At 59.8% G+C, this 56,332-nt stretch carries 52 protein-coding genes and 1 pseudogene (2 of these 53 running past the window's edge); 35 read left to right on the forward strand and 18 right to left on the reverse strand.

Features of this window, described 5'->3' with window-relative positions:
- A protein-coding gene (gene ettA, locus ACSSNI_RS14230) for an energy-dependent translational throttle protein EttA (protein ID WP_102837918.1) crosses the window boundary here: on the reverse strand, positions 1–534 show its 5' end (the start). 1,134 nt of this gene lie to the left of the window's left edge; 534 of the gene's 1,668 nt are visible here — the first part of the coding sequence; its start codon is at positions 532–534; its stop codon lies off the left edge, out of view.
- Positions 535–865: 331 nt separating this feature from the next.
- Between ettA and ACSSNI_RS14235 the strand changes: the two are divergent.
- From ACSSNI_RS14235 to ACSSNI_RS14260, 6 genes and pseudogenes are all read left to right on the forward strand, one after another.
- A pseudogene (locus ACSSNI_RS14235) lies at positions 866–3,754 on the forward strand (sensor domain-containing protein); the annotation flags it as partial.
- 138 nt (positions 3,755–3,892) lie between these two features.
- On the forward strand, positions 3,893–5,146 hold the full coding sequence (glyA, locus tag ACSSNI_RS14240) for a serine hydroxymethyltransferase (protein ID WP_200638301.1): 1,254 nt from the start codon (positions 3,893–3,895) through the stop codon (positions 5,144–5,146).
- Between the two features lie 172 nt (positions 5,147–5,318).
- Positions 5,319–6,671, forward strand: a complete 1,353-nt coding sequence (locus ACSSNI_RS14245) for a cache domain-containing protein (RefSeq protein ID WP_159969028.1) — start codon at positions 5,319–5,321, stop codon at positions 6,669–6,671.
- Positions 6,672–6,702: 31 nt separating this feature from the next.
- Positions 6,703–7,341, forward strand: coding sequence for a response regulator (locus ACSSNI_RS14250; protein WP_102837914.1), 639 nt, complete (start codon positions 6,703–6,705; stop codon positions 7,339–7,341).
- 102 nt (positions 7,342–7,443) lie between these two features.
- The gene (locus ACSSNI_RS14255) at positions 7,444–7,905 is read left to right on the forward strand and encodes a methyltransferase family protein (RefSeq protein WP_200638303.1); all 462 of its coding nucleotides are present in this window, start codon (positions 7,444–7,446) and stop codon (positions 7,903–7,905) included.
- Between the two features lie 58 nt (positions 7,906–7,963).
- Positions 7,964–8,335 carry a PilZ domain-containing protein gene (locus tag ACSSNI_RS14260; RefSeq protein ID WP_148926873.1) on the forward strand — a complete coding sequence of 124 codons (372 nt, stop codon included), beginning with the start codon at positions 7,964–7,966 and terminating at the stop codon, positions 8,333–8,335.
- 8 nt (positions 8,336–8,343) lie between these two features.
- Here ACSSNI_RS14260 and radA read toward each other — a convergent pair whose 3' ends face one another.
- Positions 8,344–9,705 carry a DNA repair protein RadA gene (radA, locus tag ACSSNI_RS14265; RefSeq protein WP_102837950.1) on the reverse strand — a complete coding sequence of 454 codons (1,362 nt, stop codon included), beginning with the start codon at positions 9,703–9,705 and terminating at the stop codon, positions 8,344–8,346.
- A gap of 114 nt (positions 9,706–9,819) precedes the next feature.
- On the opposite strand from radA, the gene ACSSNI_RS14270 reads away from it, so the two are divergent.
- Positions 9,820–10,260, forward strand: coding sequence for a CopD family protein (locus ACSSNI_RS14270; protein WP_200638305.1), 441 nt, complete (start codon positions 9,820–9,822; stop codon positions 10,258–10,260).
- Between the two features lie 155 nt (positions 10,261–10,415).
- On the opposite strand, the gene ACSSNI_RS14275 is transcribed toward ACSSNI_RS14270, so the two are convergent.
- The gene (locus ACSSNI_RS14275; RefSeq protein ID WP_102837910.1) at positions 10,416–10,685 is read right to left on the reverse strand and encodes a YdcH family protein; all 270 of its coding nucleotides are present in this window, start codon (positions 10,683–10,685) and stop codon (positions 10,416–10,418) included.
- Between the two features lie 210 nt (positions 10,686–10,895).
- Here ACSSNI_RS14275 and mscL point away from each other — a divergent pair, with 210 nt between their 5' ends.
- The gene (gene mscL / locus ACSSNI_RS14280; RefSeq protein ID WP_102837909.1) at positions 10,896–11,306 is read left to right on the forward strand and encodes a large-conductance mechanosensitive channel protein MscL; all 411 of its coding nucleotides are present in this window, start codon (positions 10,896–10,898) and stop codon (positions 11,304–11,306) included.
- A gap of 61 nt (positions 11,307–11,367) precedes the next feature.
- Here the strand turns inward: mscL and ACSSNI_RS14285 are convergent, their stop codons facing one another.
- Complete coding sequence (locus ACSSNI_RS14285) at positions 11,368–12,399, reverse strand: cytochrome-c peroxidase (protein WP_159969024.1); 1,032 nt, start codon at positions 12,397–12,399, stop codon at positions 11,368–11,370.
- A gap of 249 nt (positions 12,400–12,648) precedes the next feature.
- Between ACSSNI_RS14285 and ACSSNI_RS14290 the strand changes: the two genes are divergently transcribed.
- From ACSSNI_RS14290 to ACSSNI_RS14310, 5 genes are all read left to right on the forward strand, one after another.
- A complete protein-coding gene (locus ACSSNI_RS14290; RefSeq protein ID WP_200638307.1) occupies positions 12,649–15,099 on the forward strand; it encodes a Lon protease family protein in 2,451 nt (816 codons plus the stop codon).
- A 170-nt stretch (positions 15,100–15,269) separates the two neighbouring features.
- A complete protein-coding gene (locus tag ACSSNI_RS14295) occupies positions 15,270–15,605 on the forward strand; it encodes a PA4575 family protein (protein ID WP_102837906.1) in 336 nt (111 codons plus the stop codon).
- Between the two features lie 168 nt (positions 15,606–15,773).
- Complete coding sequence (locus ACSSNI_RS14300; protein WP_102837905.1) at positions 15,774–16,262, forward strand: TIGR00645 family protein; 489 nt, start codon at positions 15,774–15,776, stop codon at positions 16,260–16,262.
- Between the two features lie 95 nt (positions 16,263–16,357).
- A complete protein-coding gene (locus ACSSNI_RS14305) occupies positions 16,358–16,663 on the forward strand; it encodes a DUF6482 family protein (RefSeq protein ID WP_200638310.1) in 306 nt (101 codons plus the stop codon).
- A gap of 108 nt (positions 16,664–16,771) precedes the next feature.
- Positions 16,772–17,389 carry an FKBP-type peptidyl-prolyl cis-trans isomerase gene (locus ACSSNI_RS14310; RefSeq protein ID WP_200638312.1) on the forward strand — a complete coding sequence of 206 codons (618 nt, stop codon included), beginning with the start codon at positions 16,772–16,774 and terminating at the stop codon, positions 17,387–17,389.
- Positions 17,390–17,400: 11 nt separating this feature from the next.
- On the opposite strand, the gene ACSSNI_RS14315 is transcribed toward ACSSNI_RS14310, so the two are convergent.
- Together ACSSNI_RS14315 and ACSSNI_RS14320 are read right to left on the reverse strand one after the other, a co-directional pair.
- Positions 17,401–17,628 carry a PA4570 family protein gene (locus tag ACSSNI_RS14315; protein ID WP_200638315.1) on the reverse strand — a complete coding sequence of 76 codons (228 nt, stop codon included), beginning with the start codon at positions 17,626–17,628 and terminating at the stop codon, positions 17,401–17,403.
- Between the two features lie 151 nt (positions 17,629–17,779).
- On the reverse strand, positions 17,780–18,748 hold the full coding sequence (locus tag ACSSNI_RS14320; protein WP_148926867.1) for a polyprenyl synthetase family protein: 969 nt from the start codon (positions 18,746–18,748) through the stop codon (positions 17,780–17,782).
- A gap of 248 nt (positions 18,749–18,996) precedes the next feature.
- On the opposite strand from ACSSNI_RS14320, the gene rplU reads away from it, so the two are divergent.
- The 5 genes from rplU to ACSSNI_RS14345 all read left to right on the forward strand — a co-directional run bounded on the left by rplU (position 18,997) and on the right by ACSSNI_RS14345 (position 22,676).
- On the forward strand, positions 18,997–19,308 hold the full coding sequence (gene rplU / locus ACSSNI_RS14325) for a 50S ribosomal protein L21 (protein WP_003302133.1): 312 nt from the start codon (positions 18,997–18,999) through the stop codon (positions 19,306–19,308).
- Positions 19,309–19,343: 35 nt separating this feature from the next.
- Positions 19,344–19,601 carry a 50S ribosomal protein L27 gene (rpmA, locus tag ACSSNI_RS14330; RefSeq protein WP_019339713.1) on the forward strand — a complete coding sequence of 86 codons (258 nt, stop codon included), beginning with the start codon at positions 19,344–19,346 and terminating at the stop codon, positions 19,599–19,601.
- Positions 19,602–19,764: 163 nt separating this feature from the next.
- The gene (gene cgtA / locus ACSSNI_RS14335; RefSeq protein WP_200638317.1) at positions 19,765–20,982 is read left to right on the forward strand and encodes an Obg family GTPase CgtA; all 1,218 of its coding nucleotides are present in this window, start codon (positions 19,765–19,767) and stop codon (positions 20,980–20,982) included.
- 107 nt (positions 20,983–21,089) lie between these two features.
- Positions 21,090–22,208, forward strand: coding sequence for a glutamate 5-kinase (gene proB / locus ACSSNI_RS14340; protein ID WP_200638320.1), 1,119 nt, complete (start codon positions 21,090–21,092; stop codon positions 22,206–22,208).
- A 9-nt stretch (positions 22,209–22,217) separates the two neighbouring features.
- Positions 22,218–22,676, forward strand: coding sequence for a CreA family protein (locus ACSSNI_RS14345; RefSeq protein ID WP_148926864.1), 459 nt, complete (start codon positions 22,218–22,220; stop codon positions 22,674–22,676).
- 91 nt (positions 22,677–22,767) lie between these two features.
- Here the strand turns inward: ACSSNI_RS14345 and rpsT are convergent, their stop codons facing one another.
- Positions 22,768–23,046: a 30S ribosomal protein S20 gene (rpsT, locus tag ACSSNI_RS14350; RefSeq protein WP_003281567.1), complete on the reverse strand. Its 279-nt coding sequence runs from the start codon at positions 23,044–23,046 to the stop codon at positions 22,768–22,770.
- A gap of 220 nt (positions 23,047–23,266) precedes the next feature.
- Between rpsT and murJ the strand changes: the two genes are divergently transcribed.
- The 6 genes from murJ (at position 23,267) to ispH (ending at position 30,782) form a co-directional block, all read left to right on the forward strand.
- Complete coding sequence (gene murJ / locus ACSSNI_RS14355; RefSeq protein WP_200638322.1) at positions 23,267–24,814, forward strand: murein biosynthesis integral membrane protein MurJ; 1,548 nt, start codon at positions 23,267–23,269, stop codon at positions 24,812–24,814.
- A gap of 84 nt (positions 24,815–24,898) precedes the next feature.
- Positions 24,899–25,849, forward strand: a complete 951-nt coding sequence (ribF, locus tag ACSSNI_RS14360; protein WP_159969016.1) for a bifunctional riboflavin kinase/FAD synthetase — start codon at positions 24,899–24,901, stop codon at positions 25,847–25,849.
- A gap of 1 nt (position 25,850) precedes the next feature.
- Positions 25,851–28,682: an isoleucine--tRNA ligase gene (gene ileS, locus ACSSNI_RS14365; RefSeq protein ID WP_200638324.1), complete on the forward strand. Its 2,832-nt coding sequence runs from the start codon at positions 25,851–25,853 to the stop codon at positions 28,680–28,682.
- Positions 28,683–28,739: 57 nt separating this feature from the next.
- Positions 28,740–29,243, forward strand: a complete 504-nt coding sequence (gene lspA, locus ACSSNI_RS14370) for a signal peptidase II (RefSeq protein ID WP_200638326.1) — start codon at positions 28,740–28,742, stop codon at positions 29,241–29,243.
- Positions 29,236–29,673: an FKBP-type peptidyl-prolyl cis-trans isomerase gene (gene fkpB, locus ACSSNI_RS14375; protein WP_200638328.1), complete on the forward strand. Its 438-nt coding sequence runs from the start codon at positions 29,236–29,238 to the stop codon at positions 29,671–29,673. Before lspA ends, fkpB begins: the two co-directional genes overlap by 8 nt.
- A 164-nt stretch (positions 29,674–29,837) precedes the next feature.
- The gene (gene ispH / locus ACSSNI_RS14380; protein ID WP_200638330.1) at positions 29,838–30,782 is read left to right on the forward strand and encodes a 4-hydroxy-3-methylbut-2-enyl diphosphate reductase; all 945 of its coding nucleotides are present in this window, start codon (positions 29,838–29,840) and stop codon (positions 30,780–30,782) included.
- Here ispH and ACSSNI_RS14385 read toward each other — a convergent pair whose 3' ends face one another.
- Positions 30,783–31,283: a GspH/FimT family pseudopilin gene (locus tag ACSSNI_RS14385; RefSeq protein ID WP_200639748.1), complete on the reverse strand. Its 501-nt coding sequence runs from the start codon at positions 31,281–31,283 to the stop codon at positions 30,783–30,785.
- Positions 31,284–31,414: 131 nt separating this feature from the next.
- Here ACSSNI_RS14385 and ACSSNI_RS14390 point away from each other — a divergent pair, with 131 nt between their 5' ends.
- The 9 genes from ACSSNI_RS14390 to speA all read left to right on the forward strand — a co-directional run bounded on the left by ACSSNI_RS14390 (position 31,415) and on the right by speA (position 42,714).
- The gene (locus ACSSNI_RS14390; RefSeq protein ID WP_200638332.1) at positions 31,415–31,975 is read left to right on the forward strand and encodes a GspH/FimT family pseudopilin; all 561 of its coding nucleotides are present in this window, start codon (positions 31,415–31,417) and stop codon (positions 31,973–31,975) included.
- Positions 31,972–32,388, forward strand: coding sequence for a type IV pilus modification protein PilV (pilV, locus tag ACSSNI_RS14395; protein ID WP_267908321.1), 417 nt, complete (start codon positions 31,972–31,974; stop codon positions 32,386–32,388). The genes ACSSNI_RS14390 and pilV overlap by 4 nt, the downstream gene beginning before the upstream one ends.
- Before the next feature lie 2 nt (positions 32,389–32,390).
- Positions 32,391–33,500 carry a PilW family protein gene (locus ACSSNI_RS14400; protein ID WP_200638336.1) on the forward strand — a complete coding sequence of 370 codons (1,110 nt, stop codon included), beginning with the start codon at positions 32,391–32,393 and terminating at the stop codon, positions 33,498–33,500.
- 10 nt (positions 33,501–33,510) lie between these two features.
- On the forward strand, positions 33,511–34,017 hold the full coding sequence (locus ACSSNI_RS14405) for a pilus assembly PilX family protein (RefSeq protein WP_148926854.1): 507 nt from the start codon (positions 33,511–33,513) through the stop codon (positions 34,015–34,017).
- A gap of 14 nt (positions 34,018–34,031) precedes the next feature.
- Positions 34,032–38,366: a pilus assembly protein gene (locus ACSSNI_RS14410; protein WP_200638338.1), complete on the forward strand. Its 4,335-nt coding sequence runs from the start codon at positions 34,032–34,034 to the stop codon at positions 38,364–38,366.
- Positions 38,366–38,809 (forward strand): type IV pilin protein, encoded by a 444-nt coding sequence (locus tag ACSSNI_RS14415; protein WP_148927009.1) that lies wholly within the window; start codon positions 38,366–38,368, stop codon positions 38,807–38,809. Before ACSSNI_RS14410 ends, ACSSNI_RS14415 begins: the two co-directional genes overlap by 1 nt.
- 35 nt (positions 38,810–38,844) lie before the next feature.
- Entirely contained in the window at positions 38,845–39,933 is a 1,089-nt protein-coding gene (gene thiO, locus ACSSNI_RS14420; RefSeq protein ID WP_418952668.1) for a glycine oxidase ThiO, read from the forward strand.
- 374 nt (positions 39,934–40,307) lie between these two features.
- Positions 40,308–40,679: a translation initiation factor Sui1 gene (locus ACSSNI_RS14425; RefSeq protein ID WP_200638340.1), complete on the forward strand. Its 372-nt coding sequence runs from the start codon at positions 40,308–40,310 to the stop codon at positions 40,677–40,679.
- A 121-nt stretch (positions 40,680–40,800) separates the two neighbouring features.
- Positions 40,801–42,714, forward strand: a complete 1,914-nt coding sequence (speA, locus tag ACSSNI_RS14430) for an arginine decarboxylase (RefSeq protein WP_200638342.1) — start codon at positions 40,801–40,803, stop codon at positions 42,712–42,714.
- 360 nt (positions 42,715–43,074) lie between these two features.
- Here speA and ACSSNI_RS14435 read toward each other — a convergent pair whose 3' ends face one another.
- Positions 43,075–43,416, reverse strand: a complete 342-nt coding sequence (locus ACSSNI_RS14435; protein WP_148926849.1) for a zinc ribbon domain-containing protein YjdM — start codon at positions 43,414–43,416, stop codon at positions 43,075–43,077.
- 151 nt (positions 43,417–43,567) lie between these two features.
- Positions 43,568–44,050, reverse strand: a complete 483-nt coding sequence (locus tag ACSSNI_RS14440) for an acyl-CoA thioesterase (RefSeq protein WP_045430271.1) — start codon at positions 44,048–44,050, stop codon at positions 43,568–43,570.
- A gap of 355 nt (positions 44,051–44,405) precedes the next feature.
- On the opposite strand from ACSSNI_RS14440, the gene ACSSNI_RS14445 reads away from it, so the two are divergent.
- Complete coding sequence (locus ACSSNI_RS14445; protein ID WP_200638344.1) at positions 44,406–45,086, forward strand: c-type cytochrome; 681 nt, start codon at positions 44,406–44,408, stop codon at positions 45,084–45,086.
- 100 nt (positions 45,087–45,186) lie between these two features.
- On the opposite strand, the gene cynS is transcribed toward ACSSNI_RS14445, so the two are convergent.
- The 5 genes from cynS to ACSSNI_RS14470 all read right to left on the reverse strand — a co-directional run bounded on the left by cynS (position 45,187) and on the right by ACSSNI_RS14470 (position 53,740).
- Entirely contained in the window at positions 45,187–45,636 is a 450-nt protein-coding gene (gene cynS, locus ACSSNI_RS14450) for a cyanase (RefSeq protein WP_102837879.1), read from the reverse strand.
- A 127-nt stretch (positions 45,637–45,763) separates the two neighbouring features.
- On the reverse strand, positions 45,764–46,525 hold the full coding sequence (locus tag ACSSNI_RS14455; protein WP_200638346.1) for a phytanoyl-CoA dioxygenase family protein: 762 nt from the start codon (positions 46,523–46,525) through the stop codon (positions 45,764–45,766).
- Between the two features lie 324 nt (positions 46,526–46,849).
- On the reverse strand, positions 46,850–50,506 hold the full coding sequence (locus tag ACSSNI_RS14460) for an AAA family ATPase (RefSeq protein ID WP_200638348.1): 3,657 nt from the start codon (positions 50,504–50,506) through the stop codon (positions 46,850–46,852).
- Positions 50,503–51,738, reverse strand: coding sequence for an exonuclease SbcCD subunit D C-terminal domain-containing protein (locus ACSSNI_RS14465; RefSeq protein ID WP_200638350.1), 1,236 nt, complete (start codon positions 51,736–51,738; stop codon positions 50,503–50,505). The genes ACSSNI_RS14460 and ACSSNI_RS14465 overlap by 4 nt, the downstream gene beginning before the upstream one ends.
- A gap of 1,132 nt (positions 51,739–52,870) precedes the next feature.
- Entirely contained in the window at positions 52,871–53,740 is an 870-nt protein-coding gene (locus ACSSNI_RS14470; RefSeq protein ID WP_159969000.1) for a helix-turn-helix transcriptional regulator, read from the reverse strand.
- Between the two features lie 315 nt (positions 53,741–54,055).
- On the opposite strand from ACSSNI_RS14470, the gene ACSSNI_RS14475 reads away from it, so the two are divergent.
- Entirely contained in the window at positions 54,056–54,271 is a 216-nt protein-coding gene (locus ACSSNI_RS14475; protein ID WP_102837874.1) for a hypothetical protein, read from the forward strand.
- A gap of 17 nt (positions 54,272–54,288) precedes the next feature.
- Here the strand turns inward: ACSSNI_RS14475 and ACSSNI_RS14480 are convergent, their stop codons facing one another.
- The 3 genes in view from ACSSNI_RS14480 to ACSSNI_RS14490 are tightly spaced (each overlapping or abutting the next) and all read right to left on the reverse strand, a layout consistent with a single transcriptional unit that may run on beyond the window.
- Complete coding sequence (locus tag ACSSNI_RS14480; protein WP_448259532.1) at positions 54,289–55,614, reverse strand: ATP-binding protein; 1,326 nt, start codon at positions 55,612–55,614, stop codon at positions 54,289–54,291.
- Complete coding sequence (locus ACSSNI_RS14485) at positions 55,611–56,276, reverse strand: response regulator transcription factor (RefSeq protein ID WP_148926841.1); 666 nt, start codon at positions 56,274–56,276, stop codon at positions 55,611–55,613. Before ACSSNI_RS14485 ends, ACSSNI_RS14480 begins: the two co-directional genes overlap by 4 nt.
- A protein-coding gene (locus ACSSNI_RS14490) for a PepSY domain-containing protein (protein WP_102837871.1) crosses the window boundary here: on the reverse strand, positions 56,276–56,332 show its 3' end. The gene runs 249 nt beyond the window's last position; only the last 57 of its 306 coding nucleotides appear in the window; its start codon lies off the right edge, out of view — the gene reads right to left on this strand; it ends in the stop codon at positions 56,276–56,278. The genes ACSSNI_RS14485 and ACSSNI_RS14490 overlap by 1 nt, the downstream gene beginning before the upstream one ends.

Consider the following 56,332-nt stretch of genomic DNA (forward strand, 5'->3'; position numbering starts at 1 on the left):
CAGCAGCAGACGGCACAGCGCTACGCGGCGCTTCTCACCACCGGACAGGTGCTCGACCTTGGCGTCCCACGGCGGCAAACGCAGGGCGTCGGCGGCGACTTCCAGCTGGCGCTCGAGGTTGTGGCCATCGCTGGCCTGCAGGATCGCTTCGAGCTTGGCCTGCTCGGCGGCCAGCTTGTCGAAATCGGCATCGGGCTCGGCATAGGCGGCGTAGACCTCGTCAAGGCGCGCCTGGGCATCCTTGATGCTGCTGACAGCTTCCTCGACGACTTCGCGAACCGTCTTGTTCGGGTCCAGCTCCGGCTCCTGCGGCAGGTAGCCGACATTCAGCTCGGGCATCGCTCGCGCTTCGCCGTCGAACTCCTTGTCGACCCCGGCCATGATCTTCAACAGGGTGGACTTGCCCGAGCCGTTGAGGCCGAGCACGCCGATCTTGGCGCCCGGGAAGAACGACAGGGAAATGTTCTTGAGGATTTCACGCTTCGGCGGAACGACTTTGCCGAGCCGATGCATGGTGTAGACGTATTGAGCCATGGAGACGAGTGCCCGTGACGAAGGAAAAAGTGAGGCGAATCCCGCCGCCGTGGGCGGGTCGAACCGGACTGGCAAAGCTACCGTAATGCACCTGGCAGGGCAAACCGGGACGTCGATCCGATGCTGGCGCTTTGATGGCTCTCAAGGCATTCTTGGCCCCGTTCAGGCGCTGGTTCGGCCCAGCGCTCATTGCCATGCTACTTGGGACTCTCAACGTTTGCTCGATCGACTTCCATCAGCGTCAGCCCGCCTTGAAAGGCTTGCACGGGGAATCGCTACCGCGTGTGCGCGACTTCTGGTGCCACGACGCCTGCGCGTCCACTGGCAGCTGTTGCGTTATTCGGCGACGGCCCTCGGGGCGATAGAAGAGCGGATTCTGATCAGCGACTTCAGTGGTCGCCTGCAATTTCTCAACAGCCAGGCCGAGGCAATGTTCGGCCTGAATAGCCGAGAGGCGCCGCGTTATCGTTTGCAGGAGCTGCTGCCGACTCTGGATCCCCTGGCGTTCGATGCGGCCAATTCGACCGTTGACCTGTGCCTTGAGGCGGTGCGACTGCTTCAGGAGGGGGAAAGCCATCTCTTTTCGATCACGCGTCGGGCTTTGCGGCTGGCGGGTGAGGTGGAGCCGTCCGGCTTTGTCTGGGTCATGCGTGATATCACCCGTGAGCGGGCGGCGCAGGCCGCACTGGTTGAGCGTGAGCGCTTCTGGTCAGAGGTGCTGCGCGCGGTACCCGACACGCTTTACGTGCAGGATCTGGAGGCCGGCAAGCTGCTCTTCAGCAACAGCAACCTGGCCACGCGACTGGGCTACAGCGAAGAGGAGCGCGGCGAGGACAGCAATCTGTTCTGGCAGCGCATCAGCCACCCAGACGATCAGGAATATATCTGGAGGCTGCTGGCCCTGCGCGGTTCGATGATTGACGGCGTGGCTCAGGAGTCGTTGTTGCGCTGGCGCCACCGTGACGGCAAATGGCATTGGTTCAATGTGACGGAACAGGTCCTGACCCGTGATGACCAGGGACGGGTGCGACGCTTGATCGGCGTGGCACGAGACGTTACCGCGAACATGGACCACAGCCACTCGCTGCGTGACAGCGAGCGCCGCTACCGGATGCTCGCCGGCAGCCTGCGCGATGTGATCTTCACCACCGACAGTTCGCTGCGCATTGATTACATCAGCCCTTCAATCCAGACCGTGCTTGGCTACAGCCCGGAGTGGGCGGCACGTCATGGGCTGGAGCGGGTAGTGACCAAGCCGCGTCAGGCGGCGCGCTTCTATGATCTGATGCGGCGGGTGCGCGATGCGTCGGCCAGCCCGGCTGAACTGGCCAAGCTGGGGCAGGATTTACAGACGCAAACGCTGTATTTCGATTGCCTCGCGGCTGATGGCCGGCCCGTTGCAATCGAACTGCGGATCATGCTGATTTCCGACGAGAGCAACCGGTTCGATGGGACCCTGTGCATCGGCCGGGATGTCAGCGAACAGCGTCAGGCCGATACGGCATTGCGCCGCGCCGCAACCGTATTCGACCATTCCACCGCGGCCATCGTCGTCACCGACCCCGCGGGCAAGATCGCTCAGGTCAATGCGGCGTTCGTCCGGATCACCGGCTTCAGCGGCGACGAGGTAAAAGGCGAGTTGCCAATGGTGCTCAGCGCCGATAGGCAGCAGGCCAACCAGATGGATTACGTGCACAGCCAGGTCCTCCAGACCGGTAGCTGGGAAGGGGAGTTCTGGCTCAAGCGCAAGGGTGGCGAGACTTACCCCTGCTGGATCGGCATTACCGCCGTTCGCGATGATGAGAATGAGCTGGTCAGCTATGTCTGTTTTTTCAGCGACATGAGCGAGCGCAAAGCCAGCGAAAAGCGGATCCACCGCCTTGCCTATTACGACGGGCTGACTCAGCTGCCCAATCGCACCCTGTTTCAGGACCGTTTGCACAGCAGCCTTCAATTGGCCGCCCGTCGCCGTGGCTGGGTCGTGCTGATGTTTCTCGATCTGGATCGCTTCAAGCCGATCAACGACTCGCTCGGCCATGCCGCCGGTGACCGCATGCTCAAGGATGTCGCGGTCCGTCTGGCCTCTTGTGTGGATGAAGACGATACCGTGGCGCGCATGGGCGGCGATGAGTTCACTTTTCTGCTGCACCCTGGCGGAGATCGGGATGAAGCACTGAGCAGGGCCATTCACGTGGCTGAACGAATCCTGGCCAGTCTCGCCGACCCCTTCGTGCTCTCTGGCCGCGAGTTCTTTGTCACTGCGAGTATTGGCATCGCCCTGAGCCCACAGGACGGCAACGACATCAGTCAGCTGATGAAGAATGCCGACACCGCGATGTACCACGCCAAAGAACGCGGCAAAAACAACTTCCAGTTTTACCAGGCCGAGATGAATGCCAGCGCACTGGAACGTCTGGAGCTGGAAAGCGATCTGCGCCACGCCCTCGAACAGCAACAGTTCGTGCTGCACTACCAGCCACAGTACCTTGCCGACGGCCACACGCTGACTGGCGTCGAAGCGTTGCTGCGCTGGCAGCACCCATCCCGAGGGCTGGTGCCGCCCGGCGATTTCATCCCGGCGTTGGAAGAGCTGGGGCTGATTGTCGAGGTAGGCGACTGGGTCATCGACGAAGCCTGTCGGCAGATCGGCAGCTGGGAGCGGGAGGGCGTGGTGGTGCCAAAGGTGTCGGTGAACCTTTCGGCCCGCCAGTTTGCCGATGGGCAGCTGGGCCAGCGCATCGCCGGAATCCTCGCGGCCAGCGAAATTGAACCGGGCCGACTGGAGCTGGAGCTGACCGAAAGCATTCTGATGCAGGATGTCGGCGGCGCGCTGCGGATGCTCGATGCGCTCAAGCAGCTCGGTCCATCGATTGCCATTGACGATTTCGGCACAGGTTACTCTTCATTGAATTACCTCAAGCAATTCCCGATCGATGTGCTGAAAATCGACCGCAGCTTCGTTGATGGCCTTCCCGAAGGCGAGCAGGACGGGCAGATAGCCCGAGCGATCATTGCTATGGCGCACAGTCTCGGGCTGTCGGTGATTGCCGAGGGCGTCGAAGATCAGGCACAGCTGGATTTTCTTCGCGACCATGGATGTGACGAAGTGCAGGGTTTCTATCTGGGGCGACCAGTTTCAGCGGCGATGTTGAAAGAATCGGTTTCAAACTGCCGGCTGCAGGCTGCCTGTGGTCAGCCCGAACCACGACCCGTGTTGTAGCGTTGCGGCGAGCCGCAACCTCGATTTGCTTGCAGCTTGTCTCATGTTGCAGATGACCACGGCTCATACCCGCACCTCGGTGGATAGGGTAGAATCCGCGCCTCTTTATTACCGCCAGCTGATTCTCAGAGGACTGCCATGTTCAGCCGTGATTTGACCCTCGCCCGTTTCGACGCCGATCTCTTCGCTGCCATGGAGCAGGAAACCAAGCGTCAGGAAGACCACATCGAGCTGATCGCCTCGGAGAACTACACCAGCCCGGCGGTGATGGAAGCCCAGGGTTCGGTGCTGACCAACAAGTACGCCGAAGGCTATCCGGGCAAGCGCTACTACGGTGGGTGCGAGTACGTCGACGTGGTTGAACAGCTGGCCATCGACCGCGCCAAAGAGCTATTCGGCGCCGATTACGCCAACGTCCAGCCGCATGCCGGTTCGCAAGCCAACAGCGCCGTCTATCTGGCCCTCCTGAGCGCCGGTGACACCATTCTCGGCATGAGCCTGGCCCATGGTGGTCACCTGACCCACGGCGCCAGCGTGTCGTCCTCGGGCAAGCTGTACAACGCCGTGCAGTACGGCATCAACGACCAGGGCCTGATCGACTACGACGAAGTCGAGCGCCTGGCCCTCGAGCACAAGCCAAAGATGGTCGTCGCCGGTTTCTCTGCCTATTCGCAGAAGCTGGATTTTGCTCGCTTCCGCGAAATCGCCGACAAGGTAGGTGCCTACCTGTTCGTCGACATGGCCCACGTGGCCGGTCTGGTTGCCGCTGGTGTCTATCCGAACCCGGTGCCGTTCGCCGACGTCGTTACCACTACCACTCACAAAACCCTGCGCGGCCCGCGCGGTGGCCTGATCCTGGCCCGCGCCAATGCCGAGATCGAGAAGAAGTTGAACTCTGCTGTATTCCCGGGCGCCCAGGGCGGCCCGCTGGAGCACGTCATCGCGGCCAAGGCGGTGTGCTTCAAGGAAGCGCTGCAGCCTGAATTCAAGGCCTACCAGCAGCAGGTGGTAAAGAATGCCCAGGCCATGGCCGAGGTGTTCATTCAGCGCGGCTTCGACGTGGTGTCCGGTGGCACCCAGAACCATCTGTTCCTGCTCAGCCTGATCAAGCAGGACATCACGGGTAAGGACGCCGATGCCGCGCTGGGCAACGCGCACATCACCGTGAACAAGAACAGCGTGCCGAACGACCCGCGTTCGCCGTTCGTGACGTCCGGACTGCGCATTGGTACCCCGGCCGTGACCACCCGTGGCTTCGGCGAGACCGAGTGCCGTGACCTGGCAGGCTGGATCTGCGACATCCTCGACAAGATGGGCGACGAGTCGGTTATCGACGCAGTGCGTGGCAAGGTCGAAGCGGTCTGCGCCAAGTTCCCGGTTTACGGTAAGTAAGGCGCTTCATGCGGTATCGAAAGCCCGGCCTTTGCCGGGCTTTTTCGTTTCAGCGAGAAAGGGCCGAGTTACCGGGCGTCAAGGCCAAGTGCCATCTGGTACTGTGCCTGGCCTACCGTCTGGGTTAAGTTTCGCTACGTTTCGCCCAGGTTCAGGTCATCGGAGAGGCTCGATGCAGCTCAAGCACAAGATCGCCGCGCTCAGCATCCTGCCACTGCTCCTGGCCGTGGCGGTGGTCTGCGCACTGGTGCTGTTCCAGAACCAGCGTCTCGGCGAGCAGCAGGCGAAGCTGATCGAAAGCAGCATCCTGGCGAGCAAGCAGGCCGAGCTGAAGAACTACGTCGAAATGGCCTTGAGCACCATTGCGCCGCTCTACGACAGCAAACTGGATGATGAAGAGACCAAACGGAAGGTGCTGGCCGCGCTGGGGCGCTTCAGTTTCGGCAGCGATGGCTATTTCTTCGTCTACGACCGCAGCGGGCGCAACTTGATGCACCCGCGCCAGCAGGAGCTGGTCGGCAAGGATCTCTGGAATATGACCGACCCTAACGGTCTCAAGGTGATCCAGGCGCTCATGCAGAGCGCCGAGACGGGCACGGGATTCCAACGCTACGCCTGGCAAAAACCCTCGACCGGACAGTTCGCCGCGAAGCTGGCCTATGTGGTCATGCTGGAGCGCTGGGGCTGGATGCTGGGGACCGGCATTTATCTTGAGGATGTGGATCAGGCGATCCTGCAGGTACGCGGAGAGGTCGCCAGCGGTATCTACACCACCATGCTGGCCATCGCCGGCGTCGCGCTCGTCGCGGTGTTGCTGGTCTTCGCCAGCGGCCTGACGCTCAACGTCAGCGAGCGGCGCCTGGCCGACCGCAAGCTGCAGTTGCTGACCCAGCGCATCGTCAGCTTGCAGGAAGAAGAACGTTCACGCGTTTCCCGAGAGTTGCATGACGGCATCAGTCAGCTGCTGGTGTCGATCAAGTTTCAGTTCGAACTGGCCAGTCATGAACTCGCCAGCGGAAATCCCAATGCGCAGGCAACGCTGGATCGCGGCACCGAGCGGTTGGCCGGGGCGATTGGCGAGGTGCGGCGCATCTCCCATGATCTACATCCGTCTTTGCTCGACACCCTGGGCTTGTCGGCAGCGGTTGGCCAGCTTGTGGCAGAGTTCGAACAGCGCAGCGGCCTGAAAATGCTATACAGCAACGGCCTCGGTGAGAGCGATCCTGACGATTCGGTGGCTGTTGCGCTGTTCCGCGTGTTGCAGGAAGCGCTGGCCAACATCGAGCGACACGCCGCCGCGCAGTCAGTGCACATCAGTCTGGACGGCGATGATGCGTCGGTACGCTTGCGGGTGCGGGACGATGGCGTCGGCTTCAACCCGCGCCATCTCGACAGCATCAAGGGAGGCGGCATCGGTTTGCGTAACATCCGCGAACGGGTGGAGCACTTCGGTGGACGTTTCAGCCTGTTGTCTGAGTCCGGCGGCACGGAACTGGATGTCACCTTGCCGGCACGGGCCGGCTGAATATCGAATTTCAATACAAGAGGCCCGCTCGATGAACCCGCAAGCCTGTATCAAGGTGGCTCTGATCGACGACCATGCCCTGGTTCGGGACGGCATCCGCGCCTTGCTGATGGCCGTGCCCGAACTGGATGTGGTCGGTGAGGCTGGCAGCGGCGCCGAGGCCATTGAGCTGCTGAGTCGCGCCACGGCCGATGTGGTGCTGATGGACATTGGCCTGAAGGATGTAAACGGTCTCGAGCTGACCCAATCGCTGCGCCAGCAGTTTCCGGACGTGCGGGTGCTGATTCTGAGCATGTACGACAATCAGGAATACGTGAACACCTCGGTCAAGGTTGGCGCCAGCGGCTATGTGCTGAAAGACGCGCCGTCACGGGAAATCATCGTCGCGATTCAGGCGATTGCTGCGGGAGGCACCTACTACAGCGAGGGCATCGCTGAAAAGCTGGCCAGTCGCAGTGCCGAGGAGCGCGAACTCACCCCGCGTGAGCGCGAAGTGCTGTTGATGCTGGCACAAGGGCACAACAACAAAACCATGGCGCGCGAACTTCAGATCAGCGTGCGGACGGTGGAAACCCATCGACTGAGCATTCGCCGCAAGCTAGATATCGATCGACCGGCGGACCTGATGAAACACGCCATGGTGCATGGCTGGCTACCAGGGCAGCATTAACTTACGCGCTTGTTTAGGTTTCCCGGGAAATCCAACTAAAAGCTGGCGGTGTTAACTGTCGGCTTCTGTAGGATAGGTCTATCCAATACACCGGGACGCGCCATGAGCCATGCCTCTGCCAGATTGATTCCGCCACCGCCCTTGGTCTACCTGGTCTTTATGGGGTGTGCATGGGGACTGTCGAGAGGGGTGCCTCTCGATCTGCCTGAATACGAGTTGACGTTCTATGCGGGCTGGATGGCGATAGCCATCGGCATCGCACTGATGCTCTGGTCAGCGCTGGAAATGTTTCGCTATCGCACCACCATCAACCCCTATGGCAAGCCGAGCAGTTTGTTGCAGAGCGGGCCGTTTCGTTTCTCGCGCAACCCGATCTATCTGGCTGACACCTTTGTCTATTGCGGTGTCGGGTTGTTGCTGAACAGTGTCTGGCCCTGGCTGCTGCTGCCTTTGCTGATTGTGTGCATGCAGCGCACTGTGATCATTCATGAAGAGCATTTGCTGCTGCGGTTGTTCGGTGACGATTACCGAATATACCGTCGGCGCGTACGGCGCTGGCTCTGAGCGGGCCGGCGTTGACGTCGCCTATAGTTGAACAAGAAGTCCGAGGGGAGTGGATACGATGACCGAGACAAACAGTGACCGCCGGCGCTTTCAGCGCTTCGAATTCGACGCCGAAACGGAGCTGAGGCAAGGCGAGCGTTGCTGGCCGGTCCAGCTACACGATCTCTCGCTTAAGGGGCTGCTGGTTCACCGCCCAGCTGAGTGGGACGCCGATCCCGCTCAGCCGTTCGAAGCGCGCATCCGGCTTTCTGATGACGCCGAAGTGCGCATGCAGGTCGAGATGACCCGCGGCGACGGTGACTTGGTCGGTATGGTCTGTCGACACATCGATGTCGACTCCATCAGCCATCTGCGGCGGCTGGTCGAGCTTAACCTTGGCGACGAAGCGCTGCTCGAGCGTGAGCTGGCAGCACTCGGTGAGCCCCGATAAAGCCGCGATTACTCGAACAGCGCGTCTAGCGCCTGTTCGAGGCGCGTCACGGCGATCACCTGGAGCCCGGCGGGCGCCTCTTTGGGCGCGTTGCCCTTCGGTACGATGGCGCGCTTGAACCCATGCTTGGCGGCTTCCTTCAGCCGCTCCTGCCCGCTCGGCACTGGGCGGATCTCGCCGGACAGACCGACCTCGCCAAACACCAGCAGATCGGTATCCAGCGGGCGGTTGCGCAGGCTGGAAATGACCGCCGCCATCAATGCCAGATCTGAAGCCGTCTCCAGCACTTTCACGCCCCCAACCACGTTGATGAACACGTCCTGGTCGTAGGTCGGGATGCCACCGTGGCGATGCAGCACGGCCAGCAGCATGGCCAGGCGGTTCTGGTCAAGACCAAGGGTGACGCGGCGCGGATTGGCCATGTGGCTGGTATCGACTAAGGCCTGCACCTCGACCAGCATGGGGCGGGTGCCTTCCCAGGTTGCCATCACCACACTGCCTGGCACAGCTTCCTGGGCGCGGGTGAGGAAGATTGCCGAAGGGTTGGTCACTTCCTTGAGACCTTTGTCGGTCATGCCGAACACGCCCAGCTCGTTGATCGCGCCGAAGCGGTTCTTCACCGCTCTCAGCAGGCGCAGGCGCCCATCCGATTCACCCTCGAAATAAAGCACCGTGTCGACCATGTGCTCGAGCACCCTCGGCCCCGCCAGTGCGCCTTCCTTGGTCACGTGGCCAACGAGAAAGATCGCCGTGCCGCTCTGCTTGGCAAAGCGCACCAGCAGCGCGGCGCTCTCGCGAACCTGGGCGACCCCGCCGGGGGCGGACTGCAGTTGCTCGGTGAAGATGGTCTGGATCGAGTCGATCACCATGACCTTGGGCTTTTCCAGCCGAGCGGTGGCGATGATGGTTTCGATGCAGGTTTCAGTCATTACCTTGAGCTTGTCCTGCGGCAGATCCAGACGTCGGGCACGCATGGCGACCTGCTGCTGAGATTCTTCGCCGGTCACGTAGAGCGCAGGAAACTGGCGGGCGACGTTGCACAGGGTCTGTAGCAGGATGGTCGACTTGCCGATCCCGGGATCGCCGCCGATCAGCACCACCGAGCCATCGACCAGACCGCCGCCGAGCACGCGGTCCAGCTCGCCGGACGCAGTGGAAAATCGCGGCACTTGCTCAACGCTGACCTCAGCGAGGGTTTTGATGTTGGCCTGATCGCCAGCCCAGCCGGCCCGCCCGGAAGGGGGCGCAGCGCCATCGATAATGGTTTCGACCAGAGTGTTCCAGGCGCCGCAGTCGCCGCACTGGCCGGCCCATTTGGGGAAGGTCGAGCCGCATTCGGTGCAGCCGTACATGCGCTTGGCCTTGGCCATAGGAGCTCCGCGTCTGATGAGAGGTACCGCATGATAGCGGCTGACTTGATCGCCATCAGCCACAAGCGCCACATCAGCCGCCAGACTGTAAACAAATCGAACAGGAGTGAATCCATGCGCCATTTGTTGTTTCTGCACTTGCTGGGTGCCAGCGTCTGGGTGGGTGGCCATCTGGTGCTGCTGTTCAGTGTGCTGCCGGGCGCCCTGCGCCGCCGTGACGTGCAGCCCGTGCGTGCCTTTGAACAGCTCTACGAACGGGTCGGGATACCGGCCCTGCTGCTGCAGATAGCGACTGGCATATGGCTGGCTGGGCAGTGGCTGCCGCACGCGCAGTGGTTCGGTGGTACGGCCATCGCTCATCTGGTCCAGGCCAAACTGGTGCTTCTGGGTTTTACGGCGGTGCTGGGTGTACATGCCCGGTTAGCGATAATCCCGAAACTTGATGCCCAGCGCTTGCCCCAGCTGGGCGTGCATATCGTCCTGATCACGCTGACGGCGGTAGCCTTTGTCTGGGTGGGGTCCGGCTTCAGGTTCGGTGGATTGTTGCAGGGATGAGCTTAAAAACGTTTTGCTCGGGGTGGGCAGGCTGGCGAGTCGGACGTTTAGCGATAGCCGCCAAAAGACGGTAGAGGGCAGGGCGGAGAGTGGAACTTCCGCCATCCATACGCCACATGGCTGGCGTATGGACACGGGACGCGGCTTGAAGCAGATCAGCCGCAGCAGCCGCCGCAGCAGCTACCGCTGGCGCGTTTGAGGTCGCGAGCGATGTCATCCTTGAGTGAAACACGTTCAATTTTCAGCGCGTTTAGCGCTTCGTCATCGAGCAGTTCAACGCCGTCTTCCACGCGGCAGATCTGCTTGTCCAGCGCCTCGTAGGTTTCAGCCTTGCGGGCGAACTTTGGATCCTGCTGACGCAGCTGATGAAGCTGCTCGAGCTTTTCCGGGAAATCCTTCATCAGGGGATGGTGTTCAACGTGCATGGTGCCGCTCCGGGTGGATATGAGGAGCTGTACCTTAGCGCCGCCTTTCGCAATTCTTTTTGACGGCGATCAAGCCAAGCCGACTGCGTTAAACCCGTCTGTCGCACGGGCTGTCTGGCCTGAGTATTGAACCCAACCTATGCTGCCGATGGTCGAAGCGGCACGGCGGTCGCGTCGACCACTCCCTATCAGCATCAGAGGAACAGGCAAATGGGCATGCTCAGTGAATTTAAAGCCTTTGCAGTCAGAGGCAATGTGATCGATATGGCAGTCGGCATCATCATCGGCGCCGCGTTCACAAAGATTGTCTCGTCCTTCGTTGCTGACGTGGTTACCCCGCCGCTGGGCATGCTGATTGGGGGCGTGGATTTCTCGAACTTGGCAATCGTGCTCAAACAGGCCGTTGGCGATGCGCCGGCGGTAACCCTGAGCTATGGCCGCTTCCTCCAGACGGTGTTCGACTTCACCATTGTGGCGTTTGCGATCTTCCTCGCCGTCAGGGCGATCAACCATCTCAAGCGCAAAGAAGCTGAAGCGCCGTCGGCTCCGCCGGCCCCGAGCAAGGAGGAGCAGCTGCTGACAGAGATTCGCGACGCGTTACGTGAGCAGAATCGCTCGTGATCCGGATATAGCAGGCTTCAACAAGTCAGCTCCCGACTGAGGTGTCGGGAGCTGAGAAGGTTCACTCCGGCTTTGGCGTATCGACCGAGCTGGGGGGGAGGACGGGGTAGGCAACCCGAGGTTGCTCGCCCGTCAGGCTACGCAGGAAGGCCGCAATGGCACCGACCTCGTCTTCCTTGAGTGTGCGACCTAGCTGGCTGTCGCCCATGATTGCCACCGCCTGCTCCAGCTCCCAGACCTCACCGCTGTGAAAGTAGGGCGGCGTTAGCGCTACGTTGCGCAGCGGCGCGGCGCGGAAGACATATTCATCGGTGGCGGTGTTGGTCACGGTGAAACGGCCTTTATCGCCAGCAGGCAGGATTTCAGCGCCGGGCTTCTTGATCACGCCAAACGGAAAGTAGCCCTGACCGCCGACATTGACGCCGCTGTGGCAAGCGGTGCAGCCCGTGTCCATGAACAGCGCCAGGCCCTGCTTTTGCTTGGCGTCGAGTGCCTTGTCATCGCCCTTGAGATAGCGGTCGAACGGGGCGTCCGGAGTAATCAGGCTGACTTCGAACGCTTCCAGTGCGTAAGCCATGTTGTCGAAGCTGACCGGATCCTTGTCACTAGGAAACGCCTTTTTAAACTCGCTGGCGTACTCGGGGATGCTCTTCAGGGTCGCCACGACGCGATCGGGCGTGTTGTTCATCTCCACTCCGGCCTGAACCGGGCCCTTGGCCTGGGCCTGCAGATCCTCGGCGCGGCCATCCCAGAACTGGGCGGCGTTGAACACGGCGTTAAGGACGGTGGGGGAGTTACGTGGCCCTTTCTGCCAGCCATGGCCGATCGAGGTGGTGACATTGTCGCCGCCACCTAAGCTAAGGTTGTGGCAGGTATTACAGCTTATGACGTGGCTGCGCGACAGGCGGGGGTCGAACCAGAGCTTGTGACCGAGTTGTGCCTGATCCGGACTGACGGCTTTCCCGCGGATTTCTGCCACCTTGGCCGGGATCGGCTTGAAAATCTCGTTGGCGCGTTCGCGCAGTTCGTCGGCATGGGCGATGTTCGAGATCAGCATCAGTCCGCTGATCATGACGGGTATTGGGGAGCGCATCACGGAGTCCTTTTTCTACGTTGGCCGCTCCATGAAGCGCTACTCGCGAAGGCGCTAGGTTGATCTGAATCAAGGCGGAGGCGTTCGCCGCCGGCTCGTGTGTCGCAGGGGTTGCCTTGCCCGAACGCAAACTTGCCCCGTTCGGCAAACCTTCGAGCTGCGCCTTGCTGGACCTTGCGGCCAGCGGGAGGCATCGCCAGAATGGCAGCATCAATCGTGGCCACAAGGCCATTCCTGCAAGGATTTCCAATGCCCGAAACCGTCGCTGCCGGCTTGCGCCTGGCGCCTGATGCGCTGACCCGTCCCTTTGAACCCAGCCAGTTCGCCTTCAAGACCACCGATGAGCTGGAGCCTTTTCTTGGCGTGCTCGGACAGGAGCGGGCCGTCGAGGCGTTGCAGTTCGGGGTGGCGATGCCGCGCCCTGGCTACAACGTCTATGTGATGGGTGAGCCGGGGACCGGGCGCTTCTCGTTCGTGCGCCGCTACCTCAAGGCTGAAGGCAAGCGACTGGATACGCCGTCGGACTGGCTCTATGTGAACAACTTCGACGAGCCTCGTGAGCCGCGTGTGGTTGAGCTTCCGCAAGGCGGTGCGGGTGAGTTCATTGCCGATATTGGGCAGCTGATCGACAACCTGATGGCCACGTTCCCGGCTGTGTTCGAGCACCCGAGCTTCCAGCAGAAGAAGAGCGCCATCGACCGCGCCTTCAACCAGCGCTACGACAAGGCGCTGGATGTCATCGAAAAGCTGGCCCTCGAAAAAGAAATCGCGCTATATCGAGACAGCAGCAACATCGCCTTCACGCCCATGAAGGACGGCAAGTCGATGGACGAGGCGGAATTTGCCCAGTTGCCGGAAGCGGAGCGCGAGCGTTACCACGAAGACATCTCCGCACTCGAAGTGAACCTGAACGAGGGGCTTGCCAGCCTGCCGCAATGGAAGCGCGAGTCCAGCAACCAGCTGCGTCAGCTCAATGATGAAACCATCAGCCAGGCGTTGCAGCCGCTGCTGACGCCGCTGTCAGAGAAGTATGGCGAAAACGCCGGCATTGAGGCTTATCTGCAGGCCGTGCAGGTCAATCTGCTGAAGACGGTGGTAGAGCAACTGGTCGACGAAAACCGTCCGGATGCGCAGACCCGTCAGCTTCTCGAAGAGCAATACAGCCCGAGTCTGGTCGTCGGCCATCCGCTTGATGGCGGCGCACCAGTGGTGTTCGAGCCGCACCCGACCTACGACAACCTGTTTGGTCGCATCGAGTACAGCACGGATCAGGGCGCGCTCTACACCAGCTACCGCCAGCTGCGACCCGGCGCGCTGCACCGTGCCAATGGTGGCTTCCTGATGCTCGAAGCGGAAAAGATGCTCAGCGAACCCTTTGTCTGGGAAGCCCTGAAGCGTGCCTTGCAGTCGCGAAAGCTGAAGATGGAGTCGCCGCTGGCCGAGTTGGGGCGACTGGCTACGGTGACATTGAATCCAGAAGTGATCCCGCTCAACGTTAAAGTGGTGATCATCGGTTCACGCCAGCTCTACTACACCCTGCAGGATCTGGATCCAGATTTTCAGGAGATGTTTCGCGTGCTGGTGGATTTTGACGAAGAAATCCCGCTGGCCGAGGACAGCCTCGAGCAATTCGCGCAGTTGATGAAGACCCGCACCTCCGAAGAGGGCATGGCGCCGCTAACAGCCGCCGCAGTCGCAAGGCTGGCGACTTACAGCGCTCGACTGGCCGAGCATCAGGGGCGCTTGTCGGCCCGAATTGGTGATCTGTTCCAGCTGGTCAGTGAGGCGGATTTCATCCGTCAGTTGGCCAAGGATGAGGTGACCGACGTCGGCCATATCGAACGTGCGTTGAAGGCCAAGGCCACTCGTACCGGGCGTGTTTCGGCGCGGATTCTCGAAGACATCCTCGCCGGCGTGATCCTGATCGACAGCGAGGGGGCGGCCATTGGCAAGTGCAATGGCCTGACCGTGTTGGAGGTGGGTGACTCGGCGTTCGGCATGCCGGCGCGTATCTCCGCCACTGTCTATCCGGGCGGCTCGGGAATCGTCGATATCGAGCGCGAGGTCAATCTCGGTCAGCCGATTCACTCGAAGGGCGTGATGATCCTCACCGGCTTTCTCGGCAGCCGCTATGCCCAGGAGTTTCCGCTGGAGATCTCCGCCAGCATCGCGCTTGAGCAGTCTTATGGTTATGTCGACGGCGACAGTGCGTCATTGGGCGAATGCTGTGCGCTGATTTCGGCTATTTCGCGCACGCCGCTAAAGCAATGCTTTGCTATTACCGGCTCGATCAACCAGTTCGGCGAGGTGCAGGCGGTCGGTGGTGTGAACGAAAAGATCGAGGGCTTCTTCCGCTTGTGCGAAGCACGCGGTTTGACCGGAGACCAGGGTGCGATCATTCCTTTCGCCAACGTTACGACGCTGATGCTCGACGAGCGCGTGCTGGAAGCCGTGCGCCAGGAGCGTTTTCATATCTACGCGGTGCGTCATGTCGATGAAGCGCTTTCGCTGTTGGTGGGTGAGCCGGTAGGCGCGGCGGACAAGGACGGGCAGTTCCCCAAGGGCAGCGTCAATGCGCGGGTCGTGGAGCGTTTGCGCGACATCGCCGAGATCGAACTGGAAGACGATCATCGAAGCGATGCAGCGTCCCCCGAGGAGGTCCTGGCCGCAGCCCAGGTAAAAGGGGCCGAGCAAGGCTAATCGGTTCAAACGCAGAGTAGTGGACGGAACGATACGGCACGCGGCGGGTCTGCAATGGAAGGGAGTTTCCACTCTCTATCCACATGGTTATCCACAGCATCTGTGGATAACGGATTTGCGGCCCTATCCTCCCAGATGAGGGCGCGCAACCGAGCGCGAGGATCGCCGTCATGTCGCAAACACTCTGTTTGAACCGCGAGTGCCTGGGTCTGGTGACCCGTATCGAATGCATCATCCGGCCCCTGTCCGGAGGCAATGGTTTGTGGACGTTGCTGTGTGCGGCTGGAATCGATGCTGGGCAGCCTACTGCAATCAAAGCGCAAGGCCCATTTCGCGGGCCTCGCGAGGCCGAATCGGTACTGAAGGCGATTGCCGAGAATCTCTATGGGCAAGGCTATGCGGAATCGGAATCGCCCTCGATCTGGCAACTGCACATGCAGGCAGAGTTACGCAAGGTCAACGCCAACCAGTCGCGCTATCTGAGCGGATGGGGCGCTAAATCCTGAGCGCCCACCCGGCCATGGGATGCCAGCGCGGTCCCGGTTATTGGGGCTGGCTAAGGTCTTGGTAAATTCTTATCCACAGCAGAAACATGCCGCTATAGCACCGTCTTGAAGACTCCGCCGCGCTGCGTATACTCGCTTGCCGAACCCCGCCCCGCGCAGTGAGAACAGATGGAACGCTTGATCGAAAACACCATGTACGCCGCCCGTTGGTTGTTGGCGCCTATTTACTTTGGTCTTGCCTTTGCCCTGCTGGCCCTGGCGATTAAATTCTTTCAGGAAATCTGGCACATCCTTCCTGCCGTGCTTTCTCTGAGTGAAGGCGATCTGATCCTCAAGCTACTCTCGCTGATCGATATGGCGCTGGTTGGCGGTTTGCTGGTGATGGTGATGCTTTCTGGCTACGAGAACTTCGTTTCGCAGCTGGACGTGGACGAGGGCAAGGAAAAGCTCGATTGGCTCGGAAAGATGGATTCCGGCTCGTTGAAGATGAAGGTCGCTGCTTCAATTGTGGCAATCTCGTCGATTCACCTGTTGCGCATGTTCATGGACGCGCAGCAGCTCGAGAGCGATCAATTGATGTGGTACGTCATTATCCATCTCACGTTCGTCTTTTCAGCTTTCGCCATGGGGTATCTGGATAAGCTCACCAAGCACTGATGGTTTTTTTCGCGCAGAAGTCGTGAAAGGTTGATTGGTTGTGATTGGCCCCCTTGATATTGTACAAAGGTAGAATTTTGTACAGGGTGGTGCGCATGAATCTGCAGGCATTGCTGGAAGGCGCGCAAGCGCATGATGTCGAGGCGCTGGATCTGGTGTCTCTTGAGGGCGGCTTCTACTTGTTGAATGTCCACGCCCACGGCAAGTCACATGTGCTATGTGATGAGCAGGCCAAAGTGATTCATCTGCGATCCGTGGAGCATGCGCGTGATCTCCTCAGTGAGATGCCCACGGTCCCTTTCTTTCTGGTTCACAGTTCTGCGTACGATGAAATGTGCGGCTTGGCCGAGGGTGTTCGAGAGCCGCTGCGGGTGCCGATCAGCCTGCGTTCTGCCTGGTGAGCATTCCGTTCACCTAGCGCCTCTATGCTGTTCTATAGAACAGTCTAGGGTGGGCGATGTTAGTCGCTGTGCTAGGCTGTGCGGCCTTTTTTCCGGCGGAGCCGATGCATGACTGACCTGAATCTATCAACCGACGAAACGCGCGTGAGCTACGGTATCGGCCGTCAACTGGGTGATCAGCTGCGCGAGAACCCGCCGCCGGGGATCAGCCTGGATGCAGTGATCGCAGGTATTCGAGACGCCTTTTCGGGTTCAGCCAGCCAGGTTGCTCCGGAAGCACTCAACGCCAGCTTTGCCGTCATTCGTGAGCGCATGCAAGCCGAGGCTCAGCAAAAGGCCGAAGCCGCTGCCGGTGAAGGCAAAGCGTTTCTGGCAAAAAACGGCCAGCGTGACGGAGTGACTACGCTTCCGTCAGGCCTGCAATACGAAGTGCTAACCGCCGGCGAGGGCAACAAGCCCAGCGCTGAGGATCAAGTGCGTACCCATTACCACGGCACACTGATTGACGGCACGGTATTCGACAGCTCCTACCAGCGTGGCCAGCCGGCCGAGTTTCCGGTGGGTGGCGTGATCGCCGGCTGGACCGAAGCGCTGCAACTTATGGGCGTGGGCAGCAAATGGCGCCTTTATGTGCCAAGCGAGCTCGCCTATGGCGCGCAAGGCGTTGGCAGTATCCCGCCACACAGCGTACTGGTGTTCGATGTCGAGTTGCTGGCTGTTCTTTAAAGCCGCTGCCGCTACGGGCGCAATGCCCTGGCATAGGAGAACAGGAACAGATTTCGCACCTGTTCCTTGAGCACGCAGGGTTCGCTGGTGCTCAGTTCCTGCAGATCCAAGTCGCCCTGGTCGCGAAGCTCGTCCAGGGCGTCTCCCTCTAAGGTAATGCACACAGCACCGGTGGTGCGGTCGAGTATCCGCAGGTAAGGTTGCGGGCGGTCCAGCCAGGCATCGATCAGATAAGTCATGCGCACCTCCAATTAGTCTCTGTTAATGAGAATAATTGTTATTTGCAGATATGCAAGCGCAAAGAATCTCTGAGGCATTTGTTGATGCGCAGAGTAGGGTGTTTAGGGAGGGGTGAAGGGCGCTCAGTTCGCACCCTTCACTGTTCTGTGCTCAGTGGGTGCGAGCGACTGCGAAACGGCTCAGCTCGACCAGGGCATCACGATAACTGTTGGCAGGGATCAGCTCGAGGCAGGCTATGGCGCGATCAGCATAGTCACGAGCCAGGCGGGCCGTATAATCCAGTGCGCCGGCTGCTTCTACCGCACGGCGAATGCTTTCCAGATCCTCGATGCCGCCTTTCTGAATGGCCTGGCGCACCAGGGCGGCCTGTTCCGGCGTGCCTTCGCGCATCGTGTAGATCAGTGGCAATGTTGGCTTGCCCTCGGCAAGATCGTCGCCGACATTCTTGCCCAGCGCTTCGGCATCGCCCTGATAGTCGAGCAGGTCATCGACCAGTTGGAATGCAATGCCGAGGTAGTCGCCGAAGCTGCGCAGTGCCTCGCGCTGCTCTTCGCTGGCACCCGCCAGAGTGGCCGCGCTGTGCGTGGAGGCTTCGAAAAGCATGGCGGTCTTGCCGCGGATGACCTCCATGTAAATTTCTTCGGTGGTGCTGGCGTCGCGCACCTTCGACAGTTGCAGCACTTCGCCTTCGGCGATGACGCGAGTAGCCTGCGAGATGATTCGCATGACTTCCATCGAGCCCAGCTCGACCATCATTTCGAAAGAACGGGCATAGAGAAAGTCACCGACCAGTACACTGGGCGCATTGCCCCACAGGGCATTGGCGGTTGAGCGACCGCGGCGCATGCCGGACATATCGACGACGTCATCATGTAGCAGCGTCGAGGTATGCAGGAATTCGATGATCGCTGCCAGCAGGCGCAGCTGCTCACCCTTGAGTCCCAGCGCATTGCCGCTGAGCAGGACCAGCAGAGGACGCAGGCGCTTGCCGCCGGCCGAGGTGATGTAATCCCCGATCTTTTCCACCAGCGGTACGCGCGACGTCAACTGGTTGCGGATGATGCCGTCAACAGCGGCGAAATCTTCAGCCACTACTTGGTAAAAGGCCTGGGGTTGCATCGGGGACGAGTACTCCTCGGAGATTGCGCGGCATGCTATGGGGCGGGTCAGGCAGTGTCAAGGCAAGGTCCGGCGGCTATTGCGCAGGCTCAGGTGGATGCGTACAATCGCGGACCCTGAACTTTCCCCCTGGGCATTTCCCTGCCTTACGCAATTGCAAGGGCGTCCTATCCGGCCCCGAGCAGCCATGCCAGCCTCCAACTATTTCACTTAAGCGCTGGGTGAGCAGGATCAACGGAGATACACAGATGTACGCAGTTATCGTTACCGGCGGCAAGCAATACAAGGTCGCCGAAGGCGAATACCTCAAGATTGAAAAACTCGAAGTTGCCACTGGCGAAGCCGTCACTTTTGACCGCGTTCTGCTAATTGGCAACGGCGATGATGTAAAGATCGGCGCTCCGGTGGTCGATGGTGCCAAGGTCACTGCTGAAGTGATCGCTCAGGGCCGTCATGACAAGGTCACTATCATCAAATTCCGCCGTCGTAAGCATCACATGAAGCGTCAGGGCCACCGTCAGTGGTTCACTGAGGTCAAAATCACCGGCATTCAGGGCTAATCGGGCCTGAATCCCCTTATAGGAGTATTGAACTCATGGCACACAAAAAAGCTGGCGGTTCTACCCGCAACGGTCGCGACTCAGAAGCCAAGCGTCTTGGCGTGAAGATGTATGGCGGCCAGGTCATCAAGGCCGGTAACATCATCGTGCGTCAGCGCGGCACCCAGTTCCATGCCGGTTACGGCGTTGGTATGGGCAAGGATCACACCTTGTTCGCCAAGGTGGAAGGCGTGATCAAATTCGAAGTGAAGGGCCAGTTTGGTCGTCGCTACGTGAGCGTCGTCGCGGCCTAATCGCGGCGTTGCTGGAAAAGCCCTGTCATGCGACGGGGCTTTTTTGTTTCTGTATCCTCTGTAGGGCTCTTGCAAAACGCTGCTGTGCTCTAATTATCGCTGGGTTTTGCAAGACCCTTATGTTCCTGTTTTCTAGCCCGTCCTGGCGGCGGGAGGCGTTCCCATGAAATTCGTCGATGAAGTATCGATTTTTGTAAAGGCTGGCGACGGCGGTAACGGCATGATGAGCTTCCGTCGCGAGAAGTTCATCGAAAAAGGCGGCCCCAACGGGGGTGACGGCGGTGACGGTGGCTCCGTTTATCTGCAGGCTGACGAGAACCTTAATACCCTTGTCGACTACCGCTATACCCGTCGCTTCAATGCGCCGAATGGCCAGAAAGGCGGCAGTACCGAATGTACCGGCGCCAAGGGCGACGACCTTGTCTTGCCGGTGCCGGTTGGGACTACGGTAATTGATGCGGCTACTCAGGACGTCATTGGCGACCTGACGAAGGCCGGTCAGCGCCTGCTGGTCGCTCAGGGTGGCTGGCACGGGCTGGGTAACACCCGCTTCAAGTCCAGCACCAATCGTGCTCCTCGCCAGACCACGCCAGGCAAGCCAGGTGATGCTCGCGACCTGAAACTTGAGTTGAAGGTACTGGCGGATGTTGGGCTGCTGGGGTTGCCGAACGCTGGTAAGAGTACGTTCATTCGCTCGGTGTCGGCTGCCAAGCCTAAGGTTGCCGATTATCCATTTACCACGCTGGTGCCGAACCTTGGGGTGGTGAGCGTTGGTCGCTACAAGAGCTTCGTGGTGGCTGACATTCCGGGTCTGATTGAGGGCGCTTCGGAAGGCGCAGGGCTGGGCATTCGGTTCCTCAAGCACCTTGCGCGGACGCGGCTGTTGCTGCATCTGGTGGACATGGCGCCGCTGGATGAAAGTGATCCGGCCGATGCGGCTGAGGTTATCGTCAGCGAGTTGGAGAAGTTCAGTCCGGCGCTGGCGCAACGTGACCGTTGGCTGGTGTTGAACAAGGCTGATCAGCTGCTCGAAGAGGACCGCGACGAACGTGTTCAGCAGGTGGTCGAGCGCCTTGAGTGGGACGGTCCTGTCTTCGTCATCTCTGCCCTTGAGCGCGAGGGTACCGAGGCGTTGAGTCAGGCCATCATGCGTTACCTGGATGAGCGCTTGGTGCGTATCGCCGAGGAGCCAGCATACGCGGAGGCGCTTGCTGAGCTGGATCAGCAGATCGAGGACGAGGCGCGTGCTCGCCTTCAGGAGCTGGATGATCAGCGCGCCTTGCGTCGTGCGGGTGTGAAATCTGTCGATGAGGTCGATGAAGACGACTTCGATGATGATGACGACGATGAAGGTGGTGCTGAGATCTTCTACGTGCGTTGATGGCGCATGTTTGCATCGTTGCGAGCGTCACTAGCGAATGGTTGCGGGCTGGCTCGTCTGTCGCCCGCCGAGTGGTTTGGCCAGGTACCGATTGGAAGGCAGGATCGATGCGGGACAAGGTGAGCGGTGCGCGGCGCTGGGTGGTGAAGATCGGCAGCGCCTTGCTGACGGCTGATGGTCGCGGCCTGGATCAGGCGGCTATGGCTGTCTGGGTTGATCAAATGGTCGCGCTGCGCAAGGCGGGTGTCGAGTTAGTGTTGGTTTCCTCTGGCGCTGTCGCTGCCGGTATGAGTCGTCTCGGTTGGGCTGCCAGGCCAAAGGCCGTCCATGAGCTGCAGGCTGCGGCAGCCGTTGGGCAGATGGGGTTGATCCGGGCCTGGGAAGCCAGTTTTGCGCGTTGTGAACAACAAACTGCGCAGGTTCTCGTGACCCATGATGATCTCTCGGACCGTAAGCGCTATCTCAATGCTCGCAGTACGCTTCGTACGCTGATCGATCTGGGTGTGGTGCCGGTTATCAATGAAAACGATACGGTTGTCACTGACGAGATCCGCTTCGGCGACAACGACACGCTCGCTGCGTTGGTGGCGAACCTGGTCGAAGCGGATCTCCTGGTGATCCTTACTGACCGCGACGGCATGTTCGATGCTGATCCGCGCAATAATCCAGATGCCAGCTTGATCAGTGAAGCGCGCGCCGATGACCCTGCGCTGGACGCAGTGGCGGGTGCTACGGGTGGCGCGCTCGGGCGGGGCGGCATGCAGACAAAGCTGCGCGCGGCGCGTTTGGCTGCGCGCTCTGGTGCCTATACCGTCATCATTGGTGGTCGAATCGAGCAGGTGCTGGCGCGACTGAAGGCGGGTGAGTCGCTCGGTACACTGTTGGCGCCGGAATGTAATCGTCATGCGGCGCGAAAGCAGTGGCTGGCGGGGCATCTGCAGATGCGTGGTACGGTCGTCCTTGATGACGGTGCTGTGCATGCGCTGAAGCAGGGTAATCGCAGCTTGTTGCCGGTCGGGGTCAGGGCGGCGCAGGGTGGTTTCCGTCGTGGTGAGATGGTCGTGTGTGTCGGTCTGGACGGTCGTGAGGTTGCGCGCGGTCTGGCCAACTACAGTGTGGCTGAAACGCAGCGAATCCTTGGGCGTCCGTCGGATGAAATCGAAAAGCTGCTCGGTTATGTCGATGAGCCCGAGCTGATTCACCGCGACAATATGATCTTGGTCTGAGGTGGTTCGATGCGCCTGGCAAAAGCGTTAGTGGTTTTGTTGGTGTGGCCAGTGGTTGGTATGGCGCGCGAAGTGGGCGAGGTCGACACGGTCTTTAAATGGCTGGGGCCGAACCACAAGATTGTGGTTGAGGCGTTTGATGACCCGAAGGTTGAGGGTGTGACCTGCTATCTATCGCGTGCAAAGACTGGCGGCATAAAGGGCGGGCTCGGGTTGGCTGAGGATCGCGCCGAGGCGTCAATCGCCTGCAGACAGGTAGGGCCCATCCGCATGAGCGAGAAGCTCAAAGATGGCGAAGTGGTCTTCAAGGAGCGAACGTCTCTGGTGTTCAAGACAATGCAGGTGGTCCGCTTTTTCGATGAGGCTCGCAATACGCTGGTCTATCTGGTGTACAGCGATCGGGTTATCGAAGGAAGCCCGCAGAACGCGGTGACTGCGATTCCAATACTGCCTTGGGCTCAGCCGTAAGCGGTATGTGGTTCAGTTGGTTGTTGTGATGGCTGAATCGCAGGCATAAAAAAACCGGCTCAAGGCCGGTTTTTTCACAAGAGCGTACAGCTTAGGCTGCAGCAGCTTCGCCGAGGGCCTTGATGTGGCCGTTCAGGCGGCTTTTATGCCGAGCTGCTTTGTTCTTGTGGATGATGCCCTTGTCGGCCATACGGTCGATTACAGGCACGGCTGCAGTATAAGCAGTACGAGCTTTATCCAGATCTTTTGCATCAATGGCTTTGACCACATTCTTGATGTAGGTACGAACCATGGAGCGCAGGCTGGCGTTGTGGCTGCGACGCTTCTCAGCCTGAATTGCGCGTTTTTTGGCGGAAGGGCTGTTGGCCACCGTCGAACTCCTCGAAAACGTGGGATTACAAAGCAAATAAGGCCGCGAATCATGCCGATGCGGCTGGCCCTTGTCAACCCCGGTTGAACTAATCGAGACACTGGCCGGACAGAAGGGGGGTCGCTAAACTCGCGCCCTCTGTTAACTGTCGAAACTGGTCATCGAGTCGATGCTCAGTGCCCTGGCCAGAACCCCTCCTGCTGCAACTCTAGGAAGACAAATGTCCGATACATCCGGCAAAGGTGGATTGCTGCGGTCCAGTGCGGTAGTCAGCGTGATGACGCTGCTATCCCGGGTGCTGGGCATGGTACGCGATATGGTGGTGGCCAGCTACTTTGGCTCTGGCGCCGCTGCTGATGCCTTCTTCATCGCTTTCAAGATTCCCAACTTTTTACGCCGTCTGTTTGCAGAAGGCGCGTTTGCGCAGGCTTTCGTTCCGGTGCTGTCGGAATACCGGACAAAACAAACTCTGACGGAGGTTAAGCTGCTGGTAGATCGCACTGCCGGCATGCTTGGGCTGATCCTGACGGGCATTACGGCGGTTGGCGTGTTGGCTTCGCCATACGTGGTCATGCTCTTTGCGCCTGGCTTTCATGACGACCCAGCCAAAATGCAGCTCGCTGGCGAGCTGCTGCGCATCACCTTCCCCTACTTGCTGCTGATTTCGCTAACGGCTTTCACCTCCGGCGTGCTCAATACTTACGGGCATTTCGCGGTGCCGGGCTTCACGCCGGTGCTGTTGAATGTCTGCATGATCAGCTCGGCTGTTTTCCTGACGCCTTACTTCGATCAACCGATCATGGCCCTGGCTTGGGGGGTATTCATCGCCGGCTTCGCCCAGCTGGCGTTTCAGCTCCCTTACGTCGCCAAGCTGGGGTTGTTGCCCAGGCCGCGGGTGAGATTCGGAGACGAGGGTGTACGGCGAATCATGCTGCTGATGGTTCCGGCCTTGTTCGGTGTGTCGGTCAGTCAGATCAATCTCTTGCTCGATACGGTTCTCGCGTCGTTTCTGCAGACCGGTAGCGTGTCCTGGCTCTATTACGCTGACCGCCTTTCGGAATTGCCGCTTGGAGCATTCGGTATCGCCATCGGTACGGTGATTTTGCCCAGCCTGTCGCGTCAGCATGCTGGGGAGGATCCCAAGGCGTTTTCCGATACCCTCAACTGGGCGCTGAGAATGGTTCTCCTGGTGGGGATTCCAGCGGCGCTTGCGCTGGGCATCCTCGCTGAGCCGCTGATTGCCAGTCTGTTTTTTTACGGTGCAATGAGCGAGGAGGCCGTAGTGCAATCCGCCAATGCGCTAGAGGCCTATTCGCTGGGCGTGCTGGCGTTCATGTTGATCAAGGTGCTGGCGCCAGGTTTCTTCGCTCGCCAGGATTTGAAGACGCCAGTGCGCGTTGCAATCATCTGCATGATCGCCAACATGGCACTGAACCTGATGCTGATCTGGCCGCTCCAGCATGTCGGGCTGGCATTGGCGACCTCATTGTCGTCGATGCTCAATGCAGGCCTGCTGTTCTGGGGGCTGTACAAGACAGGCGTGTTCCGGTTTACGCCCGGATGGGGGTTGTTCCTCCTTCGGTTGGTCGGCGGCTGTGCTGCAATGGTGGCGATGGTCTGGTGGCTCAATGCGCCGTCGGTCGAATGGTTCGCTTGGGGCTGGCAGCAGCGAGCGCTGCAGTTGGGGCTGCTCGTCGGGGCGGGGTTGGGTGCTTTCGCGGCGGGCCTGGTAGTGCTTGGTTTGCGTCCTCGGCATCTCCGTCATTGATCCGTACCTTGCGCGGGTGGCAAACCTGTCCGTGACCGCAGCCTCATGCGTATAATCGACGACTTTTCAAGCAAGAAGTGCGGTATGCAGCTGGTTCGAGGTCTTCATAACCTGCGACCCCGGCATCGGGGTTGCGTCGCCACCATCGGCAATTTCGACGGGGTTCACCGGGGGCATCAAGCCATTCTGGAGCGCCTGCGCGAACGTGCTTCCGAGCTTGGCTTGCCCAGCTGCGTGGTGATTTTCGAGCCGCAGCCGCGCGAGTACTTCGCACCAGATCAGGCGCCCGCTCGCTTGACCCGCCTGCGCGAGAAATTGCAGCTGTTGAGTGAGCAGGGTGTCGATTTGGTGCTGTGCCTGGCGTTCAACCGTCGTTTGCGGGAGTTGAGTGCTGCAGAGTTCGTTCACGCGACGCTGGTTGATGGCCTTGGCGTGCGGCACTTGGAAGTGGGCGATGACTTCCGGTTTGGCTGCGACCGTGCCGGGGATTTCAATTTTTTGCTGAAGGCCGGTGCTGCCGAAGGCTTCACCGTCGAGGCTGCCACTACCATAGAAGTCGAGGGCGAGCGCGTCAGTAGCACGCGCTTGCGTCAGGTGCTCGCTGACGGCGACCTGGATCTGGCGCAAAAGCTGCTCGGTCGGCCGTTCAGCATTACCGGCCGAGTGATGCATGGCCAAGCGCTAGGTCGACAGTTGGGTGCGCCGACCGCCAATATCCAGCTCAAACGCAAAAATACACCGCTTAGCGGAGTGTTCATGGTGAGCACCGAGGTTGACGGTCTCGCTCAGCCGGCGGTCGCCAACATCGGCATGCGACCCTCGGTTAAAAGCGACGGCCAACCGCATCTGGAAGTGCATTTGCTCAATTATCAAGGCGACCTCTATGGGCGTCTGCTGCGCGTGACCTTTCACCGCAAACTGCGTGACGAGCAGCGCTTTGCCTCGCTTGAGGCGCTCAAGACGGCAATCGAAGCAGACATTGCTGCGGCTCGCGAATACTGGCGGGCTTCACCCTTTACCACGAGTCAGGACTGAAATGACCGATTACAAAGCGACTCTCAATCTGCCGTCCACGGCATTCCCGATGAAGGCCGGTCTGCCACAGCGCGAGCCGGAGACCCTGCAGCGCTGGAACAGTATCGACCTGTACGGGAAGCTGCGGCAGATTGGTGAAAATCGCCCGAAATTTGTCCTGCATGATGGCCCTCCGTATGCCAACGGCAGCATTCATATCGGTCATGCAGTGAACAAGGTCATCAAAGACTTCATTGTTCGTTCGAAGACACTGTCCGGTTTCGATGCCCCCTATGTGCCGGGTTGGGATTGCCATGGCCTGCCGATCGAGCACAAGGTCGAAATCACCTATGGCAAAAATCAGCCTGCCGATCTGACTCGCGAGCGCTGCCGTGCCTATGCCGCAGAGCAGATCGAGGGGCAGAAAGCCGACTTCATCCGTCTCGGCGTGTTGGGTGAATGGGATAACCCGTACCGTACGATGGATTTCGCCAACGAGGCCGGCGAAATTCGGGCGCTGGCGAAGATGGTCGAGGGTGGCTTCGTTTTCAAAGGGCTGAAGCCCGTTAACTGGTGCTTCGATTGCAGTTCGGCGCTGGCCGAGGCGGAAGTCGAATATCAAGACAAGAAGTCCGATGCTATCGACGTGGCCTTCCAGGTTGAAGACTCGGATAAGCTGGCGACGGCCTTCGGCGTCGCTGCCTTGGGCAAGCCGGCCAGCATCGTTATCTGGACCACCACGCCCTGGACCATTCCGGCTAACCAGGCGCTCAACGTTCATCCCGACTTCGTCTACGCCCTGGTCGACACTGGCGACCGGCTGCTGGTGCTCGCCGAGGAGCTGGTCGAGTCCTGCCTGCAGCGCTACGAACTGCAGGGCGAAATCATCGCCCGCTGCGAGGGTAAGGCGCTGGAGCTCATCCGCTTCCGCCATCCCTTCTACGAGCGCTTCGCCCCAGTCTACCTGGCCGATTACGTTGAAACTGGCGCTGGTACCGGCATCGTTCATTCGGCGCCCGCTTACGGCGAAGACGACTTCCGTTCCTGCAAGCACTACGGCATGGAGAACGACGACATTCTCAGCCCGGTGCAGAGCCACGGCGTATACGTAGCCGATCTGCCATTCTTCGGCGGCCAGTTCATCTGGAAGGCCAATCCGGCCATTGTCGAGAAGCTGCGTGAAGTTGGCGCGCTGCTCAAGCATGAATCCATCCAGCACAGCTACATGCATTGCTGGCGACACAAGACGCCGCTGATCTACCGCGCCACGGCGCAGTGGTTCGTTGGCATGGACAAAGTCGCTCACGACGGCAGCTCGCTGCGTCGTCGCGCGCTGGACGCTATCGAGCAGACCGAGTTCGTTCCCGCTTGGGGCCAGGCGCGGCTGCACGGCATGATCGCCGGCCGTCCGGACTGGTGCATCTCGCGTCAGCGCACCTGGGGCGTGCCGATCCCGTTCTTCCTGCACAAGGAAAGCGGCGAGCTGCATCCGCGCACCGTCGAGCTGATGGAAGTCGTCGCTCAACATGTCGAGCAGGGCGGCATCGAGGCCTGGTCGAAGCTGGATGCAGCCGAGCTGCTGGGCGATGAAGCGGCACAGTACGAGAAGATCAGTGACACGCTGGACGTCTGGTTCGATTCCGGCACCACCCATTGGCATGTGATGCGCGGTTCGCACCCGATGGGGCATGACAACGGCCCGCGCGCGGACCTGTATCTGGAAGGCTCGGACCAGCATCGCGGCTGGTTTCATTCGTCGCTGCTGACCGGCTCGGCCATTGACGGCCACGCACCCTACAAAGGGTTGCTGACCCACGGTTTCGTGGTCGATGAGAACGGCCGCAAGATGTCCAAGTCGCTGGGCAACGTCGTCGCGCCGCAGGAAGTCACTGACAGCCTGGGCGCAGACATCCTCCGTCTTTGGGTGGCCTCGACCGATTACTCCGGCGAGATGGCTGTGTCCAAGGTCATCCTGCAGCGCAGCGCAGACTCCTATCGCCGCATTCGCAACACCGCGCGTTTCCTCCTGAGCAATCTCGACGGCTTCGATCCTGCGCAGCATCAGGTTCCAGTCGATCAGATGATCGCGCTCGACCGTTGGGCCATCGACCGCGCCTTGCTGTTGCAGCGGGAAATCGAAGAGGCCTATGGCACCTACAAGTTTTGGAACGTCTATCAGAAAGTGCATAACTTCTGTGTTCAGGAGCTGGGCGGTTTCTACCTCGACATCATTAAGGACCGTCAGTACACGACCGGTGCCGACAGCCTGCCGCGCCGCTCCTGCCAGACCGCGCTGTATCACATCGCCGAGGCGCTGGTGCGTTGGATTGCGCCGATCCTGTCGTTCACGGCTGATGAAATCTGGCAGTACCTGCCGGGTGAGCGCAACGAATCGGTGATGCTCAACACTTGGTACGAGGGGCTTGCTGAGCTGCCTAGCAGCGTCGAGCTGGGTCGCGAGTTCTGGGACAAGGTCATGGCGGTCAAGGCTGCGGTGAACAAGGAGCTGGAAACCCAGCGCGCGGCCAAGACCATCGGCGGCAACCTGCAGGCTGAGGTCACCCTGTACGCTGAAGACACGCTGGTTTCCGACCTGGCGAAGCTGGGAAGCGAATTGCGCTTCGTACTGATTACGTCTGCGGTGACAGTAGCGCCGCTTGCCAAAGCGCCAGCCGAAGCAGTGCAGAGCGAACTGCCTGGCGTCAAGCTGCAGATCAGCAAAACCGGTCACGCCAAGTGCGGCCGTTGCTGGCATCATCTGCCTGACGTCGGCACGCATTCAGCTCATCCTGAGATCTGCGGTCGCTGCATTGAGAACATCGAAGGTGCAGGCGAGGTTCGCCACCATGCGTGACTGCATGCGGTATGGTTGCGCGGCTGAGACCCGGCACGCGCTTTCGAGGGTGCCGGCATGACCTCGCGCTTCGGTAAGCTCACCTGGCTGTGGCTAAGCGTGCTGGTCATTGCGCTGGATCAGGCGACCAAGCATTACTTCGAGGCCAACTTCAGCTTGTACCAGAAAGTCGAGGTCATTCCTGATTACTTCGCCTGGACGCTGGCCTACAACACGGGCGCTGCTTTCAGCTTTCTCGCCGACCATTCCGGCTGGCAGCGTTGGCTGTTCGCATTGATCGCCATCGGTGTCAGTGCCGTGCTGGTGGTCTGGATGAAACGCTTGAAGCCCGGTGAGACCTGGCTTGCGGTGGCCCTGGCACTGGTCTTAGGGGGCGCCGTCGGCAATCTCTATGATCGCGTGGTGCTCGGACACGTCGTCGATTTCATCCTGGTGCATTGGCAGAATCGCTGGTATTTCCCGGCGTTCAATATCGCGGACAGTGCAATCACAATCGGTGCCGTCATGCTAGCGTTGGATATGTTCCGTAGCAGTAAAACGGGAGAAACGGTAAATGAGTGAGCAGCGTATCGGGCCGGACATGCAGGTCAGCCTGCATTTCTCCCTTAGTCTGGAGAATGGCGAGCAAGTCGACAGCACCTTCGACAAGCAGCCGGCGACGTTCAAGGTTGGCGATGGCAATTTGCTGCCCGGTTTCGAGCAGCAGTTATTCGGCCTCAAGGCCGGTGACAAGCGCACTTTTCAGATCGCGCCCGAGCAGGGGTTCGGCCAGCACAACCCGCAGAATGTGCAAACCATGCCGCGGAGCCAGTTCGAAGGTATGGAGCTCTCCGAAGGGCTGCTGGTGATCTTCAACGATGCTGCCAAGACGGAGCTGCCAGGGGTGGTCAAGGCTTTCGATGATCGTCAGGTAACCGTGGACTTCAATCATCCATTGGCCGGCAAGGCATTGACGTTCGATGTGGAAATATTCGACGTCAAACCTGTCTGAAGGGATAGCCTCTCATGCGCACTGCTCGTGTAGGAGGCAGGGCACGCCCAGTCCCTTTGGGCGACCCGACCCATGTACGCTATCGTTAGTCCGGCCGTCACGCTGATAAAGCATCAAGCTTCACTTGATCCACAACCCACCCGCCCCGAGCGACGAGAATTCATATGCAAATCAAACTCGCCAATCCGCGTGGCTTTTGTGCCGGTGTAGACCGCGCCATCGAGATCGTTAATCGCGCGCTGGAAGTCTTCGGTCCGCCGATCTATGTGCGCCACGAAGTCGTGCATAACAAATTTGTCGTAGAGGATCTCCGCGAGCGGGGCGCTGTTTTTGTCGATGAGCTTGATCAGGTGCCAGACGGCTTCATCGTCATCTTCAGTGCGCACGGCGTATCCCAGGCTGTGCGGATGGAGGGGGAAAGGCGCGGCCTCAAGGTATTTGACGCCACCTGCCCATTGGTGACCAAGGTTCATCTGGAGGTGACCAAATATAGCCGTGAAGGGCGAGAGTGCATTCTCATCGGCCACGCTGGCCATCCCGAAGTCGAAGGCACGATGGGGCAGTACGATACCGCCAGTGGTGGCTCGATCTATCTGGTCGAAGACGAAGACGATGTCGCGAAGCTAGAGGTGCGCGACCCCGAGGCGCTGGCCTTCGTCACCCAGACCACGCTTTCCATGGATGACACCAGTCGCGTCATCGACGCGCTGCGCAGCAAGTTTCCAAGCATTGGCGGTCCGCGGAAGGATGACATTTGCTACGCGACGCAGAACCGTCAGGATGCAGTCAAGCAGCTCGCGGCCGAGTGCGATTTGGTGCTAGTAGTGGGCAGCCCGAACAGCTCGAACTCCAATCGCCTTCGTGAGCTGGCGGAGCGCATGGATACGCCGGCCCATCTGATCGACGGGGCAGAAGATCTCAAGCAGGAGTGGTTTGAGAACGTTGAGCGAGTCGGCATCACCGCCGGCGCATCAGCACCTGAAGTGCTGGTACGCGGCGTGATCGACCAGCTCAGGTTATGGGGCGCAACAGGAATGGACGAGTTGGATGGTCGGCCCGAGAACGTGACATTCTCGATGCCGAAGGAGTTGCGGCTCAGAGCGGTCTGATCAATTGGAGCACTCGACGCTTTGAAGCCCATCTACGCGAACTCGACCGCCGGCGTTGACGATGATTTTCTTGGTTCGCTTAGTGCCACAGACCAGTAAGCTCCCGGCAAGGAATGCACCGGAGGCCTGCCTGCTTCGCCCTGTGCTGCCATATCCGATGTAGCTCGACAATGTGCTATTGCCCTGAATCCTGAGCTTCGACTGCTCTGTGTGGGTGAATAACAACATCTCGCCCGCGTCCCGCGCGGCATTCTGGTTTTGGTCTTCGAAGATTTCCCAGCCATTTTCCCATTGGCCTCTGGCACGCATGACGACAAACGCATTGCGTTTGATCGCCTCGTGGCGGGTTCGGCTGATAGAAGCCAAAAGTTGTTGCGATGTGCTGTCCACCTCTGCCTGTACCAACGTATCGCGCAGTTGGGGAATTGCGATCGATAACGTGATGGACAAGACAGAAAGCGTGATCAGAAGCTCGAATAATGTGAATCCGCTGGGTTTCATCGCGTGCGTCCTTGCGTTGTTTTCCTGCTACGACCGACCATCGTCCTAGATTGGCCGCACATCCGTGCTGGACAGACTTTAGGTTCGCGCCTTCCTAAGATGCAAATCAAAATAGTGGGATGAATCCATAAATGCGACGCCATCAACAAGCTTTTACCCTGATCGAATTAATGATCACCATAGGGATACTTGCGATCGTATTGGCTGCAGCAGTTCCTGCATTGTCCCAGTCGGTCAGGAATGTCCGGCTCAGCTCGCTCATCAGTGATCTGACCACCTCTGTGACTTATGCACGTTCCGAGGCCGTCAAGCGAAGCCGTCGGGTGGTGATCTGTCGAGCAAATGCTGCGCGCGACAACTGTGACTATGGTGGGGGCAACTGGTCGGCGGGATGGCTGATTTTCGTTGACTCTGCGGCGTCCGATACGGCGACGCCTGTATACGGCGCAGCTAACTTGCTGCGCATCTCCGACGTGCCGCCGTCCGGAAGCACGATCAACGGACGTAACGGGGTAGCGGTAAGAGGATGGGTGCGCTACTCAAGCATCGGCACCCTTGCCAGAGCGTCCGCCAGCACTGATGTCTTCAGTTGGGACGTCAGTTTGGCGAATGCGGCACCCGAGCGAGCGCGCACCGTCCAGATCGGCTTGGCGGGCCGTCCCGGCATATGCAAGGGAGCTGTATGCGAATGAACTCGACGAAGCGCAACTCAGGTTTCAGCTTGATCGAAGTATTGATTGCATTGGTGATTATCTCTGTTGGTTTGATAGGGCTGGCGGCTTTGCAGGCCCGAGGGCTGCAGTACAACCAAGGCGCATACCTGCGTTCGCAGGCCAACGTCTTGGCCTACGACATGATTGACCGCATGAGGATCAATCGAGCCAGTGCTCAAGCCGGCACGTATAACCTTTCACTAGCAGCCTCCGCGCCTAGCGGAGGTACCTTGGCTGCGCAAGATCTAGCGAACTGGCTTGGGTTACTGGCTGGAAGCTTGCCAGCCGGCGACGGTGAGGTCAGTTGTGATGTCACGCTCTGCAGCGTCCGGGTGACTTGGCAGGAAGCGGATGGCGCTACGTATGAATTTAACTACCAGACACGGATTTGATTATGAAACGAGGCCAAGCAGGGCTGTCTCTGGTTGAGCTGATGATCGCAATGGTCATTGGTCTGGTATTGATGACTGGCGTGTTACAGATATTCCTAGGAAGCAAGCGCGTATATACCACTCAGGACGCGCTTTCGCGAATACAAGAAAATGGACGCCTCGCAGTCGATTTCTTAAGCCGCGACACGCGCATGGCGGGCTACGCAGGTTGTGCCAGTGGCGCTAATAGTAATCTGCATAATGGGCTTAACATTAACCCGTCGACAGCCTCCCATAAGTTATTGTTTGATTTCGAGATGCCAGTTGAAGGCCTCGATAACGTGGGCGCTATCACTGGTTGGGGTTCTACAGTCTCGCCGATTGCCGGAACAGACATCTTGTTCGTTCGTGGGGCATTCACTGGCGATGTAGGGATAAAAGCGAATAACAGCAGCGGTAATCTTAGAGCTGAAACGAACTCGCCAGTTATTGCTGGAGTGGATGGTGGACCTGATTGCACCGCCAGTGGTTCGCTTTGCCAAAACGATATCGTGATGATTTCGGACTGCGCGAAAAGTCGAGTATTCCAGGTAACAAACCTGAACGCGGATGGGGCTTCTGCTGCGTTGGTAGTGCATGCGGCTTCGGGAAGTCCTGGCAATGCGTCGCCTGCTAGTTGGGGCGGTTCATCAGCGCCGCCTGAAGAGGTCTTTGGTGTCGAGTCCGAACTTTTGCGCGTTAGCACTTTGGCTTATTTCATCGGTGAAAACCCAGCAGGCAGGCGAGCGCTCTATCAGCGTGCCGGTACCAGTGCGCCAGTGGAACTGGTCGAGGGCATCCAGGATATGCAGGTCACCTACGGATACGATACGTCCGGCGATGGTGTGCCGGAGTCTTACGTGACTGCAGGCGCCGTTTCAAACGCTGACCGCGCCACACACGTAGCGAACTGGGCGAAGGTCGCAAGTGTTCGCGTCGCGCTGCTATTGCAGAGCAACGACGACAATATCGTCGAAACGCCTCAGCAAATCACCTTCAATGGAAGCACGGTCAGCCCGTCTTCAGGTACACAGGACCGCCGTCTAAGGCAGGTCTTTGTATCCACAATCGGTATTCGCAGCCGTCTGGACTAGGACTTCAAACATGGGAAACTCAGCGAGCAACCAGCGCGGCGCTGTTCTTATAGTGGCTCTGGTTATGTTGTTACTTCTAACCATCATCGGTCTTGCCGGTATGCAGGACTCGAACTTGCAGGAGTCGATGGCCGGCAACATGCGCGATCGCAATATAGCATTTCAGGTCGCCGAGGCCGGATTGCGGGCCGGTGAAAATGAATTACGCAAAGCTACCATTACCGCGCCTGTCGCAGCGCCAGTTGCCCGTCCAGGCGACCCTTGTTTCTGGTGGTCTTGTGGGAGCGGGACTGTATTCAACTGGACTGCAAGCCCGGCGGTTACGGCGCCTCTCAACTATGGCGTGCCCAACCCGCAATATGTCATTGAACTCCTTCCTGCACTACCGGCTGCCACGACCGGCAACAGTGCCAAGTTCGGTGAGGACACCCTATCGCGCGTATATCGCGTGACCAGCCGCGCCGGTGGCGGCACAGGCGACTCTGTCGTTGTACTGCAATCGACCTTTAAGCGCTGATTCAAGGAACAAGCATGAAAAACTGGATTTCGAATTTTGCGCTCAAGGCATGCATCAGTGCGCTGCTGATGGGTTCTGTTGCAATGTCCGCAAATGCGGTAAGTCTCAGCAATGTGCCGCTGTTTCTAAACGCGCCCGTTGCGCCTATCGTTATGTTGAACATGTCGAAGGATCATCAGCTTTTTTATAAGGCTTACGATGATTATTCGGATGTGGATAAGGATGGTGTGCTCGACACCACTTACAATCACCAGATTGATTACTATGGCTATTTCGATACTCAAAAATGCTATGTATACAGCAGCGGGCGTTACGAACCGGTCAGCTTGACGACCGATAAGTACTGTAACAGCGGAACCACGACGGGGCAGTGGGCGGGAAATTTCCTCAACTGGGCCACCATGACCCGCATCGATGCAGTCCGGAAGATCCTTTACGGCGGGCTTCGCTCTACCGATTCGACAACTGAGACAGTTCTACAGCGTGCCTTGCTGCCTAACGATGCACATAGCTTCGCAAAGTATTACCGCGGAACTGACTTGCCTAAGTTGGCGGCTGTAGCCGTTTCGGATTTTTCCGACTCTAGGACGGCTGGCCTGACCATCTGCAACACTACCCTTGAGACCCAAGGGGGCTTTTCCCATAACTCGACCAGCCCGCCCCTCATGCGGGTCGTGAGAGGTAACTACTCGCTTTGGGCGGCGAATGAGCGCTGGCAGTGCAGATGGTCCGGCGAGAAGGGGAATAAAAACGGAAACGATGCGAGTCTAACTGGCATCAACGCTCATTCTGCTAGCCCGTCGAAGCCCACCTCATTTTCGAACGGCGGCGACTTTAACGTTCGGGTAAAAGTTTGTTCCAGCGCCGCAATGATTGGCGGGGAGAAGTGCAAAGCTTATAACTCGGCTACCGGCAGTTCCCTGAAGCCAATTGGCTTATTGCAGACATATGGAGACAGTAATCTAATCAAGTTCGGCCTGATGACCGGATCATACAGCAAGAACAAATCAGGCGGTGTGCTGCGCAAAAATGTGTCGAGCATGAATGATGAAATAAATGCCGAGACAGGCGTATTTCTGTCTGCGCCGTCTGCCGGGGGGATCATCAGTACGCTCAACAAACTAACCATTTATGGCTACGATTTTGGTGATGGGACCTACAACAGCGGTAGCGGTGATAACTGCAGTTGGGGAAAATCCTCCTTCAATAATGGGCAGTGCACCAATTGGGGCAATCCGCAAGCCGAGATTTTTCAGGAGTCGCTCAGCTACCTGTCTGGAGGGTCGCCTGCCTTCGCTGTGTCAGACCCAGACAAAATCAGCGGTTTGAATTCTGCCGCCTGGAGCGCTCCGATAACCAGTGAAAACTCTTGCGCGCCCCTGAATATCATTCAATTCAATGCAAGTACCACGTCTTACGATGGCGACAACCTGTCAACGTTGGGCGCGCCCACCAACAGCACCAATACAGTGGGAACCGGGGAGTCGATCAATGGCGGCAACTTCTTCATTGGGAAATCTGGCACCGCTGCCGATGGGCTGTGCACGCCGAAGACCATCGCTAACCTTGCGGACGCCTCAGGCACCTGCCCCGACGCGCCTCGTCTGGAAGGGACATACAAGATCGCCGGTCTCGCTAATTACGCCCGTACGCATGATCTGTTGCCCGCGCTTTCCGGGAACCAGAAAGTAAAGACCTACGGCGTGGCCCTGGCGCCCGCGGTACCTAAGATTGAGATCCCGCTGGAGCAAGGAAAGAAAATAAGCATTTTGCCGGCTTGTAAGAACAGCTCTATTGGTGGCAATTGCGCGATCGTCGACTTCAAAGTCGTGAGTGCTTCCAGTGCGGCTGGGAAGCTCTATGTCAACTGGGAAGACAGTGAGCAGGGCGGCGATTACGACCAAGATATGTGGGGCGTGATTGATTACGCCATTTCAGGCTCGACCATCAGTGTCACCAGCCAAGTGATGGCTCAGTCCACGGGCGACAAGATGGGTTTTGGCTACGTCATAGGCGGTACCGAGTCGGACGGGTTCCACGTGCATTCCGGTATTAATGGCTTTCCTTTCCCGGCGGACCCTAACCCGGGTGTCGGTACTGGTGCGTCGGGCACGTGCCGCAGCAGCGGAACTGAAGGGCCGTGCAACGTAGCTAGCGCCACCACTCGTACCTACGTGATTGGAAACACCTCAGCCAAATCACTCGAGCAACCGCTGTACTACGCAGCCAAATGGGGCGGCTTCGAAGACATCAACAATGATGGCAGGCCCAGCTCGGTGGAGGAGTGGGACGCAGACGGTGATGGTGTCCCTGATACCTACTTTTTTGCCAGCAACCCCGCTCAATTGGAAGCTTCTTTGGCAAAAGCCTTTGAGCAGGTTGCGGCGAGTGCGTCCTCGTCCGCATCAGTGGCTACCAATTCGACACGGCTCGATACTGAGACGCTGATCTATCAGGCTCGTTTCGACAGCAACGACTGGAGTGGTCAGCTTCTGGCTTACCGAGTGGCGGCGGGTGGGGACATCAGTGTCGTGGCGTGGGATACCAATCAGTCCGGCAAAATCCCGGCACCAGGCAGCCGCAAGATCGTGACTTGGACGGGCTCTGCCGGAGCAAATCTTGAATGGGATTCTTTGAGCAGTTCCCAGAAGGCGGGTTTGGCTGGTGCTAGCAGCCAACCCCTGACGACGGCGCAAGTGACTCTCGGGCAGCAACGACTGGCTTGGCTTAAAGGGGTCCGAGATCAGGAGCAACCTGCTGGAGACTTACGTAAACGCAAATATCTGCTAGGTGACGTCGTCAACTCCGATCCTGTGTTCGTTGGTGCGCAGGATTATGGGTATAGCCGGCTGCCTGCAGGTACGCCGGGTGCTGATTCATATGCGGCCTACGTGGCGACTAAGGCAGGCAAGGCCCCTATGCTGTTGGTCGGCGCGAACGACGGAATGCTCCATGCGTTTAATGCCACGACAGGTGTCGAGGCATTCGCCTATATGCCGAGCAAGGTCTTCGCCGACATACGGCGTATTACTGCACCTGACTATGGGATGGTGTCCAATCCGCATCGCTATTTCGTCGACGGCCAAATTTTCATTGGCGATGCCTATATTGACAATTCCTGGCGCACGGTTGCGATCGGAAGTTATGGCGCGGGTTACCGCGGCGTGTTCGCGCTGGATCTGACTAACGCAGGCACTGGGACCGGTTTCAGACCTTCCGATGTTTTGTTCGAGCTTGATGATGCCAATTGGGCGGATATAGGCAATGTCATGAGCCCCGGGGTTATCGGCCATCTGCCTGATGGCACTTGGGGTGCGGTGTTTGGAAACGGTTACAACAGTCAGAATGAACAGGCAAAACTGCTGGTGGTTAACCTGGCTTCTGCAGCGGATCGGGTTGCTATCGCGACGGCAACTAGCGCAGCAGCAAACGGCCTGTCCGGGCCTGCCTTGCTAGCCAATGCACAGCGAACGCTTATTCAGGCTTATGCAGGCGACCTCACAGGGAGCATGTGGAAATTCGCTTTCACAGGTAATAACTCGACGACTCGAGCCAATTGGGAGGTGGCTTACAAAAGTGGCAGTACGCCTGCTCCGCTCTTCAAAGCAAAAAACGCTGCCGGCCAGGCTCAACCCATCACCGCTGTACCTGAGCTTGGCTACAACCCGGACGGCAACCGGTTAATGGTTTTCTTCGGCACTGGTAGTTATTTCATGCCCAGTGATGTTGTCGTGCCGACCCCCCCCGAGACGTCCAGGATAGAAAGCTTTTACGGGCTTGTTGATGCCGGGGCTAAAATATCTCAGGCAAGCAATGATGCTCGTAGCTCATTAGTGGAGCAGACCATTTTGCTGGAGAAGGACGTTGGCTCCCTGTCCTTGCGCAAGGTTTCCAACACTACCGTTGACTACAGCAACAAATCCGGCTGGTATCTGGATTTGATAAAGCCAAACATGAGCGGAACCACTGGCCAGCAGGGCGAGCGGGTAGTTAGCGCGCCGATACTGCGTAATGGACGAATTATTTTCCCGACCGTCATCCCGTCCCAAAACGTTTGCTCGGCCGGTGGCGACAGCTGGCTAATGGAGCTTGACGCCTGGAGCGGGGGCCGTCTTGCTTATCCGGTTTTCGACGTGAATGGCGATGGCGTGATCAATGACCTTGATCTGGTCGACGGTGATCCAATGAGCGGCAAGAAGTCTAGGCAAGGCATCATTAAGACGCCCGCGATCATTTCCGCTGGCGACATTGAATACAAGTTTGCGAGTGGCACTGCGGGCGGGATTGATGTCACCGTCGAGAAGGGCGGCGCTAACGAAGGACGGCTTTCCTGGAGGCAGTTACGCTAATGGCTAGTTTCAATAAATCTATAAAGGCAGAACGTAGCGCGGGTTTCACGCTTATCGAGCTGATGATCGTTGTGGCCATCATTGGCGTTCTGGCAGCGATCGCATACCCCAATTATCGAGAGTACGTGATGAAGGGCAACAGAAGCGATGCGAAGGCGGCATTGACCCGCTCAGCTCAGGAACTGACGCGTTGCTTCACCAGTTTCAATCGATACGATCATGATGATTGTGCCGAGGCGACACTCTATGACGCGGCTTATGCGTCGGCTGAGGGGCACTATGCGCTTACCGCGGTGATCAACCCTACTACGTTTGTTCTCACGGCCACTGCGGCCGGCCCGCAGTTGGGCGATATCAGCTGTAGGACTTTCACGCTATCCAATACGGGCGCTCGTACGGCTGCGACCTCAGCGCCCGCCGACTCTACCGCGCGCTGCTGGTAACATTCCGGGCATTAATTTATCGCTTGGAGATACCAGTGACCATTTGTGTAGTTGGAGCGGGCGTCATTGGTATGCTGTCGTCACTGCAGCTTGCGGAGCAGGGCGCCTCGGTAGTGTTGCTTGATCAGCACAGTGCCGGCACCGAAGCATCCTGGGCCGGCGGGGGCATCGTTTCTCCGCTTTATCCGTGGCGTTATGACGCTTCGATCAGTGCGTTGGCGCACTGGTCGCAGGACTTCTATCCGAAGCTTGGCGAGGCGTTGCAGCAGCAGAGCGGGATCGACCCTGAAGTTCACGTGACTGGGCTCTACTGGCTCGACCTGGAAGATGAGGATCAGGCGCTAGCCTGGGCGCACCGACATACTCGACCGCTGCATCGAGTGGCGATGGAGCAGGTGCGCGCTGCGGTGCCATCGCTTGGGGAGGGTTTCTCAAAGGCGGTGTACATGCCGGGTGTCGCCAACGTCCGGAACCCACGTTTGCTGCAGTCGCTGCGTGCAGCTTTGGCGAAGCTGCCCAATGTCACGATCATCGAGCATTGCCCTGTTAGCGGTTTCGTTCGTGAAGGTACGCGTATCGTAGGCGTGCAGACGGCGCAGGGCGAGATGCGGGCGGATCAGGTTGTAGTGGCTGCGGGTGCCTGGAGTGGGAATCTGCTGGCAACGCTGGGGCTGGAGCTGCCGGTCAAGCCCATGAAGGGGCAGATGATTCTGTTCAAGTGCGCTGAGGACTTCCTGCCGAGCATGGTGTTGGCCAAGCGCCGCTATGCGATTCCGCGGCGTGATGGCCACATTCTGGTGGGCAGTACGTTGGAGGACGTTGGGTTCGACAAGACGCCGACCGAAGATGCGCTGGAAAGTCTCAAGGCGACCGCTGTCGATTTGCTTCCTGGGCTAGCCGATGCTGAGGTGGTCAAGCATTGGGCGGGTCTGCGTCCTGCTTCGCCGGACGGCATTCCGTATATTGGTCCGGTGCCGGAGCATGATGGGCTTTGGCTCAACTGCGGGCACTTCCGAAACGGACTAGTGCTTGCACCGGCTTCATGTCAGCTGTTGGTCGATCTGATGCTGAATCGGTCGCCCTGCATCGATCCCGAACCTTACGCCCCTGCGGGTCGGTTGTGATATTGCCCAGGGCTGGTGCATGCCATGCGTGCCAGCCCTGCAACTAGTTGGTTTCGATGTTCAAGTAAGGCGTTTCGTTGTGCGCTCGTCGCATCGAAACCTTTCCCCGGTTGTACATAGGCGCCTGCAGCAGCTTGCGCCTCACACGTCATCTATCACTGGGTGTGAGGCGCTCGTTCTCGCGGCAAAGCCACTGGCCTTCGTTAGCCCGGGTGCAGCATTTCAACAGTCAGTGCGTAGCTGCTGTGCTATCCGGCGGTGTTTGTGGCAAAGCGCTGTGCAGCCCTTCGGGTGTGCCGGTTTTGCTGTTAAATTATCCGGCTTTGTGGCGCAGAGCCTTGCCGCGCCGATTTCTTACACTCATGAGGTTGCGTGTGGCCAAGAAAACCACATCCCTTTCCGGACTAGGTGGTCTGGTCTTCTCCACCGATGCGGGGCGTCACTGCCCGGATTGCAGTCAGCCGCTGGATGCCTGCGTCTGCAAGCAAGCGCCGATACCTGAGGGGGACGGCATCGCGCGCGTGCGCCGGGAGAGCAAAGGTCGCGGCGGCAAGACGGTCACCACCGTAACCGGTGTGCCGCTTGCGGAGGTCGAGCTCAAGGAGTTGGCCAGTGCGCTCAAGCGTCGTTGCGGTACTGGTGGCGCACTCAAGGAAGGCGTGATCGAAATCCAGGGTGACCATGTCCAATTGCTCATCGACGAACTGATCAAGCGCGGATTCAAGGCCAAGAAATCGGGCGGTTGAACGTCCGATCTGACTCAATCAGGCGCGTGCGCTTATTTCCGGGCGCGTCGGCTGTCCAAACCGGATAGCCCCGCTGTCGCGCTAAGCTCGACAGACTCATCCCTATTCTCAGGAGGCCTAGATGCCCGTACGACGCACACGTAAAGATGACGGCAGTCAATGGACCGCAGCGGACAGCCGTAGCGTCTATGGTATTCGCCACTGGGGTGCAGGCTACTTTTCGATCAGTGATGACGGTCATGTCGAAGTGCGCCCACAAGGACCCAATGGCGCGGCCGTTGAATTCACCGGCCTGATCGAGCAGTTGCGCGATGCCGGGCTGACCTTGCCGCTGCTGGTGCGCTTCCCTGACATTTTGCAGGACCGGGTACGTCATTTGACCGGTGCCTTCGATGCCAACATCGAGCGCCTCGAATATCAGAGCAAATACACCGCGCTGTACCCGATCAAGGTCAACCAGCAGGAAGCGGTGATCGAGAACATCATCGCTACGCAGAATGTATCGATCGGCCTGGAAGCAGGCTCGAAGCCTGAGCTGATGGCGGTGCTGGCGCTGGCGCCGAAGGGTGGCACCATCGTCTGCAACGGCTACAAGGATCGCGAATTCATCCGCTTGGCGCTGATGGGGCAGAAGCTCGGCCACAACGTGTTCATCGTCATCGAAAAGATGTCCGAAGTGGGCATGGTGATCGAGGAAGCGGCGGAGCTGAAGATCATCCCGCAGGTTGGCTTGCGCGTACGGTTGTCCTCACTGGCTTCGAGCAAGTGGGCCGACACCGGTGGTGAAAAGTCCAAGTTCGGTCTGTCCGCTGCGCAGTTGCTGACCGTCATCGAGCGCTTTCGCGCGGCTGGCGTCGAGCAGGGTGTGCGCTTGCTGCACTTCCACATGGGCTCGCAGATTGCCAATCTGGCGGACTACCGTGACGGCTTCCGTGAAGCCATTCGTTATTACGCCGAGCTCCGCGCGCTCGGGTTGCCGGTCGACCATATCGATGTGGGCGGGGGCCTCGGCGTCGACTACGACGGCACCCATTCGCGCAATGCCAGCTCGATCAACTACGACATCGATGAGTACGCCGGCACGGTAGTCGGGATGCTCAAGGAGTTCTGCGATCGGCAGGAACTGCCGCACCCGCATATCTTCTCCGAAAGCGGCCGAGCCATGACTGCGCATCACGCAGTGCTGGTGATGCAGGTAACCGACTTCGAGCGCCACAACGATGAAGCGCCGACCATCGAGAACTACGACGAGCTGCCAGAAATCGTCCAGGCACTGGCCGATCTGCTCGGCCCAACCGATCCCGAGATGGTCACCGAGACCTATTGGCGCGCTACGCACTACATGAGCGAGGCTGCGGCACAATATGCCTCTGGCAAGTTGTCACTTGCGCAGAAAGCGTTGGCCGAACAAAGCTATTTCGCCATTTGCCGCCGGCTGTACAACCAGCTCAAGGCACGTCAGCGGTCCCACCGTGCGGTGCTCGACGAGTTGAATGACAAGCTGGCCGATAAGTACATCTGCAACTTCTCGGTGTTCCAGAGCCTGCCGGACACCTGGGCTATCGATCAGATCCTACCGATCGTTCCGTTGCAGCGCCTGAGAGAGGAACCGGTGCGCCGCGCCGTGTTGCAAGATCTGACCTGCGACTCCGACGGCAAGATCAAGCATTACGTGGATGAGCAGAGCATCGAAAACAGCATGCCGGTGCATGAGATCCAGGCGGGAGAGGAGTACTTCCTCGGGGTGTTCCTGGTAGGGGCCTACCAGGAAATTCTCGGCGACATGCACAACCTGTTTGGCGACACCGATTCGGTCAACGTCTATCAGCGTGAGGATGGCAGCTTCTACCACGCCGGTATCGAGACCCACGACACCATCGAAGACATGCTGCGCTACGTGCACCTCTCGCCCGAGGAGCTGATGACCTACTACCGTGACAAGGTGTCCAGCGCGCGGCTCAGCGCCAAGGAACGCACCCAGTACATCGATGCGTTGCGGCTGGGGTTGACGCGTTCGTCGTATCTCACGCCTTGAAGATGCGTAGACGGATGCCGCCAGTCGTAGAACGCGCAACCCATCACCGCTGACAATGGGTTTACAGTCATCCTGCGTAGGCCGCGACCGGCTTGCTTGAGTCGCGTAGGGTGGGTCGATTTCAGCTCCACCGTAACCGGGCGCGGTGGATCGGTGAGGCCTGATCCACCGTACGATTTCTGATCCAGGACCGTAGGATAGATGTCGCCTTTTACATCCACCGTGGCTCCGCTCGGTGGATCGATGAGGCGCGATCCACCCTACAGGGCTGCATTCGCCGCGGGGCGCGCCTCCCACCAGAGCGCGCGGTGTGGTTTTTTGCTTATGTGGGAAGGCCGCCCCGGCGCGAAGCTTTTCGCCTCAAACCTTTCTGACAAACTCAGATTTCAGCTTCATCGCACCGATGCCGTCGATCTTGCAGTCGATGTCGTGATCGCCGTCGACCAGACGGATGTTCTTCACCTTGGTGCCCACCTTGACCACCAGCGACGAGCCCTTGACCTTGAGGTCCTTGATCACGGTGATGGTGTCGCCGTCCTGCAGGGTGTTGCCGACCGAATCCTTGATCAGCTTTTCGTCTTCACCGGAGGACTCTGCAGCGTTGGCCGACCATTCGTGGGCGCACTCCGGGCAGACCAGCAGCTGGCCATCTTCATAGGTGTATTCGGAATTGCATTGGGGGCAGGCTGGCAAAGCGCTCACGGCGGATCCTCGTTGGCAGTGCGAAAAGCCGCGGATTGTATAGGGTTTTATCGGCTTGCGGGCTGCCTGCCAGGGCGTGGAGGCTTGCGTACTCAACAGAAGTGCCGTCCTCGCCACCCGAGTGCCGCCGGAGGATGGCAGCAAGCAAGGCTCAGTAATCGTCCTTGAGTGCGCGGTAACGCTCCTCCAGTTCCCGGCGGATCTGCCGGCGCTGCTGGGCTTGGGCGAAGCGACGCTTCTGGTCAGGTGTTTTCGGCTCCAGTGACGGCACAGTGGCAGGGCGACCATCTTCACCTACCGCCACCATTGTGAAGAAGCAGCTATTGGTATGCCGCACGGTTTTCTGCCGGATGTCTTCGGTGATCACCTTGATGCCGATCTCCATCGAAGTGTTGCCGACATAGTTGACCGAGGCGAGAAAGGTCACAAGCTCGCCAACATGCACGGGTTGGCGGAAATTCACCTGATCGACCGACAGCGTTACAACGTACTGACCTGCATAGCGGCTGGCACAGGCGTAGGCCACTTCGTCCAGGTATTTCAGCAGCGTGCCGCCATGTACGTTGCCCGAAAAGTTGGCCTTGTCCGGGGTCATCAGTACGGTCATGGTCAGTTCGGCATGTCCATCAAGCATGGTGCGCGGCTCGTGCTGGCAAAAAGGGCTGCTACTTTAGTCGAATGCGAGGCGGCTGTGGCCCAGAAATCCGCGTCGTCAGCCGTTTTTTTTTCGGGTGGTCAATGTGGCAATAGCGCGCAGGTCGTAGTGGTGTGTCGCCGGCTGTTCATCGTCGACTGCAAGGTCGCTAGGGCCGAGCTCGCTGCACTGCGCTCCGTGCAGCGGATGAATATTGCGAACCGGTGCTCGGGTCTGGCGAGGTGCAGCGTGTGTGTGAGGCTTTATTGACCTGCGCCAGTATCGCGCCTGTTTTTCTCCCTATAGTCCAGTGGCTGCCATACACGCCTCACCACCCATCAGTGCCGGACTAGCCATGCGTTTATTCAGCCTCCTTCTGCTCAGCTGCCTCGTTCCGTTTGCCCACGCCAGCGAAGAGGCGATGGAGCGCTTCAACTATCTGATGGACGATACGGCACGACGTCAGCAGGCGTATGAGGCCGGTCAGGAACGTGCTCTTTTTTGTGGCTATTGCCATGGCGAAACCGGCAACAGCAAGCGCCCGCACATCCCCAATCTGGCCTCGCAAAATCCTGTCTATCTGTTCCATTCGTTCGAGAAGTTTGCCAAAGGCGAGCGCGTCGATTTCGTGATGACGAAACTGGCGAAAAGCTTGACCTTGGAGGATCGGGTCAACATAGCCGTCTATTTCAGTCAGCAGAAGGTCGAGCCTGCCACCGTTGCGCCGGATGCGGCGCTGGTCCAGCGTGGCGAGGCAATGTTTCAGCGCACCTGCACCGCCTGCCACGGCAGCCATGCACAAGGCAAGGAGACCATGCCACGCCTGGCCGGGCAGTCTGATGAGTACATTCGCAAGGCGCTGGGCCGTTTCCGCAGCAATGATCCGAGCCGAGCCGGCTCAGTCATGATAGGCATCGCTGGCAAGCTGTCCGAGGCGGACATAGAGGCGCTGGCCGCCTATCTGACGCAGCTGCAACTGAGCGAGCAGCAGGAGCAGCAGGCCAGCGCGCAGCTGCTCGGAGTGGTTGCACACTAGGGCTGTACGCAACGCCTCCGTTGACAGCTCGCGGTGCCGGACTTGCCGCTCTCCGAGTCGAGAGTCTGGCGCGCCGCTTGCGAGATTTCCTACGCGTCGGTCAGTAGCTCTTGTAGGGCAGGAATTTGCCAGACAAGACGACGTTAACGCGGTCTCCCTTCGGATCGGGTTGGCGCTGAATGTCCATAGAGAAGTCGATGGCGCTCATGATGCCGTCGCCGAATTCTTCGTGAATCAGTTCCTTGATGGTGCTGCCATACACGTTGACCAGCTCATACCAGCGATAGATAAGCGGGTCGGTGGGCACCGAGGTCGGCAGTGACCCTTTATAGGGCACGATCTGTAGCCAGGCGATGGCTTCATCCGACAGCTCGAACAACTTGCCCAGGGTTTCCGCCTGGGCCTTGTCGAAGGCCATCTGGCCAAGGCAACCAGCCGTGGTCCACTCCTTGGACATGCCGATGGACTCGGCTATCTGGGCCCATTTCAGCTTCTTGCGGACCTTGGCGGAGACAATCATCTGGGTCACTTGGCTACGGCAGGAAATCATTGCGCGATCCTCATCGACTTGATTGGGCGAGCCGCATGTTGCGGCTGAGCGCTCAGTTCGATGCAGAGGCTGTGCCAGTCGGAGGCGCTGGCTGCGGTCGACCCTGGGGCAGACGCCGCGAACCGGCTCAATCGTACTCCGACGGCTCATGCTCACCGAGCAGGCGGCGCTGCCTCGGTGTGGCCGCAGCGAGCACATCCGGGTTGAATCGCCACTGCAGATAGGGCGAGAACTTCTGCGCCACCATCCGCCTCCCGTAATGCATCTGCAGCAGATAGCGGCTGCGGTCAGTCGTGCGATTGCGGCTGCCAGTGTGCCAGAGGTCGCTGCGAAACAGCAGCACGTCACCCGCTTCGCAGAGCACCGGCTGTGCTTCGCGACCTTTCCAGTGCGTTTCGCCCGGGCGAGGCTTGCGACCGGCCCGGTGGCTGCCGGGTATCACCAGGGTGGGGCAGAGGTCGGCATCGATCCGGTCGAGATAGAGGTGTGCCGTGCAGACTTGCATCGGCAGGTCGAAGTCAGGGGCTTGCACCACGTGCTCGGGCAGCTCCATGGCGAGGTAATCGGCATGCAATTCACCGCCGACAAAACCCGGATGGCTGCGCCAGGCAGTCTGTCCGATGACATGGCAATCCTCGCCGAGACAGGCTTCCGCCAGTTCGATCACCCTAGGAAGATCCAGCAAGGGCAGCCAGAACGGGTCGCGGTTGAACACGCATTTGTAATGGTCATCGACCAGCCCCTGATAGTCCCAGTGGACTGGCTCGAGGCGATCAATGGCCGCGCGTACCGCTTCGACCTGTTGCGGCGTCACGATGCCACGCAACAACACGAAACCTTGCTCGTGCATGGCCTGCAACTGCTCGGTGGTGCGGCTGGTGCCTGGCATGGTGTCCGGATTCCGTGACGTTCAGAACTGTCGACAGCTTGTTGAAAGCTTGGGTTCGTAAGCTGCCTGCGTCTGTGACGACCTGTCGTCACAGCAGGCGCACGGCCACAAGCGGTGAGCCCGTTTCATCCCTTCTCGTGCGAACCTCGGCGCGCAGCCACAAGCGGCGTCTGCCGGGTTCGCTTTCAACCTGCTCACGGCGGCGGCGATGCTGTACCAGGATCGACATGTGCTTCGGCCAGCGCGTGCTAAGGGCGTTCACAAGCGCTGCTGGCTAACTGCAAGCAAGGCGCATTGCACCTTTGCCACCCGATTTGCCTAGTCCTAGACGCCCGCTCCGCCGACGATCTTCAATCCGCTCTGGCCGTTGCCCTGCCGTTGCACCTGGATCTGCACCGGGATGCGCTCATGCATTTCGGCCACATGGGAAATCACTGCGACCTTCCGGCCCTGTGCCTGCAACGAATCCAGCGCGTCCATGGCGATCTGCAGCGACTCCGGATCGAGGCTGCCGAAGCCTTCGTCGATGAACAGCGATTCGATCTTCAGCTTGCTCGACGCCATCGAGGCCAGGCCCAGCGCCAGGGCCAGAGAGACGAGAAAGGTCTCGCCGCCCGACAGTGAATGCACCGAGCGCAGCTCGTCGCCCATCTCCGTATCCATTACCAGCAACCCCAGTGGGCTGCCGCCGCGCTTGAGCCGATAACGGCGAGCCAGCTGGCGCAGCTGCACATTGGCGTGCTGCACCAGTAAGTCGAGGTTGTAGGCCTGAGCGATCTTGCGGAAGGCGCCGCCATCGCTGGAGCCGATCAGCGCGGCGATGCGGCCCCAGCGTTGGCTTTCAGCTGTGGCATCCGCGATTTGCTGAAGCAAGGCCTGGCTTTGGTTGCGTCGGCGATCATCATCGAGCAGCGCGGCGCGGGTCTCGGTGCTGCGCTGCTCGGCGCTCTCGCAGCTGCCTTGCTGAGCGCTGAACTGTATTTCCAGGGCGTCGGCGTCCGGTGGGTTCGGCTGCTCGGCTTGATGCGTCTTCAACCGCTGCTCGCAGCCGTCCAGTCGCTCGCGGCCACGGGCAAGCTGTTCGGTGTTGGCGCGCACGCGCTCCCGCGCCTGGGCGAGCAAGGTGTCGTCCAGCTGCAGTAATTGCTCCAGGGTCGCATCGTCCAAGTCTAGGTGCGACGCGCGCCAGGCAGCGAGCTCCTCACTTAGCACGCCGCGTTCGGCCAGCATTTCGTCGCGGCGCTGGCTGCAGTTGTGCTGCTCCCCAGCTAGGCGGGTCAGTTCGACTCGCGCCTCGTTCAACTGCTGGTCGACCTCGGCTTGTCGCTGGCGAGCAGTCTGGATTGCGCTGTCGAGGTGCTGTTGCCAGGCCTGGGCGCTGGGTTGCTCGCCAAGACTGTCGTTTAGCGCGAGCCGACAGGTTTGCTCGCGGTTTTGCAGTTCCGTGAGCCGGTCGGTGCAAGTTTTGTGCTGCTCCAGTCGATGCTGTTGTTGCAGCTGCTCGCGCTCCAGTGCGGTCTGGCGATGCTGCTGTTCCTCGGCCAATTCCGATTGCTGATCGACCTGCTGGCGCCGGGCTTCAACCTTGCCGTCCAGCTGCACAAAGGTCTCGGCCGGTTTTTCCCGCCAGCGTTCGAGCATGGCTGTCGGCAAAACCTCAGCAAACTCGGCCAGCTCCTCCTCAAGCCGTGCGTCATCACGGACGATGGCGTCGCGCTGTGCGGCGAGCATCTGTGTGGCCTGCACACAGGTGTCACGTGCACTCTGCCAGGCACTCTGCAGAGTCTCGGTTTGCTGTTGCAACTCCAGCAGCTCGCGCTGCCGGTTATTTGCCACTGCGATGTCGGACCTAAGCGAAGCTATGCGGCTGTCGAGCCAGGTTTGCTGTTCTCCTTCCGCCTGGTTTTGCAGTTCTACGTAGACGGGCAGCTCTGTCAGTTGAGCGGTGAGCTTGGCCAGGTCGCCGGTGAGTTCCGCTTGCCGTTGTCCGTTCTGCTTGATGCCGGTGGTGAGCGCAATGTGCTGGTCACGCAGGGCTTGCAGCTTTTCGTCCTGGGCCTTGAGTTGCAGTTGCGCTTGCTCGACTTCACGCTCGTCCTGTTTATCGAGCGCGGCAATCAGTGCCTCGCCGTCGTGCCAGGGGTGCTCGGTGCTGCCGCAAACGCTGCACGGCTCGCCCGTTATCAGTGCGGCACGTAAGGCCTCGACGTTTGCGCTACGGGCCAGACGCTGTCGATCCAGTAACGCCTGCACCACCTTCAATGCTTTTTCAGCATCGTCACGCTCGACACGGGCGAGTTTGCCCGCGTCGGTGAGCCTGTTCAGCTCGTCTTGCTGACTGCTCTGTTCGCTCTGTAGCGTGCGTTGCTGGCTGGTTAACTGCTGCTGGCGGGACCAGAGGCCGTGCAGGCTTTCGAACCCACGCTCGGCTTCCCGAAGCGCTCCAAGGTTCGTCGACAGTTGCGCCAGTTGCTCGCCAAGGCTGGTTTCACCACCGATCTGCTTCTGCAGCGCGTCCAGAGCAGCTTTTGCCTTGGTCTGCGCCGCTTCGGCGGTGTTGGCAGCGGCTTCCAGTGCGGGCAGTTCTTGACGGCCTTGCTGTAGTCGAGCGGCGATCTGTACGGCCTGTTGCAGGCGCGGTCGGTAGCCGCTCCAAGCTGCGCATAACGGTTGCAGTTCGGCACTGGTGGCGAGTTGGTCGGTCAGGGTGGCGAGTTGCTGGGCGGCTTGTTCCTGATGTTGGCGTAGCTGGGCGAGCGTGAGTTCACCCGTTCTGCTCGCTGTTTCAGCCTGTTCGGCCTGTTTCTGGGCGTCGCGCAGATCGGTGCGAAGATGGCTGAGACGCTCCTCTTCACGGCGCGCTGCAGCCAGTCGCGGTTCAGCTTCTTTCAACCCATGCTCGGCGGCTTTCAGCGCCTCGGTAGAAGCCCGGCAGGCCTGTTCCAGCGTTTCGAAGCGCTGTTGTACGGCGGCGTGCTCCCGGGCGTGACGGGCAAGCGTCTCCTCGACCTTGGCTACCAATGGAGCCAGTTCGCGCTCACGGATAAATCGATGGCGTTGCGGCGCCAGCTGCTCGAACAGTCCGAGGATGCGCCGGGCGTCTGCCAAATTTTCCTGTTCTTCCTCAGCCTCGGCGAGTTGCCGCTTGGCAGCGTCACGCTCTTTTCGCAAGCGCGCCATATCCTGCAACCACTGGCGCTGCTGTTTGAGCGCTTCGAGACCTTGCTGCAGGTTTCGAAGCTCGGCTTGCTGCTCCTGAGCCTGTACTTCGAGCGCCTCACGCGTTTCGGCGTCCATCGGCTGCACACCACCGGCCTGCTGCTGCAAGGCGGCAAGTGCTTCGCGGGCGCGTTTGGCTGCTTCGAACGCGGCTTGGCCCAGACGACTGTAGAGGCCGGTGTCGGTGAGTTTTTCCAGCAGCGTGCCGCGGTCGTTGTCATCGGCCTTGAGGAAGGCGGAAAACTCGCTCTGCGCCAGCAGCACGGCACGGGTGAATTGCGCCAGGGTGAGCCCGAGTTTGGCTTCGAGCAGCTCTTTGAATTCCCGTTTCTTGCCGCTGGCCAGCAACTGGTCGCGGTCCAGGTCGAGCAGGCTCTGGCTGCTGGCTTGCAACTTGCCGTCGATCTTTTCCCGTGCGCGCTTGACCTCCCAGCGGGCACGGTAGCGGTGGCCGTCGACGCCAATGAAATCCACCTCGGCATAGCCGTTGGCGCAACCGCGGCGCAGCAGGTTGCGTTCATCGCCGCTGCCGATCTCGTCCTTGCCGTCCGGGACCTTGCTCAATAGGGAAGCGCCGTCGAGCCGCGGCGTGCTGCCGAATAGCGCCAGGCACAGGGCATCGAGGATAGTGCTCTTGCCAGCTCCGGTGGGCCCGGTAATGGCGAACAGACCGGCGCTGGCAAGCGGCTCGGCGGTGAAATCGATGACCTGTTCACCGGCCAGCGAGGCGAGGTTCTTCAGGCGGATGGCGAGGATCTTCATCGCGTGTCTCCTTCACCAGCAAACTCGACGCCTTGGAGCAGGCTGGCAAAGTCCTCCAGCGCCTGATCGTCGGGCGGATTGCCGAACTGTTCCTCCCAAGCGCGGGCGAAGAGCTCTTGCGGGGTGATCTGGTCAAGGCCGAGCAGCACTTCGGATTCAGCCTCGCCCCGTGTTCCTCGGTATTCGCTGGCGATGCGGACCAGCCGGCAGGCCTTGCCGGCCAGGGCGGTTTCGATGCGCTGGCGCAGGTCCGGCAACGGCTCGTCGAGCTGCACCCGTACTTCCAGCCAGGGCAGGTTCTCGGCGAACAGGCCCAACGGCGGCAACGCTTCAAGCTGACTGAGCACCTCAGCCAGCGGGGCGCGGCCGATGCGGATCATCTCCACCGCGCGAGGCACGGGCAACGGCTCGACGCCGGCGAGCTGATCGCCATCGAACTCCACCAGCAGGACCTGATGTGGGTAATTGATCTCGCCGAAGGACAGCGGCAGCGGTGAGCCGCTGTAGCGGATGCGCTCCTGCCCAGCGACTTTCTGCGGTTTGTGCAGGTGGCCAAGGGCAACGTAGGCGATGGGCTCTGGAAATAGGCTTGCCGGCAGGGCTTCGGCATTGCCGATGACAATGTTGCGTTCAGAATCCTCCGAGACTGCCCCTCCAGCCATGTGCGCGTGGCTCATGGCGATCAACGTCTGGCCTGGCTGGCGCTGCGCCTCGGCGGCGGCGATCAGGTGTTGGTGCACGTGGCGGATGCCGAGCATGTAGTCATCCCCTGCATCGCCCCCGGTAACTTCGGCCGGGCGCAGGAAGGGCAGGGCGAGGCACCATCCAGCCACCTGGCCCTTCGCGTCGTGCAGCGGGACCAGCAGCCGGTCATGGTCGAGCTGGTTTTCGGCGATCCAGCTGATACGGCCAATGGCGTGGGCATTGAGGCGTCGCATCAGCGGCCCGGGCAGCTCGATACGGCCGCCAGAGTCGTGATTGCCGGCGATCATCACGATGTCCAGCTGCGGCAGCTTTTCATGGGAACGCACGATGAAGTCGTAGAGCCGCTCCTGTGCTTTCAAGGGCGGGTTTACCGTGTCGAAGATGTCGCCGGCGATGAGCAGGGCATCGGGCTGCTGTGCGATCAGCTGGTCGAGCAGCCATGCAAGAAACTGCGCGTGTTCGTAGTCGCGGTCCTGGCCATGAAGGGTCTGGCCGAGGTGCCAGTCAGAGGTGTGGATCAGGCGCATACGCACGGCCTTCTTACGGTGGATTGGCGGTTAAGCGCGATTGGAATCAGCCCTCCAGACGCAAAGGTCTCGCGATGCTTCTGGGTAGGTTTTTGTAGGAGCGAGTTTGCTCGCGAAGGTCTTTGGCCTGGGATACTCGGGTCTGTTGTCGAGGTTTGCTGAAGCATGGGTTTCGCCCTGCTGGGCGAGTCACTTTTTCTTGTGTGGCCAAGAAAAAGTAACCAAAAAGAAGGCCGCCCCTGCATCCGGGTTTTGCTTTGCAAAACTCCCCTCGCTCCGGTGCCGCTCCGGGGGTCGTCGCGAAGGGACATCCATGTCCCATCACTCCTCGCTCGGCATCCATGCCTCGCGTCCCCCTGCGCAGCACCTGCGCTCGGCCTTCTGAAGGGGAATCGGGTCCGAGCCGCCTGAAAGATCGTAAACAGTGAAACAAAAGAGCTTTGCTTGTTTGCTGACGAGGAAGTTGCCAGACGCCGCCCGGCGGCTCTCTCAAATCGTACGGTGGGTAACGCGAAGCTTACCCACCGTTTTTCGTCGGCAAAGTTCGATACCAAACGCTGCGTCGATTGCGGTGGAAAATGCTTCGCAGTTTTCCACCCTACGGAGCTTTCAAAGCCGTTGGTTACGCAGCCCTGAGTTGATACACCTTTCTGCTTTTCCATCGCACGACCTACCAGACGCCGCCGAACGCCCCTTTCAGGAGGCCGAATGGAATCGCTGCGCAGAGGGGCGAGCGGCATGGATGCCGCGAGAGCCGTGAAGGGCCGGGGCCGCCGTCGGCATGGATGGCCCTTGCGCGGCGACCCTCGGAGTAGCGATGGAATGAGGGAAGTCGAGCGAAGCGAACCGGGGACGCCTAGTTCGGTGCAGGGGCAAGCGTTTTTGGTTACTTTTGAGGGGCCGGCCATCAGGGCGTTTGGAAAAAGTGACTCGCCCAGCAGGGCGAAACCAATGCTTCGGCCAGCCGGGCCAATCGAGTGTGAGCACGGAGCGAAAGCCAGCGAGGCGCCGTGCAAGGCGCAACCTGCCGGTCGGGCTGAGAAGGGCGCTACGTCGTACGCGCAGTTCTGCGCCTGCTGCTGATCGCGAGCAAGCTCGCTCCTACGAAAAGCGGTACGAGTCGCCAACCCCATCAATACAACCACGCCTTCAACCCCTGCAGATTCCTCACCTGAATCTGCTGCGCCGCCGCATTGGCCAACACCGTATTCGGATCGATCTGATACCGCTGCAACACGTACTGCACCAGCGCCCCACGCGTGGCGATGCGCAGCTCACCGTCCTGCATCCCGTAGTCAGTTTCGATGATCGCCTTCTGCTCAGCGCTCAGTCGCACATCCGGCTCGATGACTACATCCACCTGCGTGTTCCACGCCTCATCCTGCTCGGCGCTGTTCTCGCTTGGATCCATCAGATCCGGCTCGCCGCGAAAACGGCTGAGGACGAAATCGCGGAAGCCCCGGTTCTTCTCGCAATAGGCACGCACATGCCAGCGGGTGCCAGTAAACACCAGCGTGTGCGGCGCCATCACCCTGATCTCGACGTCCGGATGGGCGAGGGAGACGTACTCGGTTTCCAGCCGCAGCCCTTCACGACAGGCCTTGAGAATCGGGCGCAGCACCTCGGGTCGGATGCTGCGGTCGGGCATGTGCAGCACTTCAGTGTGGGCATAGGCCAGGGCCAGGCCTTCAATGTGCGGGGCGCGGTCGCGGTTCTGGTCGAGCAGGTGCAGATAGGCACTGGCACTGCCGTCAATGAACAGCGGCTCGAACTGCGGGCTCGGCTTGTAACCCTTCAGATGACGGTCATATGTAAGGTTTTTCGGCGCATGCTCGTTCAGGTAGGTGTTGATGTCCTTGGAGGCCTGCTGCCGGCTGATGCCAAAGCTCTGCATCAGATGGCCCGTGGTCAGGCGGCCTTCCCACCAGGCAATCGTCTCGATCAGCCGGTAACGCAGTGCCAGATCCCAGCGAACCTGACTGATCGATTGCTTGCGTTTCATGCGCGCCCCATCTGTTGAAAAAGTTTACGTGCGACTATCGGGTGACTCGACGTGTCGTGCGACGCTACATATATTCAGGGCGTACTTCAAGCGAGCAGATAGAGGAACGCCCATGAGCCTGTTACTGAATGCGCTGATTTTTTCGCTCACTGCCTTTGCAGGGATGGGCGTTCTGGCTTGGCTGGCCTACGGTGCCAACGAGCGGAAGTGAAGGGTGTTTACAATTTTGTAGTCGGTGAACGGTCATCCGATGAGTGGTTGGAATCCCGAGTGTAAAGCAGGGTCTTTGTTTCAGACCTAGCGCACGAGGCCCCCATGAAAACCCTGTCCCGTCACCTCGCCGAAAACTTTCCGGCTGATTACAAGACCCGCGTAGAACCGCAAGAAGACGGTTACCTGGTGGTCCGTGTCGGGTATCCGCTCAACGGCACCGAGGCCACTCGGGTGATGGCAGGCCGGCATGTCCAGAACGGTCTGCTGGTCGAGACCATCCTGGAAGACATGCGCAACGAACTGGCGCGCGTCCAGTAACTCACCTCGCGTTACCGCTACGATCTTTGGCTGTTCACCCCAAGCCGGATGCGTACGCACAGCCCTCCAAGCTCGCTCTGCTCAAGTGACAGTTCACCCCGCCAGGCGGCCAGGATATCGCGCACGATGCCAAGCCCGAGACCGTGCCCTTCTGCGTGTTCATCGAGGCGAGTTCCGCGTTCCAGCACTGCGTCGCGACGCGCTTCAGGGATGCCCGGCCCGTCGTCATCGACCGTAATGAGATAGCCGTCATCCAGCTGCTCGATCTGCAGCCGCACCTCGGATCGGGCGAACTTGCAGGCGTTGTCCAGCAGGTTGCCGAGCAGTTCGAGCATGTCCTCGCGGTCCCACGGTAGGCGGCAGTTTTCGTGGATATGCCAGCGCAGCTCGAGGTCTCGGCGATGGATCATCCTCAGTGTTTCGAACAGCGGTGCAAGCTCTTTGGCGCAATCGAAGTAGCTGCCAGGCAGGACCTCACCGGCCAGGCGGGCGCGCCCCAGTTCTCGGCTGACCCGTTGCTGAATCTGCTCCAGCTGTTGCTCAAGGTTGCGCTGCAGTTCTGGATGCGCTGCCAGCTCCTCGTGTCTGACCAGGCTGCCCAGCACCGCCAGTGGCGTTTTCAGCGCGTGACCGAGATTGCCCAGCGCATGGCGCGAGCGTTTAAGAGTGTCGTCGGTGTGTACCAGCAGGTGATTGATCTGTTCCACGAGCGGTTGCAGCTCGACCGGCGCCTGGACGTCCAATTGCTGACGCTGCCCCAGCTGCAGCTGCGCAATCTGCTGGCGCGCGCGTTCCAGCGGGCGCATGGCGAGCTTGACCGCATAGCGTTGCAGCAACAGCAACACCAGCAGCGCCAGGCCGACCAATCCTAGACCGCTGAGCCTGACCTGGGCGAAGCTCTTGAGAATGGGCGTGTAATCCTGGGCCACGTTGATGGTGATGGTTTGCCCGTCGCGCCGATAGGTCGCTCGATAAGCCAACAGCCGCTGATCCTGTGGGCCGTCCAACAGATCCTCGGCCATGCCATTGCCAGCCGGCCAGGTCGGTTCGGCGTCCCACAGTGAGCGGGATCGCCAGCTGCGGGCCGGCAAGTCGATGCGGAAATAGTGTCCGGAAAATGCTCGCTGATAGCGAGGGTTGAGCCGGCTCGAATCGAGCACAAACCCCTCCGGCCCCTGAACCACGGCCATCAACAGGCCTTCGGTTTCTTCCCTTAGATCGGTGGCCAGGTTGCGCCGCAGGCCGGATTCGAACAGCCAGAGGCTGCTCTGGACCAGCAACAGTCCGACCAGCAGCAGCACCGAGATCAGTCCGACACTGAGGCTGCGCTGAATCGACTTCAAGCCGCGCCGCCGAAGCGGTAACCCTGGCCGCGGCGGGTTTCGATCAGCTCGCGACCGAGCTTGCCGCGCAGCCGATTGACATGCACCTCGATCACATTGGAGTCGCGCTCGGTTTCACCGTCGTAAAGATGCTCGGCCAGCTGGGTTTTCGACACCAGCTGACCGGGGTGCAACATGAAATACCGCAGCAGGCGAAACTCGCCGGCGGTCAGTTCGATGTCACGGCCGTCCTTGTGGCAGCGCTGGCGGGCTTCGTCCAGCGCGACTCCGCCTGCTTGCAGCAGGGGCTGGTTGGCCACGCCATGTGCGCGCCGCAGCAGCGCCTGAATTCGCAGCAGCAGTTCTTCGGGATGGAAAGGTTTGGTCAGGTAATCGTCGGCCCCGGCTTTGAGTCCTTCGATGCGCTCGGCCCATGAGTCACGCGCCGTCAGAATCAGCACCGGCGTCCCCAGGCCACGCCCCCGCCAGGCGCGTAGCACTTCCAGCCCCGGCTTACCGGGCAGGCCAAGGTCCAGAACGATCAGGTCATAGGGTTCGCTGCTGCCCTGGTAATCGGCATCGCGACCATCGGCCAGCCAGTCGGTGGCGTAGCCCTGGCGTGTGAGGGTTGCGATCAACTCGTCGGCCAGCGGCACATTGTCTTCGACCAATAACAGACGCATCAGTCTTCTTCATCCTTGAGCAGCCGCCCGTCACGCGCGTCCAGTTCCAGCTCGCG

It is taken from the genome of Stutzerimonas tianxiuensis, from assembly GCF_053470365.1.

Coding starts and splice junctions, on each gene's coding strand:
- glyA (WP_200638301.1), top strand. CDS start 3,893: ATGTTCAGCCGTGATTTGACCCTCGCCCGTTTCGACGCCGATCTCTTC.
- ACSSNI_RS14245 (WP_159969028.1), top strand. CDS start 5,319: ATGCAGCTCAAGCACAAGATCGCCGCGCTCAGCATCCTGCCACTGCTC.
- ACSSNI_RS14250 (WP_102837914.1), top strand. CDS start 6,703: ATGAACCCGCAAGCCTGTATCAAGGTGGCTCTGATCGACGACCATGCC.
- ACSSNI_RS14255 (WP_200638303.1), top strand. CDS start 7,444: ATGAGCCATGCCTCTGCCAGATTGATTCCGCCACCGCCCTTGGTCTAC.
- ACSSNI_RS14260 (WP_148926873.1), top strand. CDS start 7,964: ATGACCGAGACAAACAGTGACCGCCGGCGCTTTCAGCGCTTCGAATTC.
- radA (WP_102837950.1), bottom strand. CDS start 9,705: ATGGCCAAGGCCAAGCGCATGTACGGCTGCACCGAATGCGGCTCGACC.
- ACSSNI_RS14270 (WP_200638305.1), top strand. CDS start 9,820: ATGCGCCATTTGTTGTTTCTGCACTTGCTGGGTGCCAGCGTCTGGGTG.
- ACSSNI_RS14275 (WP_102837910.1), bottom strand. CDS start 10,685: ATGCACGTTGAACACCATCCCCTGATGAAGGATTTCCCGGAAAAGCTC.
- mscL (WP_102837909.1), top strand. CDS start 10,896: ATGGGCATGCTCAGTGAATTTAAAGCCTTTGCAGTCAGAGGCAATGTG.
- ACSSNI_RS14285 (WP_159969024.1), bottom strand. CDS start 12,399: ATGCGCTCCCCAATACCCGTCATGATCAGCGGACTGATGCTGATCTCG.
- ACSSNI_RS14290 (WP_200638307.1), top strand. CDS start 12,649: ATGCCCGAAACCGTCGCTGCCGGCTTGCGCCTGGCGCCTGATGCGCTG.
- ACSSNI_RS14295 (WP_102837906.1), top strand. CDS start 15,270: ATGTCGCAAACACTCTGTTTGAACCGCGAGTGCCTGGGTCTGGTGACC.
- ACSSNI_RS14300 (WP_102837905.1), top strand. CDS start 15,774: ATGGAACGCTTGATCGAAAACACCATGTACGCCGCCCGTTGGTTGTTG.
- ACSSNI_RS14305 (WP_200638310.1), top strand. CDS start 16,358: ATGAATCTGCAGGCATTGCTGGAAGGCGCGCAAGCGCATGATGTCGAG.
- ACSSNI_RS14310 (WP_200638312.1), top strand. CDS start 16,772: ATGACTGACCTGAATCTATCAACCGACGAAACGCGCGTGAGCTACGGT.
- ACSSNI_RS14315 (WP_200638315.1), bottom strand. CDS start 17,628: ATGACTTATCTGATCGATGCCTGGCTGGACCGCCCGCAACCTTACCTG.
- ACSSNI_RS14320 (WP_148926867.1), bottom strand. CDS start 18,748: ATGCAACCCCAGGCCTTTTACCAAGTAGTGGCTGAAGATTTCGCCGCT.
- rplU (WP_003302133.1), top strand. CDS start 18,997: ATGTACGCAGTTATCGTTACCGGCGGCAAGCAATACAAGGTCGCCGAA.
- rpmA (WP_019339713.1), top strand. CDS start 19,344: ATGGCACACAAAAAAGCTGGCGGTTCTACCCGCAACGGTCGCGACTCA.
- cgtA (WP_200638317.1), top strand. CDS start 19,765: ATGAAATTCGTCGATGAAGTATCGATTTTTGTAAAGGCTGGCGACGGC.
- proB (WP_200638320.1), top strand. CDS start 21,090: ATGCGGGACAAGGTGAGCGGTGCGCGGCGCTGGGTGGTGAAGATCGGC.
- ACSSNI_RS14345 (WP_148926864.1), top strand. CDS start 22,218: ATGCGCCTGGCAAAAGCGTTAGTGGTTTTGTTGGTGTGGCCAGTGGTT.
- murJ (WP_200638322.1), top strand. CDS start 23,267: ATGTCCGATACATCCGGCAAAGGTGGATTGCTGCGGTCCAGTGCGGTA.
- ribF (WP_159969016.1), top strand. CDS start 24,899: ATGCAGCTGGTTCGAGGTCTTCATAACCTGCGACCCCGGCATCGGGGT.
- ileS (WP_200638324.1), top strand. CDS start 25,851: ATGACCGATTACAAAGCGACTCTCAATCTGCCGTCCACGGCATTCCCG.
- lspA (WP_200638326.1), top strand. CDS start 28,740: ATGACCTCGCGCTTCGGTAAGCTCACCTGGCTGTGGCTAAGCGTGCTG.
- fkpB (WP_200638328.1), top strand. CDS start 29,236: ATGAGTGAGCAGCGTATCGGGCCGGACATGCAGGTCAGCCTGCATTTC.
- ispH (WP_200638330.1), top strand. CDS start 29,838: ATGCAAATCAAACTCGCCAATCCGCGTGGCTTTTGTGCCGGTGTAGAC.
- ACSSNI_RS14385 (WP_200639748.1), bottom strand. CDS start 31,283: ATGAAACCCAGCGGATTCACATTATTCGAGCTTCTGATCACGCTTTCT.
- ACSSNI_RS14390 (WP_200638332.1), top strand. CDS start 31,415: ATGCGACGCCATCAACAAGCTTTTACCCTGATCGAATTAATGATCACC.
- pilV (WP_267908321.1), top strand. CDS start 31,972: ATGAACTCGACGAAGCGCAACTCAGGTTTCAGCTTGATCGAAGTATTG.
- ACSSNI_RS14400 (WP_200638336.1), top strand. CDS start 32,391: ATGAAACGAGGCCAAGCAGGGCTGTCTCTGGTTGAGCTGATGATCGCA.
- ACSSNI_RS14405 (WP_148926854.1), top strand. CDS start 33,511: ATGGGAAACTCAGCGAGCAACCAGCGCGGCGCTGTTCTTATAGTGGCT.
- ACSSNI_RS14410 (WP_200638338.1), top strand. CDS start 34,032: ATGAAAAACTGGATTTCGAATTTTGCGCTCAAGGCATGCATCAGTGCG.
- ACSSNI_RS14415 (WP_148927009.1), top strand. CDS start 38,366: ATGGCTAGTTTCAATAAATCTATAAAGGCAGAACGTAGCGCGGGTTTC.
- speA (WP_200638342.1), top strand. CDS start 40,801: ATGCCCGTACGACGCACACGTAAAGATGACGGCAGTCAATGGACCGCA.
- ACSSNI_RS14440 (WP_045430271.1), bottom strand. CDS start 44,050: ATGCTTGATGGACATGCCGAACTGACCATGACCGTACTGATGACCCCG.
- ACSSNI_RS14445 (WP_200638344.1), top strand. CDS start 44,406: ATGCGTTTATTCAGCCTCCTTCTGCTCAGCTGCCTCGTTCCGTTTGCC.
- cynS (WP_102837879.1), bottom strand. CDS start 45,636: ATGATTTCCTGCCGTAGCCAAGTGACCCAGATGATTGTCTCCGCCAAG.
- ACSSNI_RS14455 (WP_200638346.1), bottom strand. CDS start 46,525: ATGCCAGGCACCAGCCGCACCACCGAGCAGTTGCAGGCCATGCACGAG.
- ACSSNI_RS14460 (WP_200638348.1), bottom strand. CDS start 50,506: ATGAAGATCCTCGCCATCCGCCTGAAGAACCTCGCCTCGCTGGCCGGT.
- ACSSNI_RS14465 (WP_200638350.1), bottom strand. CDS start 51,738: ATGCGCCTGATCCACACCTCTGACTGGCACCTCGGCCAGACCCTTCAT.
- ACSSNI_RS14470 (WP_159969000.1), bottom strand. CDS start 53,740: ATGAAACGCAAGCAATCGATCAGTCAGGTTCGCTGGGATCTGGCACTG.
- ACSSNI_RS14475 (WP_102837874.1), top strand. CDS start 54,056: ATGAAAACCCTGTCCCGTCACCTCGCCGAAAACTTTCCGGCTGATTAC.
- ACSSNI_RS14485 (WP_148926841.1), bottom strand. CDS start 56,276: ATGCGTCTGTTATTGGTCGAAGACAATGTGCCGCTGGCCGACGAGTTG.